This is a genomic window from Streptomyces sp. 2A115 (assembly GCF_052245575.1).
In the GTDB taxonomy this organism is placed as follows: domain Bacteria; phylum Actinomycetota; class Actinomycetes; order Streptomycetales; family Streptomycetaceae; genus Streptomyces.
In genome coordinates, this window is record NZ_JBQQCG010000094.1 from 1 (window position 1) to 46,188 (window position 46,188).

Here is a 46,188-nt window from a genome sequence, read left to right on the forward strand (position 1 = left end):
ATCTGACGGTGAGGGGCCGCCGGCGCGGCCGCCCCTCACCGTCAGACCATGACTTTGGCATATGCCAGAGAGATGCGTCACTGTTGGGAGACGGGGAACGCGCCACCAATCTCGTCAACACCTGCCCCCTGAAAGCCTCTTGGCGGCTATCGTGGACAGAGCCCCCATTCGGGGCTGCGTCAAATTGACAGCTTGGCCGGAAAGCGCAGGGGGAAACCGTGGCGCTGAAGCACGAGCCGACCGCGCCGTACCACTCGGCTCAGGACGCCCTGCGCGTCCTGGAAACCGTGGCGCGGCACACCACCGGCGTCACCGACGTCGAACTCGCCCGCCTCACCGGCCTCGGCCCGGAGCGCCTGACCACGCTCCTGCGGATGCTGCGCCGCGAGGGGTACGTCGAGCAGGTCGCCGACGGCGCGTACGTCACCGGCGACGCGCTCACCCGACTGAGTTCCACGTGCGGCAGGGACCAGGCCCTGCACGCCCAGCTCCAGCGCAACCTCGACCGGCTGCGCGACTCGGTCGGCGCCGCCGTCTACATCAGTCGGTACGTCGACGGCGAGATCCACGTCAGCCAGTGCGCCGACAGCCCGAACACCCCGGCGGTCAACGAGTGGGTGGACTTCCGCTCCGCGGCGCACGCCAGCGCGATCGGCAAGAGCCTTCTCGGTCAGCTCGACATCAACGCCCGCCGCGACCACCTCTCCCGCCACAAGATGGCCCGCCTCACCTCACGCACGATCACGAACGAGCGGCAGCTCCTGTCCCGGCTCGACGCCCAGGCCTCGACCGTGCCCGTGCTCGACCTCCAGGAGTACGCGGTCGGCACGGTGTGCGCGGCGGTCCCCATCACGGCCGGCTCCTCCGTGGGCTGCCTCGCCCTCTCCCTCCCGGTGCGGCACGCCCACCGGCTGCGCGAGGCGGCGGACACGCTGAACCGGGGCGCGGCGCCGGTACTGCTCTCGCTGGCCATCTGAGCGGCCACGATCTCTCCCCCGGCCATCCGAACGGTCCCGATCCGAGTGGCCCGGCCCACATCCGCCTGGTCCGGAGCACCCCGGCGGACCAGGTAGTATTTTCTTTGTCGCCAACCGCGAAAGCGGGAGGCGAGAGTCATGCGCCGCTAGCTCAGTTGGTTAGAGCAGCTGACTCTTAATCAGCGGGTCCGGGGTTCGAGTCCCTGGCGGCGCACAATGCGAAAGCCCTCCACGAATGTGGGGGGCTTTTCTCATGGGCCTCATGGGCCTCATGGGCCTCTGGGGCGCGAGCGCTCACTGCTGCCTCACCTCACCAGCAGCTCCTCCCGCCCCCGCGCCCGGTACTCCGCCACCAGCCCTTCCACATCCCCCGCCTCCAGCCGCCGGTACGCGGCCTCCCCCGGTGGCCGCCACCACACGGGATCCGCGCACCGGAACCCCTCCCGCCGCAACCCCACCCGATGGATCTTGTTGGTGGCCGTGACCGGCATCCGCTCCACGACCCGCACGAACCGAGGCGCCATTTTCGTCCCCAAGTCGGCCTGGCCCAGCAGGAATTCGGCGAACCGGAGGGGGTCGAAGTCCGCCCCCTCCCGCAACGCCAGCGTCGCCATCACCTGGTCCCCGGCCACCGGATCCGGCACCGCGTACACGGCCACAGCGGCAGCGTCCGCGTACCGGGCGAGGATGTTCTCGATCACCGCCGCAGCCAGGTTCTCGCTGTCGACGCGAAGCCGGTCGTCCGTCCGCCCCGCGAAGTACAGGAACCCTTCGGCGTCCCGGTAGAAGAGGTCTCCCGTCCAGTACCAGCCCTCCCGCTGCCGGGCCGCCTCCGCGGCCTCGTTGCGCCAGTAGCCCTCAAAGGGGTTGGGCCCTCGGTTCACCAACTCGCCGATGGCCTCACGCCCGTTGAGCAGTCGGCCGTCGTCCCCGAAGTCCGCCGCGGGGCACTCCTCCCGGCTCACCGGGTCGACCACAGCGAGGTCGTCCCCCGGTGCCGCCCGCCCGATCGCCCCGGCGGGCGTCCCGGGTGTCCGCTGGATCGCCGCCCCGCCCTCCGAGGACCCGTACCCCTCCACCAGCCGCACCCCGAACCGCTCCTCGAAGGCGGCCGCGTCCACCGCCCCCGCCTCCGTCCCGAAGCCCAGCCGCAGCGGATTGTCCCGGTCGTCGGCTTGCTCCGGGGTCGCCAGGACGTACTGCACGGCGCGTCCGACATACGTGAAGTACGTGGCCCCGTACGCCCGTACGTCCGCCAGGAACCCCGAGGCCGAGAACCGCCGCCGAAGCGCGACGCCCGCACCGGCCGCGAGGGCGGGTGCCCAGTCCGCGATGACGGCGTTGCCGTGGAACATCGGCATACAGACGTAGTGCACGTCGTCCGCGCGCACCCCGAAGTGGTCGACCAGCGAACGCCCGGCCGCCGCGAGCCGCCCCTGCGAGCAGATCGCGGCCTTGGGAGCGCCGGTCGAGCCGGAGGTGAAGTACAGGAGGAGACGGCTCTCCGGAGCGGCGGCCTTCACCGGCTCGGGCCGCGCGTCCGCGTACGGCGCGAGCAGTTCCTCGTACGCCTCGGTGTCGGTGACCAGCAGCCGTACGCCCGGGAGTTCGAGCCCATCGAGCAATCCGAGGTGCGCCTGCTCGGTGACCAGGACGCGGCACTCGGTGTGCAGGATGTCGCGGGCGAGTTCGGGGCCCCGGCGGGTGGGGTTGATGCCGGCGACGGCGGCGCCCGACAGGGCGGCCGCGCTCAACCACAGGGGATATTCGGGAGTGTTGTCGAGCAGCACCCCGATGTGCGGCTCGGCGCCGGGCGGCAGCAGGTCGGCCAGCAGCGCAGCCCGCGCCGCCGCGCCCGCCGCCACCTGGTGGTGGGTCAGGGACCGCTCCTCGAACCACAGTCCCGGCCGGTGGTCGCCCCACCGCTCCTGTACGAGTTCCGCGACGGTACGCCTGTTGGACCCCGACCCCGACCCCACGCTCCTGGCTCCCATGGCGGCGCACCATAGTTGACGTACCGTCAGATAGGGAGGGGTTCAGACCGAGAGGGGCGGAGAGGGTACGACGACGATGTCGCCCTCGACCGCCGCCCCCGGCCCATCCTGGTCGTATACGTTCGCAGGCAGTCGCGAAGATGAAGTCCATCGCGTCCCCCGACGTTCGGTACAGCTCCACGCACGCCGTCATGGTCATGTCGGCGTGCGTGGAACCTACCCGTGGGGGGTGGGGAAGAGCCTTGAGAAACCCAGAGATCTCGCTAAGAAACCCTCAGAGATCCCGTTCAGAACGTGACGTCCGAGCATGCGTAGAACGCGTTCCCCGTGTCGGCGATCGTCCACACCGCGAGGATGACGTGGTGTCCGCTCTTGCCGGTCGGCAGGGTGCCGCTGTGCGAGAGCGTCGCCGGGGGCTGGCCGCTGTAGGGGACGGTCAGGAACGGGGCGGTGACCAGCGCCGACCGGGTGAGCGGAGCGTTCTGGTTCCAGCCGTTCTTGGTGATGTAGTACTTGAAGTCGCTCGTGGAGTGCCGAGCGGTGAACTGCCAGCGGAACGTGTAGCTCTGCCCGCCGGTGACCCTGGTCGTCGGCCAGGCCCCGCCGGAAGGTGTCGTCGCCTTGTCGAGCGCACCGAAGTTGCCGTGGTTCGCCGAGCAGATCTGGCCGTCCGCGGGTCCGGCCGCCGGGAAGCCCTTGGGGCCCTCGACGCTCTGGGGCTCCCACTGGATGTCACCGCAGTTGGCCACGGTGCCGTTCTGACAGAGTTTCTGCCGGCTGATGGGGAGGTCGGTGTAGCCGTGACCGCTGGCCCCACCGCTGGAGAGTACGAGTGCTCCCGTCGTGGCTAGGCCGACGACGGCCGCGTACCACTTCGTCTTTTTCCGCATGCTGCCGCTCCTGGAGAACGTGGGGGAAGTTCCGTGAGCTGTGCAGGTCTAGACCAAGCCTCAGATTATTACTGAGCCTTGGCTGTGTCCATATCAAAGACGTGTCCATACCAATGTTCAGACCAATCCCGGAACAGGATTCGGCGGCAGCGGGCCGAGCGGTGAGTGAGTCAGCGTGCGTGCGTGTGCGGCTGTCAGCGGTCTCCGTGTCCCGTGTAGAACGCCACCGTCAAGTCCTTCACCAGCGCCTTGCGTTCGTAGTCGTCGAGTTCGACCAGCCCGCGCACGGTCAGCCTGGTCACCGTGTCCTCGACGGAGTCGACGACCGAGGTGAGGACCTTGTCGCGGTGCTGGGCGTCCAGCGCCGCGAAGCGGCGGCGCTGCATCACGGCCGCGACCTCGGGCGCGTACTCGACGCGGACCGGCTGCGCGGAGAACACCTGGAGGCCGACCGCCGCCGCGTCAGCGGCAACGATGCGGGTCAGCGAGTCGCCGACGGCCTCGGTGTTGCGCAACGTGGCGGCGTCCGCGGCTCTGGGCGAGCCCGGCGACACGTCGACCGGCAGCTGCGCGAGCACCCGGGCGAGCGCCGCCTCCACGCACTCGCGCAGATACCGCTGGTGGTCCTCGACGCCGAGCGCGGCGCGGGCGGTGTCCTTCACCCGCCAGACGACGAGCACGACGACCCGCAGGGCGACCCCGTTCGCGTCGGCGGCGGGCATCGGCTCGCTGCGCCAGTGCCGCAGCCGTACGTCGATCCGGCGGCGCAGCAGCAGCGGGTTCACCCACATGAGCCCAGTGCACCGGACCGTACCCCGGTAGCGGCCGAAGAGACCGAGCACCCAGGCACGCCCGGTGCGCCCGCGGGCCAGCCCGCCGAATCCGAAGAGGCCGAGTGCCCCGCACCCCGCGAGCGCCGCCCACTGGGCACCGCCGAGCCCGGTACCCGCGTACGCCGGCAGCCCCAACGCCGCCGCGGCGAACGGCGGCAGGGTGCCCGCCCACCACGACGCGAGTACGCATCCGGCCGCCCCGGCGGTTCCGGCCAGCACCCCGGCCGCGCCCGGCAGCACGCGTGCGGGGCGCTCCACCAGATCGGGGTCGATCTCCGGCACCGGCCGCGGCTTGACCGGAGCGGGCGTGCGCCGGGCGATCCGCGGCTGCTCGCCGGTGCCCCGCCGACGGCTCACCACGGCGGGCGCGAGCGGCACGGACACCGGTTCGGGCTCGTCCCGGAACAGCAGGTGAACCGGGATCTCGGTGGTCGCCTCGTTGTGGATGAGCCGCGCCCCGCGGCCAGCCGTGTCCGGGGTTCCCTCGAACTCCGGGGAGTGAGAAGTCGTCGTACTCATGCGTGCCTCCGTGCCTCCGCGCCAGGAAGAACTGCGGGAACTGCAGAAGAAGGGCCTGCGAAGCGCCCCTTCAGGAGAAGAGCCGACGCCAGGTCTCCGGCCCCGGACAGCCGTCCGCCGCCCCGCCGCGCCATCCCTGCGCGCGCTGGAACGCCTCGACGTTGCGCCGGTCGCTCTCGCCCCAGCGTGGCCCCGGCCCCTGCGTGTAGTGCGTGCCGAACCCCTTCTTCACCAGTTGGTTCCCGAGCCGCGTGACGTACGTGTTGCTGGCCCCGGGCCGGAACAGCGCCCGCCCCGGATAGCCGGGGACACCGTGCGAGGAGACGCCGTCTCCGGCCGAAATCCGCCCCGTACCGCCGGAATCGCCCGAACCGTCAGAGCCGCCGGAACCGCCGGAGTCCCCGGCGCTGCCGCCGCGCCCGGCCCTGATGTCCTTGCCCTTTCCGCGCACGAGATACGACCAGGTCTCCGGGCCCGGAATCCCGTCCGCGTCCGCCCCTCTCCAGCCCTGCGCCCGCTGGAACGCCCGGGTCGCCCGCCGGTCGGCGCCCGACCAGCGCGGTCCCGGCCCCGAGCTGTAGTACGGCCGCGCCCCCCGCGCGACGAGCATCCGCCCCAACCGGGTGACGTACGCGTTGTTCGCGCCGGGCCCGAAGACGGACGCGCCCGGGTAGGCGGTCGCGCCCGGAGACATGACCGGCGTGCTCGGAGCGGCCGGGGATGCCGGGCCCGCCCCGCCCGCTCCCGCCTTCAGCCCCTTGTACCGGTACGCCAGATAGCGGTCCGAATGCCTCCAGTAGGCGTACGGAGTGGCCTGCTTGCGGGCGTGCGGGCGGGCCTCCTCGTATGCCACGTAATGGCTGTGCGTGTAATCCGTCCAGCCGCCGAAAAGCACGACGTGCGAGCCCTTCTCGGGGTCCGCCGGATTATGGAACAGCAGAATGTCGCCGGGCTGGAGCTGGTCTCGGGGAATCCGGACGCCGTACTTGTCGAGGCTGCCCGTCCATTCGTTGCCGCCGAGGTTCCAGGCCATCGAGACAAACCCCGAGCAGTCCTGGCGGTACCCGTCGGACCAGTACGCGCTCATGCTGTACGGCACCTGCGCGGCGACCCACTCCTTGGCCCGGTTGATGATCTCGGCCCGGGTCGTCGGGGGCGCCTTGACCTTGGCCGGGACGTCCACCGGGACGCCCGCCGGGCCGTGCAGCGGGGCCTTGCCGCCCTGCGGAGTGTCGGGTTCGTCAGCCGCGGGAACGCCGGGCCGTTGCGGGGCGTGCGCGGCGGCGACGGCCATCGACGCGGGGCCCGCGCCGAGCGCCGTACCCGCCGCGGCGGCCACGGCCAGGGCCCGTGCCGCGGCCGGATGCCCGCCGAATCCGCTCGCCGGTGAATGCGGCAGAACCCGCCGCCAGTGAATACATCCTGGGCAGTCGCAGTCGCTCGCGGGATCGAATTCCTCGAATACCGGAGCCGCCATGCGATTCCCCTCACACGCCAGGTGGAAAATTCCGCGCTTGTACACGTTCGTCAGTTTCTCAACTGTGGTGGGGTGTCGCATGTTGACGGTCCGAATGATGTACGCGGTGCCTCCGGCGGTTCGGCGGAGGGCTCGTGTTCATTCGGGTGCGGGTGAGTGGGGGCTGGGCGCGGGCCCGACCCCCGCAGGCGACGCAGCGGCCCCAGCCACCGACCCGGTCACCGGCCGTCCTCGGGTCGTCACCGAGCGGCCTTACGTACATGGCGTGATTCACGCCACTCTCCATCGAGGTTCAGACACCAGGAACCCCATAGAACGCGTACGACCGGTAAACACCGCGTTTCGCATCTTGCGATCATGATGAACGACGTAGAACCCTGGGCGACAAGAGGCTGCTCTTGCAGGGCAGTTGGGGGTTTAGAACCGGTTTGCGTCCAGAGGCGGGGAAAATGGGGGCCCCGTTCGTGAACTGATGTCGAGGGGGGCATCATGCAACCGGAAGCCCCGTGTGCCATGTCTATAGGGTATGTAGATGATGTGGTGACGGGGGTTGCTGTTGATACGCCTGTGAATGTCTAGGGGGACATGAGCGGGCGAACGGAACAACGAGCACGCGGCGACATTCGCGTGTGGGGGGATGACTCATGACGTCGACGCCGACGGGCGCCCGGCAGAACTTCGATCCGTCTGAAACCACTCAGCTCAGGGTGGGATCACAGCGGACCGGTAGCTTCCGGAGAATCAAGAAGACCTTGCCGAGATACGACTACGAGCACTACAGCCGGCTCGCGGGTCCTCTCACCCAACCCGATCCGACCAAGCCGTACAAGGTTCAGTACCGCTCGCTGCTCTCGCAGGAGCCGCACCGGCTGCGCGCTGCCCTCATGCTGGGCGCCGCACCGTTGCTCTCGATCGTCCTGCTGGCCTGGCTGCTGCAGCCCAGCCACTGGACCGAACGGGACTATCCCGCCTACGACTTCCTCCCCGCGCTCGACGTCGTGATGCTGGTCTCGATCGGTCTGATCGAGCTCTTCCGCTGCATGAACGTGCTGTCCAACGCGCATGCCACGCTGGTCGCCCGCGACCCGATCCCGGTGGTTCCCGAGACCGGCACGAGAGTGGCGTTCCTGACGTCCTTCGTGCCCGGCAAGGAACCGTTGGAGATGGTGACGAAGACCCTGGAAGCCGCGGTCAAGATCCGTCACCGCGGCCTCATGCATGTCTGGCTCCTGGACGAGGGCGACGACCCCGAGGTGAAGGCGGTCTGCGAGCGCCTGGGCGTGCACCACTTCTCCCGCAAGGGCGTCGCCAAGTGGAACCAGCGCAAGGGCCCGCACCGCGCCAAGACCAAGCACGGCAACTACAACGCCTGGCTGGACGCGCACGGCGACAACTACGACTTCTTCGCCTCGGTCGACACCGACCACGTGCCGCTGCCCAACTACCTGGAGCGGATGCTCGGCTTCTTCCGTGACCCGAACATCGGCTTCGTCATCGGCCCGCAGGTCTACGGCAACTACGACAACCCGATCACCAAGTCCGCCGAGTCGCAGCAGTTCCTGTTCCACGCGCTCATCCAGCGGGCCGGCAACGCCTACGGCTCCCCGATGTTCGTGGGCACCTCCAACGCCGTACGCATCAAGGCGCTGAAGCAGATCGGCGGTCTGTACGACTCGATCACCGAGGACATGGCGACCGGCTTCGAGATCCACCGCCACAAGAACCCGGCGACGGGCAAGAAGTGGCGCTCGGTCTACACGCCCGACGTGCTCGCGGTCGGCGAGGGCCCCAACGCCTGGACGGACTTCTTCACCCAGCAGATGCGCTGGTCACGGGGTACGTACGAGACGATCCTCAAGCAGTACTGGAAGGGCCTCTACTCGCTGCCGCCGAGTAAGTTCTTCAACTACACGATGATGATCATCTTCTACCCGATGTCGGCCCTCAACTGGCTCCTCGCGGCGCTGAGCTGTGCGCTGTTCCTGGGCCTGGGTGCCTCGGGTGTGAACATCGACCCGGCGATCTGGCTGATGCTCTACGGCAACGCCTCCGCGCTGCAGATCGGCCTCTACGTCTGGAACCGCCGCCACAACGTCTCGCCGCACGAGCCGGAAGGCTCCGGCGGTGTGGCCGGTATGATCATGTCCGCGCTGTCGGCGCCGCTCTACGCCAAGGCGCTGATCGACTCCGTGCTGCGTCGCAAGAGCAAGTTCGTGGTGACCCCCAAGGGCGATTCGGCGAGCCCGGACACCTGGTTCGGGACCTTCCGGTACCACTGGTACTTCATCGTGATCTTCGCCGGCTCGATGGCCGCCGGCTTCACCTATGGGCACGCCCACCCGGCGATGATCATCTGGGCGACCTTCGCCCTGCTGATCACCGCGTCGCCGATCTTCGCCTGGCGCTGGATGATGCGGCAGGACAAGAAGAACAGGAAGCACCGGCACGGCGACGCGCCCCAGGATCCCCCGGCGCCGCCGCAGGACAGCCGGATTCCCCAGCAGACCCAGGCCCCGGCCGCCCCGCACACTCAGCAGAAGCCGAGCTGGGCGGCGGGCGGGGGTAACGACCAGACCGTGCAGATTGCCCTTGGGGGACATAAGAAATGAAAGACGGTTCCAGCCGCCGCCGCGCCCGCCGCATCGCGATAGGTGCGGCGGTGGTGCTTGCGCTGGCCGGGATGAACGGCCCCGCGCTCTACCGTTTCGGGTCGGACCAGTACCACGACTACAAGATCAACAGACCCGAGTACAAGGCCGACAACGGCAAGTGGGACATCGTCGAGTTCCCCGAGGAGTACCGGCAGAACACCATCCACGCCGCACTCCTGCGGACCGGCAAGATCCTCATGGTCGCGGGTTCGGGCAACAACCAGGACAACTTCGACGCGAAGAAGTTCGACACCCGGATCTGGGACCCGGTCAAGGGAACGATCAAGAAGATCCCCACCCCTGCCGACCTGTTCTGCACGGGGCACACACAGCTGTCCAACGGCAATCTGCTCATCGCGGGCGGCACCAAGCGTTACGAGAAGCTCAAGGGCGACGTCACCAAGGCCGGCGGCCTGATGATCGTCCACAACGAGAACCCGGACAAGCCGATCACCCTGCCCGCGGGCACCAAGTTCACGGGCAAGGAGAACGGCAAGACGTTCGTCTCGAAGGACCCGGTCGTCGTCGAGCGCGCACAGAAGAAGTTCGACCCTGACACCGGCAAGTTCGAGGGCAACGAGCCCGGTCTCGGCCGCATCTACGTCGAGGCGCAGAAGAGCGGCAAGAAGTACGAGACGGGCACGCAGGACAACTACCGCGTGCAGGGCCTGTCGGGCACCGACGCCCGCAACACCTACGGCATCGCCCAGAAGCTCGCCCTCGACAAGAAGGACTTCCAGGGCATCCGCGACGCCTACGAGTTCGATCCGGTCGCCGAGAAGTACATCAAGGTCGACCCGATGAACGAGGCGCGCTGGTATCCGACGCTCACCACGCTGTCCGACGGCAAGGTCCTCAGCCTCTCCGGCCTGGACGAGATCGGCCAGCTGGTGCCGGGCAAGAACGAGGTGTACGACCCGAAGACCAAGGACTGGACGTACACCAAGGGCATCCGGCAGTTCCCGACGTATCCGGCGATCTCCCTGATGCAGAACGGCAAGCTGTTCTACTCGGGCGCGAACGCCGGCTACGGCCCCGACGACGTCGGCCGTGACCCGGGCATCTGGGACGTGGAGACGAACAAGTTCACCAAGCTCCAGGGCATGTCCGACCCGAAGCTCCTGGAGACGGCGGGCACGGTGCTGCTGCCGCCCGCGCAGGACGAGAAGTACATGGTGATCGGCGGCGGCGGGGTCGGCGAGTCCGAGCTGTCCAGCAAGAAGACGCGCATCGTCGACCTGCTGGAGGACGACCCGAAGTTCGTGGACGGGCCCGAGCTGGAGAAGGGCACCCGCTATCCGCAGTTCTCGATCCTGCCCGACGACAGCGTGCTGGTGTCCGGCGGCTCCGAGGACTACCGCGGCCGCGGCGACTCCAACATCCTTGAGGCCCGCCTGTACGAGAAGGAGTCCAACTCCTTCAAGAAGGTCGCCGACCCGCTCGTGGGCCGCAACTACCACTCGGGCTCGCTCCTGCTGCCCGACGGCAGCGTGATGGTCTTCGGCTCGGACTCGCTCTACGCCGACAAGGCCAACACCAAGCCCGGCAAGTTCGAGCAGCGCGTCGAGATCTACAAGCCGCCGTACCTGTTCCAGGGTTCGCGGCCGACGCTCTCCGGCGGTCCGAAGACCATCGAGCGCGGCGAGTCGGCGACGTTCCAGTCGAAGCACGCCTCGTCCATCAAGTCGGCCCGCCTGATCCGGCCGAGCGCCTCCACGCACGTCACCGACGTCGACCAGAAGTCCATCGCCCTGGACCTCGAGAAGACGAAGGACGGCGTCACGGTCACTGTCCCGAAGAGCCGCAACCTGGTCGGATCCGGCTGGTACATGCTGTTCGTCACGGACGACCAGGGGACGCCGAGCGAGGCCCAGTGGGTGAAGGTGCCTTGATTGCCCTGAATTCCTGAGCATTACGTGACTGGGGGCGCCCTCCGCCAAGGAGGGCGCCCCCAGTCACGTTCCCGTACGGGCTACTTGCTGGCCTTCGCCAACTCGAGCGCGTACTCCGGCCACCACTGCCCCGCCTTCGGGCCGCCCTTGCACGTACCGTCGGACTCGCCCGGCCGCTTGACCCACAGGTAGGCGTCGACGAGGTCGTCGCCCGTGTCCGTCGTGGGCTCCTCGCCGAGCGCGCGGCCCGGCGGGTTGCACCAGTTCTCCTTCGGGTCGCCTTCCGTATACGGTCCGTTGCCGTTGCGGCTGGTGTCGATCACGAACGGCTTGTTGCCGACCTTCGCGGACAGCTCCTTGCCGTACTTCATGCTGTCCTCGGTCGTGTAGAAGTTGGACACGTTGACCGAGAAGCCGTCGGCCTGCTCGACGCCCGCCAGTTTCAGCGGCTCGGAGATGTCGTCGGACTTGCCCCAGCCCGCGTTGCCCGCGTCCACGTAAACCTTGGTGTTCTTCAGGGACTTGAGCTTCTCGACGGCCCCCTTGATGAGGTCGTAGCGCTCCTCGTGGAACTCCTGGGGCGTGCAGCCGTCCACGATGTGCAGGACGGCGTCCGGCTCCAGGATCACCGTGGCCGGGCGGTCCCCGATGCCCGCGGCGACCTGGTCGATGAAGCCCCGGTACGCGTTCCCGTCCGCGGCGCCACCGCCGGAGAAGTTGCCGCAGTCTCGGTGCGGAATGTTGTAGACGACGAGCAGCGCGTCCCGGTCGGCCTTCGCGGCCGCCTCGGTGAAACCACGCGCCTCCGCCTCCGCGTTCTCCGGAGTGATCCACTCGCCGGTGGGCTGCTCGGCGATCTTACGGATGAGTTCGGCGTTGTCGCTCTTTTCGTCCTCCACGTATGTGGCCAGTTGCTCGGCCGCGTTTCCGTCTGGATTGACCCAGTAAGGGTCGTTTTCCTTGGGCTGTTGGCTGACCTTGGCGCTCGGCTTTTCCTTTTCGCCGTCGTCCCCCGAAGAGAAACACCCCGCGAGCAGTAGCACAGCTCCGGCCACCGCCACGGACGCCTTGGCCCCGGGCCCCCTGCTCCCGTACATCAAACTCCCCCTCGGGTGCACCGTCCGAAGCACCAATCCTGACATACGTGTCGGCGCACCCACGAGGCAAGTCGCCCCTTGTCGGCCAGCTGTTACACCCCCTCGCCGCCGGGTAGGCGCCCCACCGACGAACGGGGCGGAGCCGATCTTGGGGAGGGGCTCGACATGCACCACGGCAGTCGGGAGATCCAGCTGGGGATGGCCCTTGTGGAGGCCGCCGACACACTGTCCGAGGCCTTCGACACAGGAACGTACCTGCAGAGGCTCTCCGACCACTGCGTGGCCCTCCTCAACGCCTCGGCGGCCGGCATCATGCTGGTCGAGGGCGGCGAGAGGGTGTCGTTCGGCGTGAGCAGCCGCCGGCAGGAGCTGGCGCTCGACCTGCTGGAGATCCAGCACCACGGCGGGCCCTGCCTGGACAGCTACGGCACCGGGGAGCCGGTCCCGCCGGTCACGATCAGCGCGGCCCATGCCGCCTCCCGCTGGCCCGACTTCACGGCGCGGGCACTGCGGTACGACGTCGCGGCCACCTTCGCGGTGCCCCTGCGCCGGGACGGTACGGCCCTCGGCGCACTCAACGTCTTCGTCCCCGCAGCGCCCCAGCCACCGCAGGCACCCCAAGCACCCCAAGCACCCCAATCGTCGCCCCTACAGCTCCAGGAGTCCCTGTCACCCCACCCGCTCGCCCAGACCGAATACCCCGCACCCGAGGACGAGTCGGGGCTGCACCTCGCACAGACCCTGGCCGACGCGGCCGCCGTCGGACTGACCAACCACCGCACGTACTCCCAGTACCGCACCCTGGCCGGCCAGCTGCAGCAGGCCCTCTCCAGCCGCGTGCGCATCGAGCAGGCCAAGGGCATGCTCGCCGAGCGCTGGGGGACCGGAGTCGACGAGGCGTTCATGGAACTGCGCCATTACGCGCGCAGCCGTCAACTCCCCCTCGACGACGTCGCGACGGCCGTGATCACCCGCGCGGAGGACGTCGCGGACCTGGGCCGCGGCCGCGACGGACCTTCGTAATCCAGCCGCCAGCTGCGCGGATTACGCAGCGCCAACAGACCGGGACTTGGTGTCAATCAACCCTCTAGGCCGGAGCGCCCATCCGTTCTAGAGTCTTCTCAGACGGCCCCGGCCCCTGGCCGTCACACCATCCGCGTCATCCGGATTGGCCCCCGAACCTCCCGTGCAAGTCGCCGGGTTACTCCCGCAGCCCGTGCGTGCACGGTCGAGGACCAGCCCGGTCGGCGGCTCCGGGGGGAGCGGGCCGCTGACCGGGCCAGGTGCGGGACCCCGAGTCTTCACAGGCCGGTGCCGCTGAGGTACGCGGAGACGACCACGTTCGCCGTATAGCTGCGGCTGGCCCGGTCGAAGGTGCCGCCGCAGGTGATCAGGCGCAGTTCGGCCCGCCCGGACTGCCGTGCCCCGTACGCCTGTTGGGCGTCGAAGCGGTCCCGGGCGAAGACCTGGACGTCCTCGACGGTGAACTCGGCTACCGTGCCGTCGTCCCGGAGCACCCGGATCATCTCGCCGGGCCGCATCTCGCTGAGGTGGTAGAAGACCGCGGGCCTGGTCCGGGTGTCCACGTGCCCGACGAGCAGCGCGGTCCCGGCCATCCCGGGCCGCACACCGTCCCCGTACCAGCCCACGACCCCCGACCGCTCGTACGGCGGCGGCTCGATCGCGCCGCGCGCGTCGAGGCCGCGGGCCACCACCCGCGCCTGCACGTCCAGCGCGGGTATGTCCACGCGCTGCGGCCGCGCGTCCCCCAACGGCTCGACCGCGGGCGGCAGTTCGACGCCGAGCGGCCGCCCGACCGCCGCCACGTCGCCCGTGGTCGGCGCGGATATGCCGTGGCGTACGTCGGTCACCTCGCGGCCCCACAGCCACAGCCCGAGCAGCAGCAGCGCCCAGGCCACGCCCATCAGCAGGCGGCCGCTACCGGAGGTACGTTCCCGTTCCCGATCGGACATGGCCACTCAGTCCGTACTCCCGCGCCCCCGGCGCGCGCTGCGCACGGCGACGGCCACGGCGGCGACACCGGCCAGCACCAGGCCGACCACCGCGTGCGGGGTGCCTGGCCCCTCCGACTCCGCCTCGACGGCGGCGAGCGGCGCGGCACCGCCACCACCCGCGTGCACGGGCGCGACGGGTGACTCGGGGGTGTCTGGCCTGTCTGGGGTGTCTGGGGTGTCTGGCCTGTCTGGGATCTCTGAGGCCTCCGAGGGCGGCGGCGACGTGATGGGCTTCGGCTGCTTCTCGTGCTTCTCGTGCTTCTGCTGCTTCTCGTGCTTCTCGTGCTTCTGCTGCTTCTTGTCCACGACACTGAAGGCGCCTTTGACCTTGCCGTCGACGCCGTCGCAGGTGACCTTGATGTTGTACGTGCCGGGGTCGAGCGTCGAGCGGACGCGGGTCTCGCCGGCCAGCTCCCCGGACTTCCCGGTGAGCTGCGCGTCCGCGACGAACGCCTCGGACGCGGCGGTGCCGGACTTCCCTGTGCAGCCCTGGACCCGCAGCTGGATGTCGCTGCCGGGGGCCGGGGACGCCGGGGTCACGGAGACGCCTCCGTCCGCCGCGTACGCGGCTGGGGCGAACGAGGCGGCTGTCATCGCACCGGCACAGAGAGTGAGTCGCAGTGAACCCATCGTGAAACCTCCAGATATCTAGGAGGTTCCCCCTACGAGGGCGGGGGCGCATCCGGAGAGTGGGCATCACTGCTCCGAACGAGTGCTCGGCGGGTTCGGAGTGCTCGGCAGGTGTCGAGTGCTCGGCGGGTTTCGGGTGCTCGGCAGGTCAGGAGTGCTCGGCGGGTTCGAGGATCCGGCTCAGATGCGGTCGACGAGGTCCGCGATGGAGTCCACGACCTTCGACGGGCGGTACGGGTACCTCTCGATCTCCGTGGGCGTGGTGAGACCGGTCAGCACCAGGAACGTCTGCATGCCCGCTTCCAGCCCGGCCAGCACGTCGGTGTCCATGCGGTCGCCGATCATCGCGCTGGTCTCGGAGTGCGCCCCGATGGCGTTCAGCCCCGTACGCATCATCAGCGGGTTCGGCTTGCCCGCGAAGTACGGCTTCTTGCCGGTCGCCTTGGTGATCAGGGCGGCCACGGCGCCGGTGGCGGGCAGCGGGCCCTCGGTGGACGGGCCGGTCTCGTCGGGGTTCGTGGCGATGAAACGGGCGCCGCCGTTGATCAGCCGCACCGCCTTGGTCATGGCCTCGAAGGAGTACGTGCGGGTCTCGCCGAGGACCACGTAGTCGGGGTCGTGGTCGGTCAGCACGTACCCGATGTCGTGCAGCGCCGTGGTCAGGCCCGCCTCGCCGATGACGTACGCCGAGCCGTCGGGGCGCTGGTCGTCCAGGAACTGGGCCGTGGCCAGGGCAGAGGTCCAGATGTTCTCGACGGGCACGTCCAGGCCCATGCGCCGGAGGCGGGCGTGCAGGTCACGGGCCGTGTAGATGGAGTTGTTGGTGAGGACCAGGAACGGCTTCCCGGACTCCCTGAGCTTCTTTATGAAGGCATCGGCGCCGGGAATCGGCACGCCCTCGTGGATGAGCACCCCGTCCATGTCGGTGAGCCACGATTCGATGGGCTTGCGCTCTGCCATGTGCCGTCTCCTGCCGTACGCGGTGCTGCGTCGCCCCCAGAGTAGCCATGCGCTCGATCTTGGTGGAGGGGCGGCGGGGCAGGGGCTTGCGGAGGACGGCGCGAAGAGGAGGAAGCTCGCGGAAGCTTGAGGAGGGGCAGCTTGAGGGGGAGGGAGCTTGAGGGGGCTGCTTGAGGAGGAGGAGCGGCTGTGCCCTCAGCGCCTGCGGCGGGCCGCGAGCAGCGCGGCGACACCGGCGCCGAGGAGCAGGAGCGCGCCGGCCGTCGCCGCGATGATCGCGCGGGGCGAGTCCAGCCCCGTCCTGGCGAGCTCGTCGGCGAAGGGGAGTCCTTCGGGCGCGGGCGGTACGGCTTCGGGGGTGCCTTCGTCATCCGGATCGTCCCGGTCGTCCCGGTCATCCACGTCGTCCGCGTCGTCCGGGTCGCCCCCGCCGTCCACGTCGTGGTCGCCCTCGTCGCTCTGGTCGCTCTGGTCGCTCTGGTCGCTCTGGTCGCTCTCGTCGCTCTCGTCGCTCTCGTCGCTCTCGTCGCTCTCGTCGACGATGCGGAACCGGTAGTCGTTCGACTGCCCGATCCAGTCGCCGTCGTCGACGCCTTCGTGCCGCTGCACGACGGCCGCGTTCGCGACGACGTCGTTCGGCACCGCCGCGTCCGACGTGACCGCCAGCCGCATCTTGACGGAGAGGGTCGCACCGGGCGCCACGGTGAATCCGAGGAACTCGTCCTCTTCGGGAGACTCTTCAGAAGTGCCTTCCGGAGAGCCTTCGGAAGAGCCGAGGACTCCGATGTTCTCGTCCTCGTCGGTCCGCTCGAAGGCGACAGGGCGGGGCCGCTCCCCGTCGTAGAACTCCAGGCGCGGCTGCTCCGGCTTCAGCGCCCGCTTCTCGTCCACGAGGACGACGACCGGGTGGATGTTCCCGCAGGTGGCGTCGGTCGTGTTGGTGAGGTCGATGTACCAGGTCCGGAACCCGCCTCCGGCGTCGTAGGTGGCCGGCCCGCCATGGATCCGCGTACGGACGGGGAACTCGCTGTTCCCCGGTGCCGCACAGGTGGGCCGGGTAGGTCCGTGGCCCTGCCCCGGCGCGGCGACGGCCTGCGTGTCGGCCTGTGCGGCGGGCACGGAGGCTGGGGCAGAAGTGAGGGCGGCTGCAGCGGTTACGGCGAGGGACACGGGCTTGCTCAGTCGCATGGACACGGGAGCTTGCCATGGGGGGACGGGGTGTCGGCCGAGGCACGCTCTGGGAGGCGCGGGTAGGGACCCGTTCGGGGGCGGGGGTGCCTCCGGTCGGGTCAGCCGAGGGAACGGGCGGAAGGGCCGGAAGGACCGGGGGCCCTCACCCCTCCGCCCGCCCGAACAGCGGCGCCAGCAGCAACTGCGCCGCCCCCTCCGCCACCGCCCGCGCCCCACCCGGCGCGATCCGTACGGGCACGGGGCTGCCCGCGCCCTCACGGTCGGCGCGGGCGTCGAGGACGGCGCCGACACCGCGAAGGAACCGGTCGGGCTCGGCGGCGACGGTACGGCCGCCGAGCAGTACGAGGTCGATGTCGAGGAGCCTGGCGAGGTTCGCGGCACCTTCACCGAGGACACGTGCCGCCTTGTCCACGTCACCCCGGGCCATCGCCGCGAGGCACAGCGCCTCGACGCAGCCCCGGTTGCCGCACGAGCAGGGCGGTCCGTCCAGCTGGATGACCTGGTGCCCGAACTCCCCCGCTCCGGTACGTGCGCCCCGGTGCACGACCCCGTAGATGACGAGCCCCGCCCCCAGCCCCGTACCGAGGTGCAGATACGCGAAGGTGCCGGCCTCCCCCTCGACGGCCAGCCCGAGCGCGGCGGCGTTCGTGTCCTTGTCCAGTACGACCGGCACCCTGAGCCGCCGTGCCAACGCGTCCCGCAGGGGAAACCCGTCCCACTCGGGAAAGCCGGTCACGCGATGCAGCACGCCGTGGGTGTGGTCGAGGGGCCCGGGCATGGCGACCCCGAGGCCGAGGACGGTGGACCTGCTGCTGGCGCTGGTGCCGACACCGGCACTCGTACCGTGATAAGCGCGAGGTTCCGCCAGCCCCGCCACCAGCGCCCCGACCTCCCCCTCAACCGCCCCCACCACGGCCTCGGCCCCCGCCCCCAGATCCAGCCCGGCCCGCCGCTCCCCCACGACCGCCCCCGTGAGATCGACCAGCACAGCCCGCAGCTCGTCCCGGTCGAGGTGCAGTCCCACCGCGTGCCCGGCCTCCGGCACCAACCGCAGCACCGTGCGCGGCTTGCCCCCGGTCGAGGCCTGCCGCCCCGCTTCCGCCACCAGCCCGTCCTCCCGCAACCGAGCGGTGATCTTGCTGACGGCCTGAGGCGTCAGCCCCGTGCGCTCCGCGAGTTCGAGCCGGCTGATCCCCGCGCGCCCGGCCCGCCGCAGCAGGTCGAGCAGCAGCGCGGCGTTGTGGCTGCGCAGCGTGAGCAGGTTCACGCCGGTCGCTGCCCCGTTGCTCCCTGCGTTGCTCATGTTCACGCCCCCATTGTCCCTCGTGCTTGCCCTTTGGCAACAGCGTTGCTTAAGTGGGTGCATGACTGGCACAGGCTCCGGCACTTCCCTCAACGAAGGCCCCTTGCGCGCAGCCCTCGTCGGCTACGGCCTCGCGGGCTCCGTCTTCCACGCCCCGCTGATCGCCGCGACCGAGGGCCTGACCCTCGACACGGTCGTCACCGCGAACCAGGACCGGCAGCGGCAGGCCGGAGCCGAGTTCCCGGAGGCACGGATCGCGACGACCCCCGACGAACTGTGGGCGCGCGCCCATGAGCTGGACCTGATCGTCATCGCGTCCCCGAACAAGACGCACGTGCCGATCGCGACGGCCGCCCTCGAGGCGGGCCTGGCGGTCGTGGTCGACAAGCCGATCGCGGGCACGGCGTCGGAGGCCCGCGAACTGGCCGCCCTGGCCGAGGAACGCGGCCTGTTCCTCTCCGTCTTCCAGAACCGCCGCTGGGACAACGACTTCCTCACTCTCCAGAAGCTCGTCACCGAGGGCGACCTCGGCGACGTCTACCGCTTCGAGTCCCGCTTCGAACGCTGGCGCCCCCAACTCAAGGGCGGCTGGCGCGAGTCCGGCGACCCCGCAGAGATCGGAGGTCTGCTGTACGACCTCGGCAGTCACGTCGTCGACCAGGCGCTGGTCCTCTTCGGCCCCGCGGCCTCGGTGTACGCGGAGTCCGACGCACGCCGCCCGGGCGCCGCCGCCGACGACGACACGTTCATCGCGATCACGCACACCAACGGCGTCCGCTCCCACCTCTACGCCTCCGCGACGACGGCCCAACTCGGCCCGCGCTTCCGGGTGCTGGGCTCGAAGGCGGGTTACGTGAAGTACGGCCTCGATCCCCAGGAGGCCGCCCTGCGCGACGGCGAGCGCCCGACGGCGGGCATGGAGAAGGAATGGGGCGTCGAGCCCGAGGAACTGTGGGGCCGCCTCGGCTCCGGCGAGTCCCCGCTGACCGGCGGCGGCACCCCGGTCCCGACCCTCCCCGGCGCGTACCCCGCCTACTACACGGCCGTCGCCGCCGCCCTCCACGGCACCGCCGAGAACCCGGTCACCGCCCTGGAAGCGGCCGCGGCCCTGGACGTACTGGACGCCGCGCGCCGCTCGGCCGTCCAGGGTGTGGCGGTGACCCTGTGAGCACCGAAACCGCCCCGACGATCCCCGAACTCGAAGAGCAGGAGCGCCGCCTGACGCTCCCTCACTTCACCTACGACGACGCGTGGACCCTCGGCACGCTCCTGGTGAAGCTGGCCCGGGACCGGAACGCCCCGGTCGCCATCGACATCACCCGCGCCGGCCAACAGCTCTTCCATGCCGCCCTCCCCGGCTCCACCCCCGACAACGACGCCTGGATCAACCGCAAACGCCGGGTGGTCGAGCGCTACGCCGCCTCCTCACTCCTCGTCGGCACCCGCTTCCGCGCCAAGGGCACAACCTTCGAGGAGTCCTCCCGCCTGGACCCGGACACGTACGCGGCCCACGGCGGCGCCTTCCCGATAACCGTCGAGGGAGCAGGCGTGATCGGCACGGTAGTGGTCTCCGGCCTGCCCCAACTGGAGGACCACGCGATGGTGGTGGAGGCCCTGGAGCACTTCACGGCCGGGTAGAGGGCGCCCCGATAGGGGCGCGGGGAACTGCGCGACAAGCCACAACACCCCCGCACCCTACAAACAACACGCAGCCCCGAGCCCCATCAGGGGCGCGGGGAACTGCGCGACAAGCCACAACGAACCCGCACCCACCAACCCACAGCCACTTACCCGGCCCAACCCAGTGGAACGCTCACGCATCCTTGAGTTGCTGCCGCTGCTTCCCGAGCCCCTCAATCTCCAGCTCCACCACATCCCCCGCCCGAAGGAACGGCTTGGGCTCCGGCTGCCCAAGGGCAACCCCGGCCGGCGTACCCGTGTTGATGACGTCACCGGGATACAGCGTCATGAACTGGCTTACGTACCGCACCACTTCAGCCACCGAAAAGATCTGGTCGGAAGTGTTGCCGTCCTGCTTCAACTCGCCGTTGACCCACAGCTTCAACCCGAGCGCCTGCGGATCGGGAACCTCGTCCGAGGTCACCAGCCACGGCCCGAACGGGTTGAACGTCTCGCAGTTCTTCCCCTTGTCCCAGGTCCCACCGCGCTCGATCTGGAACTCCCGCTCGGAGACGTCGTGCGACACCGCGTACCCGCCGACATGCGCGAGCGCCTCCTCGTGCGAGCCGAGATAGCGCGCCGTACGCCCGATGACGATCGCCAGCTCGACCTCCCAGTCGGTCTTCACCGAGCCGCGAGGCACGAGCACGGTGTCGGTCGGCCCGACAACCGTGTCCGCCGCCTTGAAGAAGATCACCGGCTCGGAGGGCGGCTCGGCACCGGTCTCGGTGGCGTGGTCGTGGTAGTTGAGCCCGATGCAGACGATCTTGCCGATCCGGGCGAGCGGCGGCCCGACCCGCAGCCCGGCCGCGTCCAGCGCGGGCAGCTCCCCGGCCTCGACCGCGGCGCGGATCCGGCCGAGCGCCACGTCGTCGGCGAGCAGCGCGCCGTCGATGTCGGGGACGATGCCCGACAGATCCCGCAGGACCCCCTCGGCATCGAGCAGCGCGGGCCGCTCCGCCCCGGCCGTCCCCACACGCAGCAGCTTCATGGTCACAATCTCCCTTGATCGCGGGCAGCCCGACCGATGGGTGCAGCCATCGGAGGACTGGTCGATCCTCCAAGCTGGACGTGCGGTCCGCAATACCCGGTTCACAACCTGGACCGTTACCCGGCGGTAGCCGCGACGGGCGAGGTCCCCGGCCCCGGCATGTCCCGGTACAGCACGGCCCGCTCGACCGCGCTCCAGGTCGTCGACGTCACCACGTACAGCGCGGCCGCGAGCGGCACGACGGCCACCGTGAACAGGGTCATGAACGACATCAGCGGCATGAACTTGGTGATGGCCGCGAGCCCGGGCACCTGCTCGCCGCCCGCCGCGCCGGTCGCACCCGTCGCACCCGTCGTGGGCACGACCGGCGCGGCGGTCGCCATCTGCCGCTTCGTGCGCCGGTAGTTGAACGTCGCGACGGCCGTGACGACGACGAACAGCCCGAGGTACACCAGCCCCTCCGCCCCGAACACCCCGCCGTCGCCGAGCGCGTCCGCCCACCGGCCGCCCAGCGGCGCCGCGAACAGCTTGTGGGCGAGCAGGGCGTTGGCCTCGCCGCCGATCGAGGAGTTGGAGAACAGGTGGTAGAGGAGGAAGAAGGCCGGCAACTGGAAGAAGCTGGGCAGACAGCCGGACAGCGGCGACACCTTCTCCTTGGCGTGCAGCTCCAGCACGGCCTTCTGCAATTTCTCCGGGTTCTTCCCGTGCTTCTTCCGCAGCTCGGCGATCTGCGGCTGGAGCTCGGCACGCGCCCGGTGCCCACGTGCCGCGGCCCGCGACAGGGGATGCACGAGGAGTCGTACGAGCGCGGTGAAGAGAACGATCGCGGCGGCGGCCGCGGAGGCGTGGAAGAGCGGCTGGAGCAGATCGGCCAGCCCTTCCACAAGGTTGGCGAAAACTGACATGAAAGCAGACATTGAGGAGCCCTCCGTGGGTCTCGTCGTGCCGGGAGATGACGTGCGTACGTCGGCATGACGACCCGCGAGGGGATGCGAGGAGATTGCGAGAGGAGAGGTTGCCGCAGCGGCGTTGCTGCTGCGGAGCTTCTGCTGCGGAGCTCGGAGTCCCTACGCGGCCGTCAGGAGGGGACGGCCGGGTGCTCGGGGACGGCTGCGCCCCCGGGCGTCGGGGTCGCGCTGCGGCAGGAACGCCGTGCGCTGCTCACGGTCGCGGATGGCCGTACGGACCCGGGTACGGGGTACGGCGGGCGCGAGCCGCGAGGCGATGACGGAACACGCGGCGAGCGCGGACCCGGCCGCGGCGGTCGCGGCGAACGCGACGGCCCCGACGAGGCTGCCGGAGTCGAGGAGCGCCACCTCGAGGAGGAGAACGAACAGCACGGCGGCGGGCTTCATGTGCGCCCAGGTCCGCGTCATCGGCTGTCCTCCCCCTCCCGGTGCTCCTACACATGGCTGTACTCGTACACATGGCTTCCTGCCGTTATACAGGATCCGCGTCGGCAGGTCCCGCCCCTTGGATCTGCCCGTCCCTGGCCAGGCCTGGTCAGGGACGTGAGGCCGGTTTCAGGGCTTGCGGCCGATGAAGGCGATCAGGCGAGTCTGCACGTCGGCGCTGTCGGGCACCTCCACTCGCGGGCCGTACTGCCCGCTCTGGCGGAGCATGTCATCGATGGGCAGCATCCCGTCGAGCAGCTGGGCGCACTTGTCGGGATCGAGGCGCTCCTCCTGGCCGGTGGCTCGCGCCAGGTCCCAGGTGTGCATGAAGACGTCGGCGGTGTAGAACCGGTCGACCGCCTGGTCCAGCGGGACCTCTCCGATGTGCGGGTTCGACAGCACCTTCTCCGCTGTCGCCGGATCGTCGAGGAGGGCCTGCACCCCGTCGCTGTGCACCGTCCAGGCCGCCACCGGGTCCTCGTCCACCGGCGGCCCCTTCGGCAGGTCGACTCCGGCGCCGGCCTTCAGGAAGTCCGGGAACCACTCGACGAGGTGACGCACCACGTCTCGGGCGGCCCACCCCTCGCACGGCGCGGGGTCGTCCCACGCTCCTGGGCGCACGCCGCGTACGCGGTCGGTGAATACACGTGCGACGGTACGGTGCTCATCGGCTGCCTGTGTCATGACTTCAACTCTCCGTCTCAGTACGTCTGTCGGCATGTGTGTCGGCACGTCTGTCGGCCTTGCCGCTCGGGCGGGCGCGGAGCAGCTCGTCGAGCCGCTCGTGGCCTTCCCGGACGCCGCGTTCCATGCCGCCCGTGATCATCGCGTCGCGGGCCTCGATGGAGTCCATGAGTGACTTGGTGGTGACCCGGGTGCGACCACCGAGGTCCTCGAAAACGGCCGTTTCCAGGCTGACGCCGTCCGGGAAGCCCTCGAAGGTGAAGGTCTGCACGATGCGCTCGCTGGGGCGTACCTCGTGGAACACGCCGTGGAAGCCGTACTCGGTCCCGTCGTCCGCGCGATGCACATAGCGGTACGACCCGCCGCTACGGGCGTCGTACCGGTCGATCCACATGGTGAGTCGACGCGGGCCCAGCCACTGGACGACCAGGTCGGGATCGGTGTAGGCGCGGAACACGCGCTCTGGTGGAGCGTCGAACTCCCGACTGATCAAGATGGTGGGCAGAGCGGGGTCGGCCACGATCTGCGTACCGTCGCGGTGATTCGTTTTCGCGGTGCTCATGACGCCTTTCCCTTCGCTGATCTGCCGGCCCCCGGATGCCCGTCCGTCCGCCCATCCACCTGCTCGCTCCTCTGCCCGCCCCTCTGCCCGCCGCCCTGCCCGCCCACCTGCTCGTCCATCTGCGCGAGGACGGCATCGAGACGGCGGAAACGGTCCTCGGCCTCGCGCCGGTAACGCTCGATCCACTTCGTCATCAGGTCGAAGACGTCCGCCTCGAGGTGGCAAGGCCGCCGTTGGGCGTCCCTGCTGCGACTGACCAGACCGGCGTCTTCCAGAACCCTGATGTGCTTGGACACGGCCTGCACGGTGACGTCGTACGGCTCGGCCAGTTCGTTGACCGTGGCGTCCCCGGCGGCAAGCCGGGCCACGATGTCGCGCCGGGTCGGGTCGGCCAGCGCGGAGAACACCTGGGACAGCCGGTCGTCGGTCACCCTCACACCTCACGTCTTCAACCAACTGGTTGAAGACAACCTACGACCGAGCCTGCGGCATAGTCAACCGCTTGGTTGAATAACAGTCCGAATGCCGGTCCGGCCTAGCGGGGCCGCATGGAGGCGAGTTTCCCCCACACCACCAGGCGGTACCTGGAGGTGTACTCCGGAGTACAGGTGGTGAGGGTGAGGTAGTAACCGGGGTCGGTGTAGCCGTACTGCCGGTGGACGGTACTGCGAGGGACCGGCCGGATGACTCCCCCGTCCCCGGGCAAGGTCTGTGACAGCGATCGGTCGACGACGTACGTGTACACGGCCGACCGCGTCTCCACCTCGAGTCGATCTCCCTTCCGGAGCCGGTTGATGTACCGGAAGGGCTCACCGTGCGTGTTCCGATGCCCGGCGAGCGCGAAGTTGCCGGGCCGGCCGGGCTGGGCGGTGCCCGGGTAGTGGCCGACGTACCCCTTGTTCAGGACGCCCGGCTTGCTGATGCCCTCCGCCACGGGGACGCGGAGGCCGAGGCGGGGGATGGTGAGGATGGCGTAGGCCTGGTCCCAGCGGGGTTGCCGGGCGGGGGTGGAGGCGGCGGCCGGGGTTCGGCGGGAGTCGTCGCCGGAGCCGGGACGGGTTGGGGCCGGGTCGCTGTCATCGGCGGTGGATGTGTCCTCGGCCCGCTCATCTGAGCGGCCGCTCACAGCCCCGCTCCCGCTCCCCCACTCTCCCCCCTCCTCCTTCTCCCCCTCCCCCCACTCCCGCTCCAGGGCCTGGACCTGCTGCTCGGCCCCCTCCCGGGCCTGCCGGTTGGTCCACCACAGCTGATGCGCGACGAGCAGCAGGAGGACGACACCGAGGGTGACGAGGACTTCGGCACCGTTCCAGAGGAGCCCGGCGTAACGGGCACGCCGCCGCCGGCCCCGCTGATGAACAACGGGAACCCGCATACGTACTCCTCCTTCCGTACGCCTCCCTCCGTACGCCCTCCCCCGAAGTCGGCGCGGAGGCCGGGGCGGCACGATAAAGGCTGGGGCGCGAACTCACCATCCCCATGAAGGCCACGTACTCTCCGCAAAACCCGAGCTCCTCCGCCCTTCTCCCCCGCGCCCTCCCCCCTGGCCTGCACATACCTCTCCTCTACCTCTCCTCTGTCGGCCGTCGGCAGTACGGTGTCCACCATGCGCCCCGACACGCCTGCCGAGTACGTCGACCACACCGCCGAAGCAGCACGCCTGGAGCGGACCGCCGGCCTCTACCCCGAGGACGCCGAGCACCTGCTCACGCAGGCCGCGGCCCACCTCGAACTGGCCGACGACCGCCCCCGAGCCACGTCCCTCTACGACCGCCTGCTCGCCGGCTCGACCACCCTGGAGAACCCGTTCCTGGTACGGGCCCTCAAGGCGGCGAACCTCTGGGAGTACGGCCACGAGGCGGAGGCAAAGGCGATCATCGAGGGAGTCCGCGCGGCATCGCCCCGCGACCCGGCCCCCTGGGTGATCGTTGCGGAGGCCCTGGAGTCCCACGACGAGCTGGAAGCGGCGCAGGAGACATTCACAGAGGCGGCGGTCCTCCTCCTGACCGACGTCCCGGAACCCCCGTACCCGACCCACCCCGTCCTCTTCGGCCGCCACCGCGTACGCCGCATGCTGGGCCTGCCCCACGACAACTGGGACACCCTCGCGGACACCCTCCACTCGTCCCCGGTGTCCCTGGACGAACTCCACGACCCGAAGCGCGTCTGGTCCCTCGGCTCCGAAAACCCCGCGGAACTGGAAGCCGAAATCTCACGCCTCCGGGCCGAACTGGGCACCTACCGGGAGGCCCTGTCCCGTCCCTTTCCGGTCGCGGTACTGCACTGGCCGGCCTCCGAACTCACGGAACTCGTGGCGGCATACCCGTCCCTCTCCGAGGAGTACCCGTCCCGCGAGGAACACCTGGCGACGATAGAGGCCTCCCTACGAGAGCTCGCGACCTCGGGCACCCCGAACTTGGGCATCGTGACGGGCACGGTTCCTTCGTACGAGGCCTTCGCCGCCTCGGAGGGCGCTTCACCGAGCGACGCGTCGCTGCTGCCGCAGTACGCGACGACGTTGGCGGCGAGGGGGCGGGCTGTGGCTTGGCCGCCGCAGAAGGGGGCGGGGTGTTGGTGTGGGTCGGGACGGGGTTATGGGGAGTGCCACGGGGACGGCAGCTGAACCGACGGTCCCGACTGTGACCCGGCTGAACCGACTGAGCACCGGCTGAACCGACTGACCAGAGGAGCCGGACGTGGACCAACCATGGCTCACGGTCTCGCTCCTCTTCGCGGCCTTCTGGCTGACCATGGGCGTCGTCGCCACCCGTGACGACCTCCACGAGTGACACGCCCTCCACCGACTCGACATCCGCAGCGTCCGCACGGAGGGCGAGGTAGCACGCGGCCCCACCGTGAGGGAGCTGTAAGGCGCAGTGCGAACTGCGGCGGTTCCGGCGATGCCTTGCACACATGCCCTCCAATCAGCGGCCCATACGCAGACCGCCGAAGGCGCCGGCACAATGCCCCTGTGTCTGATGCTGTCCCGTCCTCCCCTGCGGTCTCTGCCCGTATGAGTCGTCAAGGCTCCCGCGACACCACACCCGAAGTCGCGGTCCGACGCCTCCTGCACGCCGCAGGGTTGCGCTACCGAGTGAACATGCCAGTACCTGGCGTACCGCGTCGCACGATCGACATCGTCTTCGGCAAGGCCAAGATCGCGATCTTCATGGACGGTTGTTTCTGGCACGGCTGCCCCGAGCACGCGACCCAGCCCAAGGCGAATGCTGAGTGGTGGCGCGCCAAGCTGGACAAGAACATGGCCCGCGATCGCGAGACGACCGATCACTTGCGCGCTGCGGGCTGGACCGTCCTGAGGTTCTGGGAGCACGAGTCCGCCGAGGACGTCGCGCGCCGGATCACTGCCACTGTGGCAGCCCAACAGTCGCTCCCCAAACAATCTTGAATCGAGACACCGGCACCCACTCCGGATCGTCCCGGCCCTTGCATCAGGTCGGCTGGGCAAGTGCTCCGCCGCAAGCTTCGTTATCACCCGGGCACGAGCGTCGTTCGCTGCATTCGTTTCGCCTATCGGGCGTCTATCTCACCCAATAGTGTGTAAGCGTTGCAGTGGCGTGCCAGCGGTCGTCCAAGCGGCCTGCGTCCTTCACGGAGCAACCCGCGGAGCCGTAGGGCCCTGAGGGCCGGCTGGCCTCAACGAACGAGAACGGGGAACGGTCGACTCCTATGACCGACGAATTCGACGGCATGTATGAAACGTTCAAGGCGCTCTTGGACTCGTTTCCCCCCTCGGAGGCGGTCAAGCGGTTGGAGCAGTTCGGTATCAGGCCGGACATCGTCGAACAGATCCGTGAGCGGCACGAGCAGCAGACCATACGCGTCAAGGAGCTCGAGGAGCCGCACGCGGTGGTTCTGGGCAACCGCGACACCTGGTACACGGGCCCGCAGACCAAGGACAAGTGCTGGCCGGCGATCGTGGACCTGCTGCGCAAGGACGGCTGGCCTCAGGAGCCCACGATCAGGAGTCTCGACGATTCCTCCACCCGCGTCGTCTCGCTGTTGAACCATCCAAAGGAGAAGTCGTTCTCCACCCGAGGCCTCGTCGTCGGCTACGTGCAGTCCGGCAAGACGACCAACTTCACCTCGGTCATGGCCAAGGCAGCCGACCGCGGCTACAAATTGTTCATTGTCCTGGCCGGGATCCACAACGGTCTCCGGCGCCAGACCCAAGCCCGACTGGTGCAACAGCTCGTGGAGCCGAATCCCTCGATGTGGTCCCAACTGACCGGACTTGAGAAGGACTTCACCCCGCAGGAGAACCCGGCCTCCTACTTCGGGAAGAGCAACAAGACGCGCGTGCTGTGCGTGGTCAAGAAGAATGCGACGGTCCTGCGCAAGCTCGCCCGATGGCTCGAGAAGGCGTCCGACTACCTAGAGGACTGTCCCGCGCTGATCATCGACGACGAGGCCGACCAAGCCACCGTGGCAACCAAGTCGATCAACCCGCTGATCCTGGACATCATGGGCTCCTTGCCGAGGTCTGCCTACGTCGGGTACACGGCCTCGCCGTTCGCGAACCTGCTGATCGACCCCAGCGCCAAGGACCTGTATCCCGAGGACTTCGTCGTCAACCTTCTGAAGCCCGAAGGGCACTTCGGCACCGAAGTCCTCTTCGGGCGCTACGCACTCGACGGTGAGGACCCGGAGCAGGTCGACGACGGTTACGACATGATCCGGTCGGTCCCTGACGACGATGTGTCGTGTGTGCGTCCCGGGACGAGGGCTGACGTCGAGGGCTTCGAGCCCGTCATCACCGACACACTTCGCAGAGCAGTCGAGTACTTCTGGCTGGTCACAGCCGCGCGACGTGTACGTAGTACGGGCAACCCGCACAGCACGATGCTGATCCACACCAGCGTCAACACTGCGGTGCACAACAGTTTCAAAAGGCCGCTGGAGCATCTGCGCGAGCGGGCCGCTCGGTCCTTGGCGGACGCCGGCTTCCTCTCCAGGCTGCGTGACCTGTGGGAGCAGGAGACCGACCGCGTTCCAGCCAAGGACTTCGGCGAGACGAAGGTGCCGTTCGAGGAGTTGGTGCCCGAGTTGCCGGGAGTCCTCGACAATTGTCGCGTCATCATGGACAACTCGAGCAGCGAGTACCGTCTCGACTACGAGAACGGTCCAGTCGTGGCGATCGCTGTGGGCGGCAATACTCTTTCGCGGGGACTGACGCTCGAGGGCCTGTCAGTCAGCTATTTCGTCCGCGCAGTCTCGGCCTACGACACGCTGTTGCAGATGGGGCGTTGGTTCGGCTTCCGAAACGGCTACGCCGACTTGCCCCGGATCTGGATGACGGACGAACTGGCTGAGTGGTTCCGGCACTTGGCCACAGTCGAGACCGAGATGCGCCGCGACATCGACATCTACATGACTGAGGACGAGACCCCCCGCACCTTCGCCGTCCGCCTGCGCACACATCCTGCCCTGCGTGTGACTGCGGCTGCCAAGATGCGCAATGCCGTTACGGCAGCCTCGTCCTACGGCGGCAAGCGGGTTCAGACGCATTACTTCCACACCAACGCCGACTGGTTGCGCCGGAACATCCACGCCGCACGCCACCTGGTCGCCACCTCTTTCACGAACGCAGTGAGGATTGAGGAGCGCTCGGGAGAAGGTCGGTACATCTTCCGTGACGTGCCGCACAGCGTCGTGATCGACTTCCTTTCGTCCTACAGGTTCCACGAGAAGTCTCCGGAGAACGACGCTGACCTGATCACCGATTACATCCGGAAACGAGTCGCGACGGCCGGTTCCCTGGGTCGATGGAACGTCGCAATCGTCGGCAATCCCAAGGGAGACAACAACTTCGATTTTGCTCCCGATGTGACCGTCGGACTCAACAACCGTGCTCGTCTCGCCATCAGCAACTCGGCTCCGGATTTCGCCGACATCAAGACGCTGATGAGCCGTCGCGACGCCGCGGTGGACCTGGACGGGGACACGTCGAAGCTCACCGAAAAGGGCATCATGGACATGCGTCGCGCCAAGCTCCCGGACAGTGGTCTGTTGGTCCTGTATCCGATCGACAAGGTTTCGGAGCCGAGCCCGTCGAAGAAGCTGCGTGCGCCCCTGAACGCCGAGGAGCACGTGATCGGTGTCGGTCTGGTCTTCCCCGAGCCGTGGGACAAGGACAGCGAGGTGGAGAAGTACATATCCGCCGACCTGTCCAACGTGTGGATCGAGGAGGAGGACTACAGCCTCCTCGACGGCGAGGACGCGTGAACGACGACGCGCTCCGCAAGCTGGTCGAGGAGCGCTGGGCTGCACTCGACGCCGAGCAGACCACAGGTGAACGTCGCCTGCGAGTATCTTCGCTGCCTGTCGTGGGCGAGCACGGCCCGCTGTCGGTGGCCGTCGACCACGACGGGTACCGCCATGTCCTGGTGCCGATACATGCGCACCGGAAGGTTCGGCCCGGCCTCGACGGGCCGGTACTCCGGTTGCGCAAGCGGGCCCTCGAGGACGAAGAGACCTACCAGGCCTACGCTGATCTTGCTTGCCTGCGTAACGACCTCAGCGATCTGTTCACGGAACTGTGCGTGGACGTGCTCGGTGCGGCCGCAGAGTTGCCCGAGAACCCCGTCAAGGCGCTCTACCGTGTTCTCGATCGCTGGAAGGCCCTATTCCGCACTCAGGGAACACTGCTTGGCCCTGAGCAACTTGCGGGGCTTTTCGGTGAGTTGATAGTGCTCCACCGGCTCCTCGAGAAGGACTCCAGCGCACATCGGCTCTGGCGGGGGCCCGAGCGGCACCGCCATGACTTCTCGGCCGGAACCACCGCCGTCGAGGTGAAATCGGGCACCGGTGGCAAGGGGCGCAGGCCGCGGATCCACGGGCTCGACCAACTCGAAGTGCCGGAGGACGGGACGCTCTGTCTGGCCTGGTTCCGCCTACAGGGCACCACTGTGAAGGGTTCTGGCATTGGGTTCGTCGAGCTGGTCGAGCGGACGCTTCAGGCATGCGACGACGAGGATGCGCTTCTCGCACTGCTCGCGGGGGCGGGATACAGGCCGTCCGACGCCGACTTCTACCACGATGTGCGCTTCGTGATCAGCGAGGAGAGGTGGTACAGCGTTACCCCCGACTTTCCTGGCTTGACCGGGCAGGCTCTCCTCGCGGCCGGAGTGCCGGTGTCGGTCCTGGATGTCGAGTACACCATCGACCTGTCCGGTGAGACCCCCGCACCTATGGCGCCCGGCCAGGTGTCCCAAATGATCGACAGCTTGATCCAGGAGTCCGTGTGACGGAGCCCCGCTGGTTCTCCCAGCCATATCCTCCAGAAGGCGCGAGCGCCGCCGAGGGCATCCGCAACCAACTCGGACGCCCTGAACTCGACCTACTTACCATCCTCGTGCGTGAGTCCGCCCAGAACAGCTGGGACGCCCGTCTCCTGCCGCCCTCGGGGCCGGTCGACTATCGCATCGACATGTGGACGGTGGGCCCGGCCCACACCCGCGCGTGGCGAGAGCTTCTCCTCGACGGCGCCCCCTCCGGCGCGGAGGAATTCCCGCTGCGCGAAACCCTCAGGCACGGCTCGATCCGGGTTCTGGCCGTATCAGACCGCGGTACTCGCGGGCTTGGGGGTCCCACTCGCGCGGATGATGCCGTGGGCCCCGACCGTGATTTCGTCTCCTTCATACGCAACATCGGTGAACCACGCGATACTGCGCTGGGCGGTGGCACGTACGGCTTCGGCAAGGGCATCTTCTACCTGCTGTCCAAGTCCGGAACAGTCCTCGTGCACTCCCGTTGCCGCACCGCTCAAGGAGGTCTCGAGACCCGGCTCATCGGCTGCACCCTCTGGAAGAGCTACCTGGCCACCGATCCTTGTGGAAACCGCCGCTACACCGGTCGGCACTGGTGGGGCAACACTTCCGGAGGCGTCGTCGAACCACTGGTCGGCCAAGAGGCAGAGGCCACGGCTCAGCGTTTGGGCCTCCGCCCCTTCGGTCGCGAGGAGACCGGGACCAGCGTCGTCGTCATCGATCCGAACCTGGACGAACTCCAGCCGTCCGAGGCTGCCGACTACTTGGCAGAAACCATCACCTGGCACCTATGGCCAAAGATGATCTCCAATGCCGGCAGGCCACCCGCCATGAACTTCTCCGTTACCTGTGACGGCATCCAACACAGCGTGCCTGATCCGCGGGAGACCCGCCCGCTCAACATGTTCGTCGCCGCATACGAGGCGATGACCGGCCCGGATGGCAGCAATCTGCACTGCATGAGGCCCAAGCGATATCTCGGGCGGCTCGGTCTGGTGAAACGGATCATGCCTCCGCTGGAGCCGACCCGTGCGTCCCGGATGCTCGACATCGAGGATCTCGTCCATCACGTCTGTCTGATGCGGCCCGCGGAGCTCGTCGTCACGTACCAGCCCGGGCCGAAGCCCCCCAGCGTGAACCAGGGCTACGCCGGCGTCTTCCGGGCCGACGAAGACATGGACGAGATCTACGCGAAGGCCGAACCACCCACGCACGACGCCTGGCATCCACAGTCGCTCGACCGGCCCGAGAGCACCTTCGTGCAAACGACGTTCAGGCGCATTGCCGAGGCTCAGGAAAATCTGCTCTCTCTTGGCGGCGTCGCGCGTCCCGGAGCCAGCAACGTCGCTCTGGGTGCGGCCAGTTCGTTCTTCTCCGGGTTGGTGGGCGGAGCCTGGGGGATTGGCGGAGCCACTGCCTACTCCAAACCAGGCAGTACTGTCACACGCACCTCGCAGCCGGATGACGCGGAGGAGAGCACGACCCGTCCGGCCCCAGGCCGTCCCGTGAAAGTGGCAACGTCCGGTACGGATCGGCCCGTCGCCGACGGAGCGGCCGGTCCGGGCGGTCTCGGCGCTGCTGGACAACCGGTCGCCGATGCGCCGGGGAACGGTGGTACCAACTTGCCGCGCCGTCGTCCACGAGTGCAGTACGTCGGCGACCCCTACTACGACGAGCGCGGTGACACATCTGTGCTCGTCCAGGACTTCCGGCTGCCCGTGCCCGGGCCCCAACGGGTTCGAATTGACCTTGCCATCACGCTCCCCGGTACTGGCGGGCGCGAGACAGACCCACCCATCGGGGCGAGCATGCCCGAGCTCATCGGTTGGGAGGACGGCGACGGTCGCCTGCATGCCTCCGAGACATACGTGATCGAGGGCAGCGAATCCGTCTGGCGCGCACTCGTGCGACCGGCCCCCGACACCATGACCGAGATCGGTATCAAGGTCGAGGCGGTGAAAACTCCGTGACTCGGCGCGTTCTTCCGTACCGCATCCCGGCCGAGGACGTCATAGCCGCCAACGCCTGGTTGCTGGTGACCGAGGACGGCGATGTCGTCATGCCCGAGGCACTGCCGGACTGGGACTATCAGATGGACCTGCACCTGCGGAGGACTGTCCGTGTCGACCTGGATAGGGCGCGTTCGCAGTCGGGCCTTCCGATTGACGCAGCGCTCATGCTGGCGGCCGTGTGGACAGCCACCGGGTCCAACCTCAGCGGGCCGGCGCAACACGTGCGCCTGACCGAAAAAGGCACGAACACGGTGGAGTTCAATGTCCGACTCCGGGGTGCCGATCTGGGCGGCCTGCTCCTCCTCGACACCGCTCTCGTACTGGCTGAGCGCCGGGACGACGCCCGCCCCTCCTCTCCTCGCCGGGCCGGATCGGTGCTGTGGAGTGATCGGGAGTCACTACGTCTTCAGGGGGACGCGCCGCAGTTCCCCATGGCTGTGATCGACTTCGCCCTGACGTCCTTCCCCGAAGACGCAGCCTGGCATTTGCAGATCAGCGGTGGGCTGGAAAGCGCCACCATGGGCTCTTTGCTCCTGCTCGTCAATGAGCGGAACACGGTCACTGCCACCGCGTTCGGGAATGCCGGCAAGCCGCGCCCGGTGGATCGGATCGTGCTCTCCGCGGTGTACGCGGACGCCGCCCGGATCATGATCGAGCACGCCCTCAACGACGACGACTTCGCCGAGGACGCGGACTTCCCCGATGACTCACTGGGCGCCACCCTGTTGAGTCTCTTCGACCAGCTCTTCCCGGGACAGTCAATTACCGACATCCGTCTGCGCCAACGACAGTCACCTGCCCTGTTCGCCTCGGATCTGCAGGCGGCGGTCAAGATTTTCGAGGTGTCATCATGAGCTTCCTCTACCCCCGGTTGCTCGCCGAGCAGGCCAGACCCCTCTTCGAGGAATACCGACACCTGACGATCGCCGAGCTGGCAGGTCGAGTGGATATCGCCCACCAATCGGCCGTGTACGTGGCCACCGGTGGTGACCGGGTCTCTGCCACTCAGCTTCAGGAACTGCGTGCAGGCGTGGTCGACCTCGCCAGGCGCGCCGGTTTCCCCGACGACTCCGACCGGACCCGCAACGCCGACTTCGACCTCCGGCTTGCCGCTCTGCTGCACGCCGAGATGGGCATGGTGCCGGCCGAGGCCGCCTCACGAGACGCCTGGGCCTTCCTCGCACTGGTCCTGCTCCCGGATGTCGCCTTCTGGCGCTACCCCCAGCCGCCCAGAGACCGCGTCCTCGGCACGGACCTCACCCGGCACGTCTTCGGCCGGTTGTGGTGGCGGGCCCAACTCGTACGCTCCTCCGACGATCCGGAGCCGTACGGTGCCCTCAAGATCCTCGGTGAGGCCGCGTTCGACCAGATCTACGCACGGCGAGCCGCACTTGGCGGAAGCCCACACATGGTTCGGGCAATTCTCCGCGTCTGGAGAGACCTCGATCTGACCGGCCTGAACGAACGCGAGACACTGCGCGACTTCCTCAAGAGGCTGCTGCGGCTCGCCCCGTTCGTGCTCTTCGACGGCATCGAGGAACACACGCTGGACCACGAACTACGCTCGGTCGCCCAGGAGTCGATCGATGCCCAACGCCTCAACTCCCAGCCTGCCGGGGACAACACCACGGGGACTGGGCAGGAAACGGCTCGAAGCAGCACTGCCAGCGATTGGTTCGGAACCGCTCCGCCGAGGGCGGTGCCACCAATCCCCCGGCCTGCTACAGCAACGTCGGTCGATTCCCGTCGCTTCAGGTCGGTGGAACTTTGTGCCGGAGCCGGAGCCCAAGCTCTTGGACTCGAGCGCGCCGGGTTCGACCCCGTGCTGCTCATCGACAGCAAAGCCGACGCTTGCTTCACGATCGACCTCAACAGGCCCACGTGGGACGTGGTGTGCATGGACGTCGCCCACTTCGACCCGACCATGCGCCCTGAGGCTCTTGGCGTCGATCTTGTCAGTGGCGGACTCCCACGCGTCAAGTCCTCAGCCACTGTCGGTCGCGCCGAGGACACGGAAGAGCGCGGAGTCCTCAGAGCTGCGATCAGGCTGGCACGCGAGATCAGCCCAAAAGCTGTGCTCTTGGAGAACGTCCCGGACCTTGTCGAGAGTTCGGACTTCGACGCCGACCGCTCGTGGATCGAAAACGAGCTCAGGAATGCGGGCTACAGCTTGAGTTGGCGGGTGCTCAACGCCGCTGACTTCGGCGTTCCGCAGAACCGCAGCAGCGGCTTCCTGATCGCATTGAAGGACCCATACTTCTCCCGATTCTCCTGGCCCGAGCCGGACGGGCTACGAGCCCCGACCGTCGGTCACGTCCTCGGCCCTTCCATGTCCGAGCGCGGATGGCCCGGCGCGGAACGCTGGATCAAGAGTGCCGACCGCATCGCGCCCGCACTCGTCGGAGGCTCTGACCGGCGAGGCGGTGCCGATCTCGGTCCCACCGGTAGCAAAAATGCATGGGCTTCGCTCGGCGTGAACGGCAACAGCCTCGGCGACGAAACCCCCGACTCCAATTTTCCTGCGGACGGCCAACCCAAGTTGACCGTCGACCAAGCCGCGATGATCCAGGCGATCCCTGCGGATTGGCGCTTCTTCGGCGGCAAGACGTCCAGGTACCGTCAGATCGGCCACGCCATGCCACCGCCTCTGGCGACGGCCCTCGGACAGGCCATCGCAGCCGCACTCCGAAGCTAAGATCACCCCATGCACACGCCCCACCGCCTAGCCCCCCAGCCCATCACTGTCGTAGACCTGTTCAGCGGGTGCGGCGGCTTCACCCAGGGGTTTCACGAGTTCCGCCCGACGGGGGCAGAGGGCGACGGGCCTGTCTTCCACAGCGTTGCAGCGGTCGAGCACGACCTCTCTGCAGCTGCCACGTACGCCGTGAACTTCGGAAGCCACCGACTGGACACGAGCCTTCCGGCCGCCCGCGTCCACCTCGAAGACATTGAGGGCTGGACGCCGACAGAGGAGGCCCTACACGCGGACGTGGTGGTCGGAGGACCTCCCTGCCAAGGCTTTTCGGCCTTGAACCGTCATAAGAAGGGCGCAGAACGTAATCGACTGTGGGAGGAATACGTTCGCATCGTCGCCGAAATCCGCCCTAAGGTCTTCGTCATCGAGAATGTTGATCGTTTCCTGAAGTCGGATGAGTTCCGCAACCTGCTCAGCGAAGTAGAAGAGGGCGGTCTTCTGGCCGAATATCGACTCGTCGATCCTCCTGGCCACGAACCGACCGACACAGAGGAGCAGAAGCACAAGCGCTATCTCCTCAACGCCGCCAACTACGGTGCCGTACAGGCACGTCGTCGAGCCATCGTCATCGGTGTGCGCCGCGACGCCGACAACGGTCGCACGATGACGTACCCCATCGGGGAACATGTCCGACGGCCGAAGCACAGCACCGGCATCTCGACTCAGCCGCTCGACGGCGTCGACGTGGGGCTGTCGTACTGGCAGGCAGTCGACAGCGTGTTCACCGAATCGTCCCTTCTCGTGCTCCGAGGCACTGAACTTCCAGACGGCAAAGATTACATTCCTGAGGTAGACACCGTCCTGCCTGGAATTTTCACCACGAGCGATCTTCATTTCGGTCGCAATCCGGAGCCCCTTTCGATGGCCCGCTACAAAGCCATTCCCCCAGGCGGGAACCGCAAGGATCTGCGCGACAAGTGGTTCACCGTGAACAAGAACGGCAAAATCCGAATCTTCGATACCGCGGAACCGCCAGGTGTGGAGACACCGATCAAATACCTCTCGACCGAAAGCTGGGACAATCACAACACCGGCACCGGAGACGTCATGGGCCGGCTACGCATGGGCGAGCCCTCGGTAACCATCCGAACCGAATTCTTCAAGCCTGAGAAGGGCCGCTATCTCCACCCGACCGACGCTCGTCCGATCACCCACTATGAGGCCGCCCGCATACAAGGCTTTCCCCCCAACTTTCGCTGGTGCGGCTCGAAGACCGATATCGCCCGGCAGATCGGCAACGCTGTCCCCATTCCGCTCGGCACGGCCATCGCCTCTGCGATCCACGCCTACCTGCGCGGCTGACCAAGGTCGGGCAAGACATCGCATGCTGCAGCAGCGACGTCCACCCGACTCTTCCAGACCGCAGCTTGGTGTGCCTTACAACGGCTAATGTGGCGCGGTGCGCGCGGCACTACTGTCGGCGGCCCGCCGCCCAAGCCGCGTCGTAGCGCGATCGCAGTAGACGGCAAGTGCCTGCGCGTCGCCAGGCGACCCGACGGGAGCCAGGTCTTCGTGACCCTCCACGGCATCCCGTGATCAAATCGGACATTCGCGGAACACTCCGGGGCCCTGGTCTCCGTCCTCGTTCGGTGGGACCGGACGCCCTTCGAACGCATCGCTCAACAAGGCGAACTCCCGCCCTCTGCGAGCTCCGCCTCGTAATGGATCTGAGCCCGGTCCAGTGCTTCGTCCGGATCGCAGCCATGGGCGCGCAGCCAGTGGAGGAGGTCTGCGATCACATCGATCGCCGCCTCCTCCGCGACAGCCACGCTCAACGTGCTCGGGACTGCCGTGCGCGGCAGTTGAGCTGCGCCGTACAGCCCGAGCATGGCCTCGGCTCTCGTCACACGCGCACCACCGCTATGCCCGTTCGCGGCAGAGAGTCCCGTCGTCAGCTCACACCAGGTCACCTTCCGGTCGGCGCGGAGTTGGACGCCCCAGCGGTCGGCGATGGCATCGACGAGTGCCATGCCCCGTCCGCCCTCGGAGTCGGAGCCTGCGTCGAGGAGGGTGGGGAGCGCGCGCGTATCGGGGTCATGGACTTCGATACGCAGGCGGGTGTCGCGTACGGAGACGGCGAGCGTCGTCGGTGTGCCAAGGCCGACGTGCGTGATGACGTTGGACACGAGCTCGCTGACGCAGAGTTGGGCCTCGTCGGTGACTTCGTGGAGGCCCCAGATTCCGAGGTGCAGCCGCATGATGCGACGCAGGGCGGCCACTTCCTCGGGTTCTGCCGTGAAGTCCAGGTCCCAGGGCTTGCGTGACATGCACGCTTCCTCGATCACTCCGAGCTCCTCTCAGCGCTCTCCGCCACCGCCAGCTCCCGCACGATCAGGAGGTTGTTGTCCGACCGCTGCGATGTGCGGCATCGACTGCCAGAATGACCGCAGCGCATCCCTTCATGCAATGTGCACTGCGGGATTCCCGCTTTCGAGTGATTGGCAGCACGCATCTTGGCGCGGAGACTGAACACCGACTAACGAGAAGGGCGTTGTGATGGCAGGTTCACCGACGGCACGGCGGCGTCGCCTATCGATCGAGCTGAAGAAGCTCCGCGAGCAGAGCGCCATGACGTGCGCCCAAGTCGGTTCGGCTCTGGACTGGAGTGGCTCCAAGGTCAACCGGATGGAGACGGGCAGCGGTCGGGTGCAACCGTCCGATGTCGATGCCTTGTGCCGCTTCTACGACACCGGCGACGAGCTGCGCGAGTTCCTCAAGTCTCTGGCCAGGGAGGCCAAGACGCGCGGCTGGTGGCAGGTGCACGGCTCCGGCGTGCCCCAGTGGTTCTCCATCTACATCGGCCTGGAGCAGGAAGCCTCCACGTTTCGCCAGTATCAGTGCGAGTTGCTGCCCGGCCTCATGCAGACTCCGGAGTACGCCTGCGAACTCCACAAGACGGGGGCCCACCTGCCTGCGGAGGACATCGACCGGGCAGTGCGTGTACGCATGGAGCGACAGGACATGCTGAAGCGGCCCGAGGCTCCGGATGCCTGGTTCGTGGTGAACGAGGGGGCTCTGCGCAATGTCATCGGGGATCGAGCGCTGATGCGGGAGCAGCTCGAACGCATCCTGGAATCCTCGGAGTTGCCAAGCGTCACTCTCCAAGTTCTGCCGTTTGATGCCGGCACCTATCCAGCAACCGGCTCATTCACCATGCTCGGCTTCCCCGACCAGGAAGACCCGGACATCGTGTACCGGGACGGCATCACCGATGCCGTCTACCTCGAAGGAGAGCATCATGTGCGTGAGTACACCAGGGCCTTCGACGGCTTGAGGGCCGCCGCACTGAGCCCTCAGCGCTCTGCCCAGCTGGTCGAGTCCGTTCTGAAGGAATTCGCAAGATGAACATTGCGCGGTCCACACCCGACGCCCGCTCGTCGTGGTTCAAGTCCTCCTACAGCAACGGTGCGGGTGGTGAGTGCGTCGAGTGTGCCCCCACCGTCGGAGGGGCCCTCTTGCGCGACTCCAAGAACGCTGAGGGCCCTGTCGTCGCTGTTCGCGCTCACGCTTGGCGGGATTTCATACGGGCTTTGGAGGGCGACACTCTGGCAGCGGGATGAGCCAAGAGTCGTGCCGTCCCGCATGCGTGTCCGCCCATCAACGAGGAGCTGTTAGCGGTTGGGGCGGTGGTCCGCGGTCGGCTTGCGGGCCAGGATCTGGATTCCGTCAGCCTCGTGACCGTTCATGGTGGAAACGGTGATGTGTCGGCTGTCGACGGAGTCGAAGCCGGCGAGCAGAGACGTGAACCAGTCGCCCGGATGGTGGCGGCACACCGCTCCGTCACTGGTCCTGAACACCCCATAGGTGCCGTAGTGTTCGGCGAATTTGGCGTAGCGGTCTCGGTTGCGCTGGTCGGTCTGTAGGAGCAGGTCGCTGATGTAGAGCAGTCCGCCCGGCTTGAGTACGCGGGTCAGTTCGGCGATCAGTTGTCGTTGTGCCTGGTCGCCGGGGATGCAGGTCAGTACCGCGAAGAGCAGGATCACATCGGTGCTCGCGTCCGCGCAGGCCAGTGTCGGGGGCGTGTCCAGCTCCGCGAAGTGCGTCTCGGGGTGCAGTTGGCGGGCCTGGGCGATCATCCGCGGCGAAGTGTCCACGCCGGAGAGGTTGTTGAAGCCCTGGTGTGCGAGGGCGTTCATGGTTCGGCCGTATCCGCAGCCGTAGTCGAGGATTTCGGCGCTTCGGCTGACGTCGTCCAGCCAGGGCATGTGGAGGGGGTGCGTGAACTGCTTCGTGCCTGCGGCCGCGCTCCAGTAGGCGGTCTGGGTGTTGAGGTCGGGCATCGCAGAGGGCTCGGTCCCGTCGGTGTCTGGTGTCTTCGGCGAGGGTCGTCAGCCTGCTATTGAGGTTTCGGTTGAGGGGGACCATGGTCTCGCCGGTTGGGGCTCCTGGAAACTGGTACACCGAGAGGCTGCTTGCCGCCCACCCACAGGCCGAGGGCGAGGGCGAAGCCGAAGCTAGCTGAGACTCCCGCCGAAACCCGTACCACCAGCCCCATCGCTTCCCTCGGTGCCCTCCTCGGGGGCGCCCAGCGCCGCCGGGCCGAACGAGGTGACGTTCGCGGTCGAGAGGCCCTTCGCCGTGCCGTTCAGGATCCAGACGGCGCCCGACTCCTGTCCCTTGCCGTGCTCGCCGGGAGCTCCCACGGCCAGGTCGGCGTGGCCGTCGTGGTTCATGTCCGCTGTCCGGAGCGCCGAACCGAAGCGGTCGGCCGACTCGCCCTGGCCCGGGATGCCAGGAGTGTCCTGGGTGATGACCTGCGCGCCGGAGCCGGTGAGGCCCTTCTTGCCGCCCAGGAGCAGGACGACCGCTCCCGTGTCCGAGACCTGGCCGGTGTCCTCGCCGGGGATGCCGATCGCGAGGTCCGCGTAGCCGTCGCCGTTGACGTCGCCCGCCGCGAGAACATCGCCGAACCCGTCGCCCGCGTTCTGCTCGTCGATGCCCGTCGGGCCCAGCGTCTGCTGGGTGATCACTTCCGCGCGGGAGCCGGGGCCGGAGGCCGAGCCGCGGAAGACGCGCAGTTCGCCCGGCCGGTCCTCGCTGCCCTCCACGACCATGCCGACGTCGCGGACGACGAGATCGCCGTACCCGTCCCCGTCGAAGTCGGCGATCACCCCGTTCGCGCTGTACGAGTTGAGGTCGTCGCTGGTGTTTTTCAGGCCGTCTTCATCGCCCTTGAAGAAGCTGCCCCGCTCCTGCATCTCCTCGAAACCCGTGCTCGTGACGAGGTCGTCCCGGGCGTCACCGGTCAGATCGCCCGCGACGGTCGCGCGCGGGACGATGTCGTCGCCCCAGCTGGTGCCGAAGGAGTCCTTCCGACGCGCCTGCCCGTCACGGGCGATGGGGCCGTACAGGACAGTCAGCCCGTCCCCGTCCCCGTCCCCGTCCCCGTCCGCGTCCCCGTCCCCCTCACCGTCCTCGTTGTCGCTCCCGTGGTAGTTGGCGAGCAGCAAGTCGGCCCGGCCGTCCCCGTCGAAGTCGCCGCCGTGCAGAGCACCGCCGCCCGGAAGCGTCGTACCGCCGGCCAAGCCCCCGGACGACCCCCACAGCACGATCGTCCGGGACGGAGCGGAGTCGGTGCCCGAGACCCCCACCGCCAGGTCCGTGAAGCCATCGCCGTCGAGATCGCGCGCGACCGGGCCGGCCCCGAAGTCGGTTCCGCGGGCCGCCAGTTGGCCGAGGGCTCCCTCGGCGGCCCGGCTGACCACCTGGGCGTGCTCCGTGTCGGGCCCGGACCGCGAGCCGTACACCACGGAGACGGCGCCCGCCAGTTCGACGCCGTCCACCGTGCTGCGCGGGCCGGGCACCGCGAGGTCGGCGTAGCGGTCACCGTTGAAGTCGGGGACCTCCTGCTTCGCCTTGCCCTGGCCCGGCGCCGAGTCGCACCCCAGGGGAGCGGCCGCCAGTGCGGCCAGCATGACGACGGAGAGTGCCCGGCGTGGACCTTCGGGAAACATGATCACATCATCGCCGGTGGGCACGTGCCGGAACAGCTTCACGACCGGGGTACCGCCCAGGCCAGTACGTAGCCGAAGCCGTTGAGCGACCAGTGGAGCGCCGCGGGTGCCAGCAGGCTGCCGGAGCGGCGGCGCAGCTCGCACAGGACCACACCGGCGGCGGCCGTGGCCACGACGGCCGCCGCGACGGTCAGCGTCACGCCTGCCGAGCCGGTTCCGAAGGCCGCCCCGGTGGCGGCGTTGGACCGGTTGAGCCCGCGGGAGGGCAGCAGATGCCAGAGGCCGAAGAGGAGCGAGGAGACAGTGGTCGCCCACGTGGTTCCGTGCCGGCGCCGGATCATGGCCCACAGGACACCGCGGAAGGCGGTCTCCTCCAGCAGCACGGTGCCGAACGGCACACGCACCAGCACCTGCCACAGCAACTGTTCCGCGGACAGGCCGGCGGCCCTGGCGTCCCGGAACGCGTCTCTGCTGAGCGGAACGGCCAGGCCGAGCAGGAAGACGAACAGGACGGCACCGGCCAGCACGGGCGCCCAACGCAGTCCCCGGCGCAGAGCCACCGCGTCCAGGCCGAGATCGGCCAGGGCCAGACCGTCCCAGCGGGCGATCAGGACCAGCACGGCGGCCGCGGTCACGCACGTGAGCACGTAGGCGCCCGGCGCGAGCCAGTTGTTGAGCAGGTTCGCGGCAACCAGGACGACTACGACGGAGAGGATCCGCATCCCGAAGCGGTCACCACGGAAGCGGTCACCACAGCGGGCAGCCCCACCGGCCCCCGCGGCACCTTCAAAGGTCGGGCGAAGATCAGGCCAACGGATGCGAGGTCCGCCCCGACGCCTGGTCGATCTCGTCGTGTGCCTTGGTCAGCAGCTTCATCGCCAGTTCGTTGAGCGCCCTGGCACCGGCCACCTCCTCGCCGACCCTCGGCTGGTTCGAGTCGGCGGGATGGCGGCTCGCGTACCCGTGGGCCCGTACCTCGCTCCCGTCGGGAAGCCGTACGAGGGCGGCTGCGCGGGTGCGGTTGCTGTCCTCCTGGAATTCCAGCTCGACATGCCATCCGACAGCGGTGTGCATCATCACGATCACCTCCGGAACCACTGCTTCCAGGGTGCGCCTGTTCGGCCGCCATTGCACGCCTTGCAGGGCTTGCGGGACTTGCCGGCACAGCTTGATGGCACTACTCGACGGCACGGCTTGATGGCACAACTTGATGACATGACTTGCTTTCGGGGGCAGCGGTGGCGGACGGGCTCGGGGGATGATCTGCCACATGAGCGAGGTGGCGGGGGCGGGCACGGACGATGCCCGCGCGTGGGACGAGCGGTTGGGCTGGGCGTACGGGCTGATAGCGGACGATCCCGGGCAACGGGCCGCGGCGCTCGGGCATCTGGATGCCGAGCGGAGAAAGGTCGACGGCGCTCGACAGCGGTTCAACGAGGCGTGGCGGACGGCGAACATGCTCGGGACGGAGAAGCCGTTGGAGGACCCGGCGCTGTTGGCGGCTCATGAGGAGTGCCTACTGGCCCAGGCCCATGTACTGCCCGACGCCTTGTGGAGCCGGGACAGGACCCGGGGTGGCGAGGGCATCATCGCGTGGCCGGGACTGCCCTACGCGTTGCTCTTCATGGAGTGGGAAGCCCGGTACCCGGAGGAGTGGACCCGGCACGCCAAGGCATGGGGTACCAAGGAGAAGGTGATTCGGGATCTGGGCACGGCCGCCGTCGGCGAGGACGCGATGGTCAGGGCGAAGTTGATCGATCTGGTCGAGGTCGTCGTCCGGCGGGCGTACCGCTGCAAGGACCGCGAGTACGTGCGCGTCGCCCGGGCCGTCGACGGGGACGAACTGCGGGACCGGCTCGGCCGGGCCCACCGCTCGGAGGATCCGTGGGCGCGCCTGCACGCCGGTTACGTCCTCTGGCTCCTCGATCGCCCCGAGGTGCCGAACACCCGGCACGTCTGGCGGACCTGGCTGGCGACGGGCGCCGCGCCATGACGTGCTCCCTCGGGGGTGGCCGGGTGGTGGTCGCGGTAGGCGAGGCGGGTGCCGTCAGGGGTGGTGAGGTGACCGGATCGGGCGTCCAACTGGGGTGCCCCTCCCCCTCCCAGGACTTGGGACTGTCATTCTGACCGACTGACCGACTGACCGACTGACCAGCTGACCGACTGACCGGCTGACCGGCTGACCGACGGCACCCCGCCATACCGTGGCTCTCAGGCCGCGGGCAGCAGTTCGGCCCGGCCGAACAACAGGGCGTACCCGCGCGGGAGTTGTCGCAGTACGCGGACCACAAGGTCGTTGTCCACCATCGACGCCACGACGCTCAGGACGGAGCTGACGTCCCAGCGGGCCGTCGCCGGAGTGGCCCCCTCGATCCGGGCGGCGACGTTGTCCACGAACTCGGCGGCCGTCAGCCGGCGGGTGGCGGGCACCTGGGAGGCGACGACCCGTGCCGCTTCCTCGGGGAGCCGGCGTGCCAGTTCGACGCGTTCGTCCCCGACGACATGGCCGCCGAGGGCGGAGAGCACGATGCGGGTGACCCGTTCCGCCTCCGCCTCGGTGGTGTACTGGCCGGATTCCCGCACGGCCTCGACCAGTTGGCTCCAGTTCGCTGTGCCCTGTGCCGGGCCCGCCGCCGGACCCTTTGTCGTCGCCCTGCCCATCGGTCTCGTCGTTGTGGTCCTCGCGCTCGTCGTCGTGGTCCTCGCGCTCGTCGTCGTGGTCCTCGCGCTCGTCGTTGTGGTCACGCGCTCTTCTCCTCCTCCGGTGTCGGGGTCAGGGCATGAGCAGCCCGCGCCCCGCGGGCGAACCCGCGGGGCGTTCGTTTCGGCGCGGCGGCCGTCAGCCGCCGAGCTCCTTGCGGTCGCCGCCGGCGATCTGGATCCGGCGCGGCTTCGCCTGTTCGGCCACCGGGATGCGCAGCGTCAGCACTCCGGCCTCGTACGAGGCGTCGATGCGCTCCGTGTCGAGGGTTTCGCCGAGGAAGAGCTGACGGGTGAAGGCGCCGGCGGGGCGCTCGGCGACGATCACGTCCGCGCCCTCGGGTGCGGGGGAACGGCGCTCGGCGCGTACGTTCAGCACATTCCGCTCGACGTCCAGGTCGATCGACTCCGGGTCGATGCCGGGGAGGTCGAAGTGGACGATGAGGTCGTCGCCGGCCTGGTAGGCGTCCATCGGCATGGGCGCGGGGCGGGCGGGGCCGAATGGCTGGCCGAAGACCTGCTGGGTGAGGCGGTCGAGTTCCCGGAACGGGTCGGTGCGCATGAGCATCACGGGTCACTCCTTCCGTGCGGTGCTGGGTGCGATGCCCTACGACTTCTTATATAACTCGGGAGAGGAAAGTTGACAAGCCCCGACTCATAATCACTCTCTGTACCTTTGCCGGCCCGCTCCGGCCTGCCCCGCCTCCCACCTCGGCAACCTTTCCCGTACCGGCTGCCACCTCCCCCTGACAGTTCCCCAACTCCTTTGCAGGGAAGGTCGGATGAGCCGCAACGCCAGTACCAGCAGCCGGAGTACCAGCAGCCGCAGTACCAGCACTCGCAGACGCTTCCTCATTACCACCGCGGGCACACTCGGCGCGGGGGCCCTCGGCACCCTGAGCCTCCCCGGTACCGCCAGTGCCACCAGTGCCGCCGCCGCGGCGACCGGCACCGTCTACATCGCCAGTGACTCCACCGCCCAGACGTACAACTCCCGCTTCTACCCCCAGGCCGGGTGGGGCCAGAAACTCTCCCCGTACTTCACCTCCAACATCACCGTCGCCAACCACGCCATCGGCGGGCGGAGCTCGCGGTCCTTCATCGAGCAGGGGCGGCTGGCCGCGATCCACCAGGTGATCAAGCCCGGCGACTACCTCTTCGTGCAGTTCGGGCACAACGACGCCACCGTGGGCAATCCGGAGCGGTACACGCCGCCCGCCGACTACAAGGAGTACCTGCGCGACGACTACATCCGGGCGACCCGGGCGCGGGGCGCGACTCCCGTCGTCGTGACGCCGGTGTCCCGGCGCTCCTACAACGCGTCCACCGGGAAGTTCAACGTCTCCTTCCCCGCGTACGTGGATGCGGCGAAGGCGGTCGCACGGGAGGAGGGCGCCCCGCTGATCGACCTCTCGGCGTCCAGCCGGACCTACCTCGACGGGGTCGGGATCGAGGGTTCCAAGGGGATCTTCCTGTGGCTGAACGCCGGGCAGTACCCGAACTTCCCCAACGGCGTCCAGGACAACACCCACTTCCAGGAGCGGGGCGCGGTCGAGATGGCCCGGCTGGTGTCGCGAGCCGTGGCGGGACTGGGGCTGCCGATCTCCGGTGAGGTGGTGCCGACGGCCGCGGGCTGAGGGCCGGGCACCGCGCGCCGAGGGTCGGGCCGGCGGTACGGGGGGGGCGGGCCGGCGGTACGGGGGGCGGGCCGGCGATACGGGGTGGGGGCCGGGCGGTACTGAGG

The 46,188-nt window shown here is 68.4% G+C and carries 42 protein-coding genes and 1 tRNA gene; 19 read left to right on the plus strand and 24 right to left on the minus strand.

What is annotated here, in order from left to right:
• Positions 1 to 218 precede the first annotated feature (218 nt).
• Positions 219 to 977 (plus strand): IclR family transcriptional regulator, encoded by a 759-nt coding sequence (locus ACTWQR_RS46835; protein WP_443233428.1) that lies wholly within the window; start codon positions 219 to 221, stop codon positions 975 to 977.
• 140 nt (positions 978 to 1,117) lie between these two features.
• A tRNA-Lys gene (locus ACTWQR_RS46840) sits at positions 1,118 to 1,191 on the plus strand.
• Positions 1,192 to 1,282: 91 nt separating this feature from the next.
• Here the strand turns inward: ACTWQR_RS46840 and ACTWQR_RS46845 are convergent.
• The 4 genes from ACTWQR_RS46845 to ACTWQR_RS46860 form a co-directional block, all read right to left on the minus strand.
• On the minus strand, positions 1,283 to 2,971 hold the full coding sequence (locus ACTWQR_RS46845) for an AMP-binding protein (protein ID WP_443233429.1): 1,689 nt from the start codon (positions 2,969 to 2,971) through the stop codon (positions 1,283 to 1,285).
• A gap of 287 nt (positions 2,972 to 3,258) precedes the next feature.
• A complete protein-coding gene (locus tag ACTWQR_RS46850) occupies positions 3,259 to 3,861 on the minus strand; it encodes a lytic polysaccharide monooxygenase auxiliary activity family 9 protein (RefSeq protein WP_443233430.1) in 603 nt (200 codons plus the stop codon).
• A gap of 194 nt (positions 3,862 to 4,055) precedes the next feature.
• A complete protein-coding gene (locus ACTWQR_RS46855) occupies positions 4,056 to 5,213 on the minus strand; it encodes an SPFH domain-containing protein (RefSeq protein ID WP_443233431.1) in 1,158 nt (385 codons plus the stop codon).
• A 70-nt stretch (positions 5,214 to 5,283) separates the two neighbouring features.
• Positions 5,284 to 6,690, minus strand: a complete 1,407-nt coding sequence (locus ACTWQR_RS46860) for a peptidoglycan-binding protein (RefSeq protein ID WP_443233432.1) — start codon at positions 6,688 to 6,690, stop codon at positions 5,284 to 5,286.
• 644 nt (positions 6,691 to 7,334) lie between these two features.
• On the opposite strand from ACTWQR_RS46860, the gene ACTWQR_RS46865 reads away from it, so the two are divergent.
• Together ACTWQR_RS46865 and ACTWQR_RS46870 are read left to right on the plus strand one after the other, a co-directional pair.
• On the plus strand, positions 7,335 to 9,299 hold the full coding sequence (locus tag ACTWQR_RS46865; protein WP_443233433.1) for a glycosyltransferase family 2 protein: 1,965 nt from the start codon (positions 7,335 to 7,337) through the stop codon (positions 9,297 to 9,299).
• Positions 9,296 to 11,233: a galactose oxidase-like domain-containing protein gene (locus ACTWQR_RS46870; RefSeq protein WP_443233434.1), complete on the plus strand. Its 1,938-nt coding sequence runs from the start codon at positions 9,296 to 9,298 to the stop codon at positions 11,231 to 11,233. Before ACTWQR_RS46865 ends, ACTWQR_RS46870 begins: the two co-directional genes overlap by 4 nt.
• 80 nt (positions 11,234 to 11,313) lie before the next feature.
• On the opposite strand, the gene ACTWQR_RS46875 is transcribed toward ACTWQR_RS46870, so the two are convergent.
• Positions 11,314 to 12,330: a glycoside hydrolase family 6 protein gene (locus ACTWQR_RS46875; RefSeq protein WP_443233435.1), complete on the minus strand. Its 1,017-nt coding sequence runs from the start codon at positions 12,328 to 12,330 to the stop codon at positions 11,314 to 11,316.
• Positions 12,331 to 12,495: 165 nt separating this feature from the next.
• On the opposite strand from ACTWQR_RS46875, the gene ACTWQR_RS46880 reads away from it, so the two are divergent.
• Entirely contained in the window at positions 12,496 to 13,353 is an 858-nt protein-coding gene (locus ACTWQR_RS46880; protein WP_443233436.1) for a GAF and ANTAR domain-containing protein, read from the plus strand.
• A gap of 278 nt (positions 13,354 to 13,631) precedes the next feature.
• On the opposite strand, the gene ACTWQR_RS46885 is transcribed toward ACTWQR_RS46880, so the two are convergent.
• From ACTWQR_RS46885 to ACTWQR_RS46905, 5 genes are all read right to left on the minus strand, one after another.
• Complete coding sequence (locus tag ACTWQR_RS46885; RefSeq protein WP_443233437.1) at positions 13,632 to 14,303, minus strand: class F sortase; 672 nt, start codon at positions 14,301 to 14,303, stop codon at positions 13,632 to 13,634.
• 6 nt (positions 14,304 to 14,309) lie between these two features.
• A complete protein-coding gene (locus ACTWQR_RS46890; RefSeq protein ID WP_443233438.1) occupies positions 14,310 to 14,975 on the minus strand; it encodes a hypothetical protein in 666 nt (221 codons plus the stop codon).
• Positions 14,976 to 15,155: 180 nt separating this feature from the next.
• Positions 15,156 to 15,935 carry an HAD-IIA family hydrolase gene (locus ACTWQR_RS46895; RefSeq protein ID WP_443233439.1) on the minus strand — a complete coding sequence of 260 codons (780 nt, stop codon included), beginning with the start codon at positions 15,933 to 15,935 and terminating at the stop codon, positions 15,156 to 15,158.
• Positions 15,936 to 16,130: 195 nt separating this feature from the next.
• On the minus strand, positions 16,131 to 17,123 hold the full coding sequence (locus ACTWQR_RS46900; protein ID WP_443233440.1) for a hypothetical protein: 993 nt from the start codon (positions 17,121 to 17,123) through the stop codon (positions 16,131 to 16,133).
• A gap of 145 nt (positions 17,124 to 17,268) precedes the next feature.
• Positions 17,269 to 18,429 carry an ROK family transcriptional regulator gene (locus ACTWQR_RS46905; RefSeq protein WP_443233467.1) on the minus strand — a complete coding sequence of 387 codons (1,161 nt, stop codon included), beginning with the start codon at positions 18,427 to 18,429 and terminating at the stop codon, positions 17,269 to 17,271.
• A 61-nt stretch (positions 18,430 to 18,490) separates the two neighbouring features.
• Between ACTWQR_RS46905 and ACTWQR_RS46910 the strand changes: the two genes are divergently transcribed.
• Together ACTWQR_RS46910 and ACTWQR_RS46915 are read left to right on the plus strand one after the other, a co-directional pair.
• On the plus strand, positions 18,491 to 19,597 hold the full coding sequence (locus tag ACTWQR_RS46910; RefSeq protein ID WP_443233441.1) for a Gfo/Idh/MocA family oxidoreductase: 1,107 nt from the start codon (positions 18,491 to 18,493) through the stop codon (positions 19,595 to 19,597).
• Positions 19,594 to 20,067 carry a heme-degrading domain-containing protein gene (locus tag ACTWQR_RS46915; protein ID WP_443233442.1) on the plus strand — a complete coding sequence of 158 codons (474 nt, stop codon included), beginning with the start codon at positions 19,594 to 19,596 and terminating at the stop codon, positions 20,065 to 20,067. Before ACTWQR_RS46910 ends, ACTWQR_RS46915 begins: the two co-directional genes overlap by 4 nt.
• Positions 20,068 to 20,242: 175 nt before the next feature.
• Here ACTWQR_RS46915 and ACTWQR_RS46920 read toward each other — a convergent pair whose 3' ends face one another.
• The 7 genes from ACTWQR_RS46920 to ACTWQR_RS46950 all read right to left on the minus strand — a co-directional run bounded on the left by ACTWQR_RS46920 (position 20,243) and on the right by ACTWQR_RS46950 (position 25,112).
• Positions 20,243 to 21,100 carry a fumarylacetoacetate hydrolase family protein gene (locus tag ACTWQR_RS46920; protein WP_443233443.1) on the minus strand — a complete coding sequence of 286 codons (858 nt, stop codon included), beginning with the start codon at positions 21,098 to 21,100 and terminating at the stop codon, positions 20,243 to 20,245.
• A 116-nt stretch (positions 21,101 to 21,216) separates the two neighbouring features.
• Positions 21,217 to 22,017, minus strand: coding sequence for a YidC/Oxa1 family membrane protein insertase (locus ACTWQR_RS46925; RefSeq protein ID WP_443233444.1), 801 nt, complete (start codon positions 22,015 to 22,017; stop codon positions 21,217 to 21,219).
• A gap of 150 nt (positions 22,018 to 22,167) precedes the next feature.
• On the minus strand, positions 22,168 to 22,476 hold the full coding sequence (locus ACTWQR_RS46930) for a DUF6412 domain-containing protein (protein WP_443233445.1): 309 nt from the start codon (positions 22,474 to 22,476) through the stop codon (positions 22,168 to 22,170).
• A gap of 147 nt (positions 22,477 to 22,623) precedes the next feature.
• Complete coding sequence (locus ACTWQR_RS46935; RefSeq protein ID WP_443233446.1) at positions 22,624 to 23,178, minus strand: TIGR03086 family metal-binding protein; 555 nt, start codon at positions 23,176 to 23,178, stop codon at positions 22,624 to 22,626.
• A gap of 4 nt (positions 23,179 to 23,182) precedes the next feature.
• The gene (locus ACTWQR_RS46940) at positions 23,183 to 23,740 is read right to left on the minus strand and encodes an SRPBCC family protein (RefSeq protein ID WP_443233447.1); all 558 of its coding nucleotides are present in this window, start codon (positions 23,738 to 23,740) and stop codon (positions 23,183 to 23,185) included.
• A complete protein-coding gene (locus ACTWQR_RS46945; RefSeq protein ID WP_443233448.1) occupies positions 23,737 to 24,171 on the minus strand; it encodes an ArsR/SmtB family transcription factor in 435 nt (144 codons plus the stop codon). The genes ACTWQR_RS46940 and ACTWQR_RS46945 overlap by 4 nt, the downstream gene beginning before the upstream one ends.
• 104 nt (positions 24,172 to 24,275) lie before the next feature.
• Positions 24,276 to 25,112, minus strand: a complete 837-nt coding sequence (locus tag ACTWQR_RS46950; RefSeq protein ID WP_443233449.1) for a class E sortase — start codon at positions 25,110 to 25,112, stop codon at positions 24,276 to 24,278.
• 231 nt (positions 25,113 to 25,343) lie between these two features.
• Between ACTWQR_RS46950 and ACTWQR_RS46955 the strand changes: the two genes are divergently transcribed.
• From ACTWQR_RS46955 to ACTWQR_RS46990, 8 genes are all read left to right on the plus strand, one after another.
• Positions 25,344 to 26,360: an SEC-C domain-containing protein gene (locus ACTWQR_RS46955; protein WP_443233450.1), complete on the plus strand. Its 1,017-nt coding sequence runs from the start codon at positions 25,344 to 25,346 to the stop codon at positions 26,358 to 26,360.
• 390 nt (positions 26,361 to 26,750) lie between these two features.
• Positions 26,751 to 27,143, plus strand: coding sequence for a very short patch repair endonuclease (locus ACTWQR_RS46960; RefSeq protein WP_443233451.1), 393 nt, complete (start codon positions 26,751 to 26,753; stop codon positions 27,141 to 27,143).
• A 281-nt stretch (positions 27,144 to 27,424) separates the two neighbouring features.
• Positions 27,425 to 29,980 (plus strand): Z1 domain-containing protein, encoded by a 2,556-nt coding sequence (locus tag ACTWQR_RS46965; RefSeq protein WP_443233452.1) that lies wholly within the window; start codon positions 27,425 to 27,427, stop codon positions 29,978 to 29,980.
• Complete coding sequence (locus ACTWQR_RS46970) at positions 29,977 to 31,002, plus strand: PD-(D/E)XK motif protein (RefSeq protein ID WP_443233453.1); 1,026 nt, start codon at positions 29,977 to 29,979, stop codon at positions 31,000 to 31,002. Before ACTWQR_RS46965 ends, ACTWQR_RS46970 begins: the two co-directional genes overlap by 4 nt.
• On the plus strand, positions 30,999 to 32,993 hold the full coding sequence (locus ACTWQR_RS46975; RefSeq protein WP_443233454.1) for a hypothetical protein: 1,995 nt from the start codon (positions 30,999 to 31,001) through the stop codon (positions 32,991 to 32,993). The genes ACTWQR_RS46970 and ACTWQR_RS46975 overlap by 4 nt, the downstream gene beginning before the upstream one ends.
• The gene (locus ACTWQR_RS46980) at positions 32,990 to 33,889 is read left to right on the plus strand and encodes a hypothetical protein (protein WP_443233455.1); all 900 of its coding nucleotides are present in this window, start codon (positions 32,990 to 32,992) and stop codon (positions 33,887 to 33,889) included. The genes ACTWQR_RS46975 and ACTWQR_RS46980 overlap by 4 nt, the downstream gene beginning before the upstream one ends.
• A complete protein-coding gene (locus ACTWQR_RS46985; protein WP_443233456.1) occupies positions 33,886 to 35,730 on the plus strand; it encodes a DUF6339 family protein in 1,845 nt (614 codons plus the stop codon). The genes ACTWQR_RS46980 and ACTWQR_RS46985 overlap by 4 nt, the downstream gene beginning before the upstream one ends.
• 9 nt (positions 35,731 to 35,739) lie before the next feature.
• Complete coding sequence (locus ACTWQR_RS46990; protein WP_443233457.1) at positions 35,740 to 37,092, plus strand: DNA cytosine methyltransferase; 1,353 nt, start codon at positions 35,740 to 35,742, stop codon at positions 37,090 to 37,092.
• A 317-nt stretch (positions 37,093 to 37,409) separates the two neighbouring features.
• Here the strand turns inward: ACTWQR_RS46990 and ACTWQR_RS46995 are convergent, their stop codons facing one another.
• On the minus strand, positions 37,410 to 38,057 hold the full coding sequence (locus ACTWQR_RS46995; protein ID WP_443233458.1) for an ATP-binding protein: 648 nt from the start codon (positions 38,055 to 38,057) through the stop codon (positions 37,410 to 37,412).
• Between the two features lie 229 nt (positions 38,058 to 38,286).
• Between ACTWQR_RS46995 and ACTWQR_RS47000 the strand changes: the two genes are divergently transcribed.
• Positions 38,287 to 39,135, plus strand: coding sequence for a helix-turn-helix domain-containing protein (locus ACTWQR_RS47000; protein WP_443233459.1), 849 nt, complete (start codon positions 38,287 to 38,289; stop codon positions 39,133 to 39,135).
• Positions 39,132 to 39,350, plus strand: coding sequence for a DUF397 domain-containing protein (locus tag ACTWQR_RS47005; RefSeq protein WP_443233460.1), 219 nt, complete (start codon positions 39,132 to 39,134; stop codon positions 39,348 to 39,350). The genes ACTWQR_RS47000 and ACTWQR_RS47005 overlap by 4 nt, the downstream gene beginning before the upstream one ends.
• Before the next feature lie 51 nt (positions 39,351 to 39,401).
• Here the strand turns inward: ACTWQR_RS47005 and ACTWQR_RS47010 are convergent, their stop codons facing one another.
• The 4 genes from ACTWQR_RS47010 to ACTWQR_RS47025 all read right to left on the minus strand — a co-directional run bounded on the left by ACTWQR_RS47010 (position 39,402) and on the right by ACTWQR_RS47025 (position 42,821).
• On the minus strand, positions 39,402 to 40,070 hold the full coding sequence (locus tag ACTWQR_RS47010; RefSeq protein WP_443233461.1) for a class I SAM-dependent methyltransferase: 669 nt from the start codon (positions 40,068 to 40,070) through the stop codon (positions 39,402 to 39,404).
• A gap of 174 nt (positions 40,071 to 40,244) precedes the next feature.
• The gene (locus tag ACTWQR_RS47015) at positions 40,245 to 41,744 is read right to left on the minus strand and encodes an FG-GAP and VCBS repeat-containing protein (RefSeq protein ID WP_443233462.1); all 1,500 of its coding nucleotides are present in this window, start codon (positions 41,742 to 41,744) and stop codon (positions 40,245 to 40,247) included.
• Between the two features lie 38 nt (positions 41,745 to 41,782).
• The gene (locus ACTWQR_RS47020) at positions 41,783 to 42,466 is read right to left on the minus strand and encodes a lysostaphin resistance A-like protein (RefSeq protein ID WP_443233463.1); all 684 of its coding nucleotides are present in this window, start codon (positions 42,464 to 42,466) and stop codon (positions 41,783 to 41,785) included.
• A gap of 82 nt (positions 42,467 to 42,548) precedes the next feature.
• Positions 42,549 to 42,821 (minus strand): DUF1876 domain-containing protein, encoded by a 273-nt coding sequence (locus tag ACTWQR_RS47025; RefSeq protein ID WP_443233464.1) that lies wholly within the window; start codon positions 42,819 to 42,821, stop codon positions 42,549 to 42,551.
• 193 nt (positions 42,822 to 43,014) lie between these two features.
• Here ACTWQR_RS47025 and ACTWQR_RS47030 point away from each other — a divergent pair, with 193 nt between their 5' ends.
• Positions 43,015 to 43,737: a hypothetical protein gene (locus tag ACTWQR_RS47030; protein WP_443233465.1), complete on the plus strand. Its 723-nt coding sequence runs from the start codon at positions 43,015 to 43,017 to the stop codon at positions 43,735 to 43,737.
• A gap of 218 nt (positions 43,738 to 43,955) precedes the next feature.
• Here the strand turns inward: ACTWQR_RS47030 and ACTWQR_RS47035 are convergent, their stop codons facing one another.
• The gene (locus tag ACTWQR_RS47035) at positions 43,956 to 44,405 is read right to left on the minus strand and encodes a DUF2267 domain-containing protein (RefSeq protein ID WP_443233468.1); all 450 of its coding nucleotides are present in this window, start codon (positions 44,403 to 44,405) and stop codon (positions 43,956 to 43,958) included.
• Between the two features lie 178 nt (positions 44,406 to 44,583).
• A complete protein-coding gene (locus ACTWQR_RS47040; protein ID WP_443233469.1) occupies positions 44,584 to 45,012 on the minus strand; it encodes an Hsp20/alpha crystallin family protein in 429 nt (142 codons plus the stop codon).
• A 214-nt stretch (positions 45,013 to 45,226) separates the two neighbouring features.
• Here ACTWQR_RS47040 and ACTWQR_RS47045 point away from each other — a divergent pair, with 214 nt between their 5' ends.
• Entirely contained in the window at positions 45,227 to 46,081 is an 855-nt protein-coding gene (locus ACTWQR_RS47045) for a rhamnogalacturonan acetylesterase (protein ID WP_443233466.1), read from the plus strand.
• The last annotated feature ends 107 nt before the right edge of the window (positions 46,082 to 46,188 follow it).

Coding starts and splice junctions, on each gene's coding strand:
- ACTWQR_RS46845 (WP_443233429.1), bottom strand. CDS start 2,971: ATGGGAGCCAGGAGCGTGGGGTCGGGGTCGGGGTCCAACAGGCGTACC.
- ACTWQR_RS46850 (WP_443233430.1), bottom strand. CDS start 3,861: ATGCGGAAAAAGACGAAGTGGTACGCGGCCGTCGTCGGCCTAGCCACG.
- ACTWQR_RS46855 (WP_443233431.1), bottom strand. CDS start 5,213: ATGAGTACGACGACTTCTCACTCCCCGGAGTTCGAGGGAACCCCGGAC.
- ACTWQR_RS46860 (WP_443233432.1), bottom strand. CDS start 6,690: ATGGCGGCTCCGGTATTCGAGGAATTCGATCCCGCGAGCGACTGCGAC.
- ACTWQR_RS46865 (WP_443233433.1), top strand. CDS start 7,335: ATGACGTCGACGCCGACGGGCGCCCGGCAGAACTTCGATCCGTCTGAA.
- ACTWQR_RS46870 (WP_443233434.1), top strand. CDS start 9,296: ATGAAAGACGGTTCCAGCCGCCGCCGCGCCCGCCGCATCGCGATAGGT.
- ACTWQR_RS46875 (WP_443233435.1), bottom strand. CDS start 12,330: ATGTACGGGAGCAGGGGGCCCGGGGCCAAGGCGTCCGTGGCGGTGGCC.
- ACTWQR_RS46880 (WP_443233436.1), top strand. CDS start 12,496: ATGCACCACGGCAGTCGGGAGATCCAGCTGGGGATGGCCCTTGTGGAG.
- ACTWQR_RS46885 (WP_443233437.1), bottom strand. CDS start 14,303: ATGTCCGATCGGGAACGGGAACGTACCTCCGGTAGCGGCCGCCTGCTG.
- ACTWQR_RS46890 (WP_443233438.1), bottom strand. CDS start 14,975: ATGGGTTCACTGCGACTCACTCTCTGTGCCGGTGCGATGACAGCCGCC.
- ACTWQR_RS46895 (WP_443233439.1), bottom strand. CDS start 15,935: ATGGCAGAGCGCAAGCCCATCGAATCGTGGCTCACCGACATGGACGGG.
- ACTWQR_RS46900 (WP_443233440.1), bottom strand. CDS start 17,123: ATGCGACTGAGCAAGCCCGTGTCCCTCGCCGTAACCGCTGCAGCCGCC.
- ACTWQR_RS46905 (WP_443233467.1), bottom strand. CDS start 18,429: ATGAGCAACGCAGGGAGCAACGGGGCAGCGACCGGCGTGAACCTGCTC.
- ACTWQR_RS46910 (WP_443233441.1), top strand. CDS start 18,491: ATGACTGGCACAGGCTCCGGCACTTCCCTCAACGAAGGCCCCTTGCGC.
- ACTWQR_RS46920 (WP_443233443.1), bottom strand. CDS start 21,100: ATGAAGCTGCTGCGTGTGGGGACGGCCGGGGCGGAGCGGCCCGCGCTG.
- ACTWQR_RS46925 (WP_443233444.1), bottom strand. CDS start 22,017: ATGTCTGCTTTCATGTCAGTTTTCGCCAACCTTGTGGAAGGGCTGGCC.
- ACTWQR_RS46930 (WP_443233445.1), bottom strand. CDS start 22,476: ATGACGCGGACCTGGGCGCACATGAAGCCCGCCGCCGTGCTGTTCGTT.
- ACTWQR_RS46935 (WP_443233446.1), bottom strand. CDS start 23,178: ATGACACAGGCAGCCGATGAGCACCGTACCGTCGCACGTGTATTCACC.
- ACTWQR_RS46940 (WP_443233447.1), bottom strand. CDS start 23,740: ATGAGCACCGCGAAAACGAATCACCGCGACGGTACGCAGATCGTGGCC.
- ACTWQR_RS46950 (WP_443233449.1), bottom strand. CDS start 25,112: ATGCGGGTTCCCGTTGTTCATCAGCGGGGCCGGCGGCGGCGTGCCCGT.
- ACTWQR_RS46955 (WP_443233450.1), top strand. CDS start 25,344: ATGCGCCCCGACACGCCTGCCGAGTACGTCGACCACACCGCCGAAGCA.
- ACTWQR_RS46960 (WP_443233451.1), top strand. CDS start 26,751: ATGAGTCGTCAAGGCTCCCGCGACACCACACCCGAAGTCGCGGTCCGA.
- ACTWQR_RS46965 (WP_443233452.1), top strand. CDS start 27,425: ATGACCGACGAATTCGACGGCATGTATGAAACGTTCAAGGCGCTCTTG.
- ACTWQR_RS46985 (WP_443233456.1), top strand. CDS start 33,886: ATGAGCTTCCTCTACCCCCGGTTGCTCGCCGAGCAGGCCAGACCCCTC.
- ACTWQR_RS46990 (WP_443233457.1), top strand. CDS start 35,740: ATGCACACGCCCCACCGCCTAGCCCCCCAGCCCATCACTGTCGTAGAC.
- ACTWQR_RS46995 (WP_443233458.1), bottom strand. CDS start 38,057: ATGTCACGCAAGCCCTGGGACCTGGACTTCACGGCAGAACCCGAGGAA.
- ACTWQR_RS47000 (WP_443233459.1), top strand. CDS start 38,287: ATGGCAGGTTCACCGACGGCACGGCGGCGTCGCCTATCGATCGAGCTG.
- ACTWQR_RS47005 (WP_443233460.1), top strand. CDS start 39,132: ATGAACATTGCGCGGTCCACACCCGACGCCCGCTCGTCGTGGTTCAAG.
- ACTWQR_RS47010 (WP_443233461.1), bottom strand. CDS start 40,070: ATGCCCGACCTCAACACCCAGACCGCCTACTGGAGCGCGGCCGCAGGC.
- ACTWQR_RS47015 (WP_443233462.1), bottom strand. CDS start 41,744: ATGTTTCCCGAAGGTCCACGCCGGGCACTCTCCGTCGTCATGCTGGCC.
- ACTWQR_RS47020 (WP_443233463.1), bottom strand. CDS start 42,466: ATGCGGATCCTCTCCGTCGTAGTCGTCCTGGTTGCCGCGAACCTGCTC.
- ACTWQR_RS47025 (WP_443233464.1), bottom strand. CDS start 42,821: ATGATGCACACCGCTGTCGGATGGCATGTCGAGCTGGAATTCCAGGAG.
- ACTWQR_RS47030 (WP_443233465.1), top strand. CDS start 43,015: ATGAGCGAGGTGGCGGGGGCGGGCACGGACGATGCCCGCGCGTGGGAC.
- ACTWQR_RS47035 (WP_443233468.1), bottom strand. CDS start 44,405: ATGGGCAGGGCGACGACAAAGGGTCCGGCGGCGGGCCCGGCACAGGGC.
- ACTWQR_RS47040 (WP_443233469.1), bottom strand. CDS start 45,012: ATGCTCATGCGCACCGACCCGTTCCGGGAACTCGACCGCCTCACCCAG.
- ACTWQR_RS47045 (WP_443233466.1), top strand. CDS start 45,227: ATGAGCCGCAACGCCAGTACCAGCAGCCGGAGTACCAGCAGCCGCAGT.